Genomic DNA, 47,151 nt, shown 5'->3' with positions numbered 1-47,151 from the left:
CCCCCCCCCCCCCCCCCCCCCCCCCCCCCCCCCCCCCCCCCCCCCCCCCCCCCCCCCCCCCCCCCCGGGGGAGCGCGCTCAGTGCTGCTGCTGGGCGCGGGCGACCAGCCGCTGGCCGAGCGAGCCGGCCTGGCTGTCGGTGAGCAGCTGGGTCTGCGACTCGACCAGCCGCAGCACCGCCGGGTCCTCCCGCGCGATCTCGGAGGACTGCAGCAGGATCGTGCCCTTGCCGGTGAAGTCGTACTGCCGCTCCTCCCCCGAGGCGCGGCCGAGCGCACCGGTGAGCGCGCCGAGGAAGCTCTGCGTCATCCACTGGGCGTCGTGGTGCACCGACGGCGCGGGGCAGTCGGCCCAGCCGAGCAGCGCCTCGGGGTCGGCCCGGAACGGCGGCTCGACGAAGATCACCGGCCCGTTGGACGAGGCGATGAACTTCCCCGTCCCGATGAGGGTGACGAAGCCCGGGACGATCGACTGCTTGAGCTCCAGGTCCTTGGAGAACGCGCAGAGGTTGCTCGCCTTGATCGTCAGGTTGCCGTCGTCGAGGTCGTAGGAGTTCAGGTCGAACCCGCGGTCCCCGATGAGCACCTTGCCGTGGCCCCGGGCGACCACCCAGTCCTGCACGTAGACCGGGCTGGAGAACCGGTGGGCCACCCACGCCTGCACCGAGGAGTACTCGCTGACGGCGTCGAACTGGACGTTGCCGTAGTACGCGAGCATCGCGCCCTTGCTCATGAACCACTCGCCGTTCAGCGCGATGCAGAACACGTAGGGGTTGACGTTGTCGTCGTCGGGCAGCGACTGCGCGGTCAGCGTGCTCGGCACGCCGGCCGGCGGCCCGGCGGGGGGCTGGCCGTACCCGGGCGGCGGGGGCTGCCCGTAGCCGGGCTGCGGCGGCTGCCCGTACCCGGGCTGCGGCTGGCCGCCGTGGGGCGGCTGCCCGTACCCGGGCTGGCCGTACCCCGGCTGTCCGTAGCCGGGCTGCGGGGGCGGGCCGTACCCGGGCTGGGGCTGGCCGCCGTAGGGGTTGCCGCCGCCGTAGGGGGTGTTCGGCGGGTAGGTCATGGTCGCCGTCCTCAGAACTTCTGCTCGCTGGCCTGCACGTACACCGTGCCGTGGCCGCTGATCCTCAACTGGAAGGCCTCACCGGAGCCGCGGCCGACCACGTCGCGGAGGCCCACCTTGGCCGCGAGGTCCACGGAGAGCTGGCCGACGTGGCCGACGTAGGCCTGCGGGTCGACGCCGACCTGCTGCCCGCCCAGCTGCAGGGGGAAGGCGCCGCCGTGGGCGAGCAGCGCGACCGACCCGCGGCCGTGGACGTTGGTGGTGAACAGGCCCTGCCCGGTCATGGCGCCGCCGATCGCGGACCTCAGCCCGCCGGAGCCGAGGAACTGCACGCTGGTCTGCAGGTTCGCGTCGTGCGCGAGCAGCCGGTCGGCCTCGCAGACCAGCGGCGCGCCACCGTCGAGCTCGAGGACGGTGACGTGCATGCCCTTGTAGCCGTAGAGCACCTGGCCGCTGCCCTCGGTGGCCATCATCGGGTTGGACTCCCCCGACATCGCCGCGCCGACCATGCCGCCGATGCCGCGGCCCTGGCCGTGCACCGGGCGGAAGGTGACCTGCCCGGAGTAGCCGAGCATCGCGCCGCGGCGGGCGAGCACCGGGTCGGCCGGGCCGACGTGCGCGCGCACGACCTTGCTGTTGACGGTCTCGAACGGCACGGCTCAGCGCTCCGAGGACTGGACGAGCACCAGGCCGTGCCCGGTGAAGCGGAGGGAGAAGGGCTCGCCGGAGCCCTCACCGACGAGGGACTTCCACGAGACGCCGCTGACCAGGTTCATCGACAGCCGGCCGCGGGAGCCGACGTAGGCGTCGGGGTCGACCACCAGGTCCGTGCCGGGCGCGACCTCCAGCGCCATGACCGGGCCCTCGGACACGATCGCGACCTGGCCCTGCCCGGTGACGGTCGTGGTGGCCAGGCCCTGGCCGCTGGTCACGCCGCGCAGGCCGGAGAACTCGACGTCGAGGCGCAGGTGCTCGGTGTGGGCGAGGATGTGCTCGCTCTCCACGGTGAGCGTGTCGCCGGCGAGGTCGACGACGAGCACGTCCATCGCGTCCTTGGCGAGGTACACGCGGCCGTGCCCGGTGCAGTCCATCAGCGAGATGCTCTCGCCGGCGACGGCCCGCTTGAGGGCGGCGCGCATGCCGCCGCCCCCGCCCATCCCGGAGCTCTTGAAGTCGACGTCGCCCTCGAAGGCGACCATCGAGCCGCTGGCGGCCCGGATGCGGTCCCCGTGCAGGTCGGCGTGCAGGACGCGTTTCTGGGCGGTGAGCTGTGCCAACGACGGACCTCTCGGTGCGGGGACGGGAACCGGGCGGACCGTATCCGGCTCCCCCGCCCCGCGGTAGGCCACCCGCCGCGACGCGCGGCGGCCCCGGGGCGGGCGCCCCGGGGCCGCTGGGTGGCCTGCGGTCAGCTCTGGCCGGCGGGCACCTCGTCGCGCTCGCCCGGCCGGTCGGCGGCCGCGACCTCGGCGCGCTCCCGCCGCGAGACGACGATGCTGCTGATCACGGCGGCGACGATGAACAGCAGGCCGGTGAGGCCGGTGACGTACTCGCTGATGTGGAACCGCAGCTCGAGGATCATGATCGCGGCGAGGAAGCCGATGGCCCACATCGCGCCGTGCTCCAGGTAGCGGTACTCGTCGAGGGTGCCCTTGTCGACCATGTAGATGGTCAGCGACCGCACCCAGAAGGCGCCGATGCCCAGGCCCAGCGCGATGATGAAGATGTCGCTGCTGATGGCGAACGCGCCGATGACGCCGTCGAAGGAGAACGACGCGTCGAGCACCTCGAGGTAGAGGAACGCGGCGGCACCGGCGCCCGCGACCGCCTTGGTGGCGGTGCCACCGGCACCGTTGCCCGCCGTCTGCCCGGTCGGGGTGACGTCGTCGTCCTCGTCGTCGGTCTCCGGGGCCTCCATGAGCTCGTTGAGCCCGCCGATGAGCAGGTAGGTGAACAGGCCCGCGAGCCCGGACATGAGCACCGTGGCGTACTTGTCGTCGTCGGCGATCTGCGAGCCGACGTAGATGACCGCCAGGGCGATGACGATGGCGAGGTAGGGCAGCTTGCCGGCCTTGGCCAGCGGCCGCTCCAGCCACGACAGCCAGTGGATCTCCCGCTCCTCGTCGAAGAGGAAGTTCAGGAAGATCATCAGCAGGAAGATCCCGCCGAAGGTGTAGATCGCCTCGGCCGCGGCCTCGACGTTCTCCGCGTAGGCCTCCTGGTCCGACAGCGCCAGGTCCCACACCTCGGGGATGGACAGCTGCGCCGTCACCGAGACCAGGACGATCGGCAGCAGCAGCCGCATGCCGAACACGGCGATGAAGATGCCGACGTAGAGGAACAGCTTCCGCCACAGCGGGCTCATGCGGCGCAGCACCTTGGCGTTGACCACGGCGTTGTCGAAGGACAGGCAGACCTCGAGCACGCCGAGGACGGCGACGGCCAGCAGGGCCGCCGGCCCGCCGAAGAACACGGCGGTGACGAGCGCGGCCACCGTCAGACCGACGGAGAAGCCGAAGTAGCGGAGCATCAGGTGTTCCTCTCCGCCGCCCGGGGGGTCAGGCGACGACGACGACAGGGACGAGCGGGCCGGACCGGGCGGGAGGCGGGCCGGTGGTCCAACGGACCCCGGCGGGTCCCGGTTCCCGCCGGCCCGCGGCGGGGCGGCGGGAGCGGGGCCTTCAGCGGACCGGGCGGCGCCGGCCGCCCGTGCCCACGTGCGCGGTCCCGGCGTGGTATCCACGGGCCTCCGGACCGCGCAGGTGCCGGACCGCCCCGCCGGACGCGGGCCACGGCGAGGGGAGGCGGTCGTGAGCGCACCCGGCGGCACCTCCTGGTGGCGGCGCGACCGCGACGCCCCCCGGCGGGAGGCCGCGGCGGCGCGGGAGGCCGCGGCCGCGGCGATGCTGGAGCTGGACGCCGCGCTGGCCGACCTCCCGGACGCGGTCGCCGCCGCGGAGGAGGCGGGTCCGCCCGCGGGTGGGCGTCGGGCTCACCACCGCATCCCCGCCCCCGACTCCTTGACCCGCGACTGGCGGGACCTCTCCACCCACGCGGACGCCGTCATCGGACACTACCTGCAGGCGCTCTCCGGCCACGACCCCGCGGCGGACGCCGAGCCGGGCGCGGCCCGCGCCGCCGCCGCGGAGCTGGGCGCGGCGGCCGCCGCGCTGCGCGAGGTGCACGGCCAGGTCCAGCGCTTCCGCGACCAGTACGGCGAGGTCCTCGCCGCCGCCTCCCGCGCCCGCGCCGCGGCCGCCCGCGCGGTGTCCGCGACCCGCGACGCCGTGGCGACCGCCCGCGCGGCACTGGACGCCGCCGGCGCGGCCGGGCTGGCCGACCCCGGGCTGGACGGCGTCCTCGCCGACGCCGAGCGCCTCGCCGCCGGTGCCGCCGCCGACCTGGCCGCCCGGCGCGCCGCGCCCGCGCTGGACGCCGCCGAGAAGGGCCGCCGGGAGGCCGAGGCGGCGGCCGCGCGGGCGCGGGCGCTGCCGGAGCGGGCCGCGGAGGTCCGCCGCGGCGCCGCCTCCGTCCGCACCCGCCGCGAGGCGCTGGGCACCCGGCACGAGCGCCTGGCGCCGGTGATGAGCGAGCTGCGCCGCCGCTACCCGCTGACCGCGTGGTCCGACGTCGAGCGCGCGCCGCAGCGGGCCGCCGAGGCGCTCGCCGAGGCCGACGAGGCGCTGACGGCGCTGGAGGGGGCGCTCGGCGCGCCGGTCCTCGACGTGCCCGCGGCCGCCGCGCTGCTGGCCCGGGTGCGGGCGGCCGCCGGCCGGGTCGACGACGAGGTGCGCGCCGCGACCGGGCGGCTGCAGCGGCTCGACGCCGTCGCCGCCGACCCCGGGTCGCTGCTCGGCGAGGTGCAGCGCGCCGTCGTCGACGCCCGCCGGTTCCTCGGCGGGCTGCCCGAGGAGCGGGCCCGCCGCTTCCGCCGCACGTTCGAGGACCTCGCCCGGCGGCTGCCGCCGCTGGAGGAGGCGGCCCGGAGCCGCCGCCCGGACTGGGGTGCGGTGCTGCGCGAGGCGCAGTCGATCGAGGACGGCCTGGACCGGCTGGTGCGGACCGCGCGGGCGGACTAGCCCGCGCGGTCGAGCAGCCAGCGGACGATCTCCTCGCCCGCGGCGGCGCCGCTGGCCGCGGTCACCGCGACCCGCGCGCCGGTCCAGCCCTGCTCGTGCAGCTCTCCGTGCGCGGGGCGGACGGCGGCGTCGGCGGCGAGCAGCATCGGCGCGTCGAGCAGGCTGTCGCCGGCGCACAGCAGCCGCGGCGCGGGCCCCTCCCCCGCCAGCAGCCGGCGCAGCCGGAGCAGCCCGGCGGCCTTGGACAGCCCGGCGGGGACGACGTACACCTTGCGGCCCTGCACCGACAGCGTCGCCCCGGCGGCGGCGACGGCCGCGCCGGTCCCGTCGAGCCAGTCCTGCGGGATCGCCTCGCGGGCGTGCGCGACCAGGTAGCAGAACAGCCCCTCGGCGGCGCGCACGGTGCGCACCCACGGTTGCCCGGCCACCGCCTCGAGCAGGCCGAGAAGCTCCGGCAGCGGCGCGGCCTGCGCGGCGGTCGCCGCCGCCCAGTCGTCCCACCCCGGGTCGCGGACGCCGTCGGCGAGCAGCACCCCGCCGTTGGCGCACAGCGCGTACCGCGGGACGACGGGCAGCCGCACCCGCCCGTACTGCGCCACGGTGCGGGTGGTGACCGGGACCAGCAGCGCCCGCCCGGCCAGCTCGGCGAGCAGCCGCCACGACGCCGGCGTCGCGTGCGACAGCGGGGCGCCGTCGAGGTGCTCGACGACCTCCAGCCCCTCGGTCGTCCCCGCCGCGGCCGCCGAGTAGATGAGCGTGCGGTCGAGGTCGACGGCGGCCAGCGTCGCCGTGAGGACCGCGGTCACCGGCCCACCGGCCGGATCAGGCCGACGCAGGAGTACGGCAGGTCCGGCACCTCGACCAGCGGCACGCCGCGGGCCCGGGCCAGCGCGGCGACGTGCCGCAGGTCCTCGGCGCGGTCGGGGCGGACCAGCACCTGCCAGGGCACCCGGCGCAGCAGCACGCGCGTCGTCTCCCCCACCCCGGGCTTGACCAGGTTGACGTCGGCGATGCCGTGCTCGGCGGCGATCCGCTCCACCGCCGCCCACCCGACCCAGGTCGGCCGGCGGTCGGCCGCGGGGACGTCGTCGGCCGGCGGCCGCGCCGGGAACGCGGCCGCGACGGTGTCGACGAACAGCGCGGAGACGTCGGCGCCGGCGAGCTCGGCGTAGTACTTGGCGCCGTGGAACATGCCGGGGCCGATGAGGTCGTCGCGCAGCACCGTCCGCGACACCAGCCCGGACACCGTGCTGTTGAGGCAGGCGCTCGGGATGAGGAAGTCGTCGCGGGTGCCGTACAGCTCGGTGCACAGGCCCGGGTCGGCGAGGACGGCGAGCCGGTCGTCGAGGGCGGCGTCCTCCGGGTGCGCGGCCCGCCAGCCGGCGACGGCCTCGGTAAGCTGCCGCTGGATCGCGCCCTTGCCGGTCCAGCCGTCGACGAAGCGCACCGCCGACGCCGGGTGCCGGGCGAGCACGTGCGCCGTCGCGACCTGGTCGATGCCGCGGCCGCGGATGATCGAGACGGTGTAGTGCGGCACCGCGACGCCGCGGGAGGCGAGGAACCAGCGGCGCAGCAGCACGCCGATCGGCGTCCCGGCGCGGGCCAGCGACACCAGCACCGGCGTCTGCCCGTGCGCGGCGGCGGCGTCCCAGACCAGCTCGCCGACCCGGGCGACGGCGTCGGCGAGCCGCCCGGCCGACTGCTCCAGCGCGGCGGTGAACAGCGCCAGGTAGTCGTCGTCGGGCTGGTACTCGACCGGCAGCATCTCCGAGTAGTGGGTGCCCGACTGGATCGCCTCCTCGCGGTCCTCGGTGCCGCGCTCCAGCGCGACCGACGACAGGTCGGTGAGCAGCCAGGTCACCTCCTCGGGCGCGTAGGAGCCGAACCGGCCGGGGACGGCGGGCGCGAGGCGGGCTCCGAGCGCGGTCATGGGGCCGGCTCCGCGAGCGGCACCGTCACCAGGTGCACGGCGCGGGCGGCGAACGGGCGCAGCGCCTGCACCATCGGCGCGCAGTCCTCCGCCGGGGCGTCCACGACCACGACCACGTCGTCGGCGCGCTGGTCGGCCCAGCGGCCGTCCGCGGGGACGGCGGCGGGGTCGGCCAGGTTGTGCACGCGGGAGACGCGGGCGGGCTCGTCGGGCGCGGGGAAGGACAGGCTGCGGCGCAGGGCGTAGCCGGGGTCGTCGGCGGCGTGCACGGGGCTCCGGGTGGTCGACTGGGTGGTGACGGGGACGCCGGGCAGCCGCCCGGCCAGACGCGCCGCGACCACGGTGGGCGCGTGCATGAGCTCCTCGGTGCCCAGCACCAGCACCCCGCGGCTGCCGGCCAGCTCCGGCGCGAGCGCGGCCGCGACGGCGTCGGCGGCGGCGGCGAGCCGGGCGCTGCCGGCGGGGGTCAGGCCGTGGCGGGCGGTGGTCGGGACGCCGGCCGGCCACAGGCCGGCGTGCGTCCGGACGGCGCCGGGCGCGCCGGCCGGGACCGGCGCCGGGCCGGGCAGGGCGGCGCGGGCGGCCGCGGCCCGGTCGAGGACGTCGGCGGGCAGGGCGAGCTCCGTGGTGAGGACGGCGGCGACGTCGACCCGCACGCCCAGGGCCTGCGCGCGCCCGGCGAACGCGGCGCGGGCGGCCGGGGTGCGCGCGTCGAGCAGCGCGGCGACGACGTAGCGCGCGCGCGGCCAGCGGGCGTGCAGCTCGGCGACGGTGTTGAGCGCGGTGCGGCCGGAGGTGAGCTCGTCGTCGACCAGCACCAGCGGGCCGGGCGCGTCCAGCGTCACCGGCCCGGCCGGCTGCAGGGCGTGCGCGACCGCGTGCGAGTGCTCCTCCTCGAACGCGGCGGCCACCGGCACGCCCGGGTGCACGCGGCGGGTGGTGTGCAGGTAGGCCGCGCCGAGCCGGTCGGCGGCGGCGTGGCCGAGGCCGGTCGCCGTCTCGCAGTAGCCGATGACCAGGCCGGGGGCCTCGCCGTCCAGGACCGCGGCGACGGCGTCGCCCACCGCGGCCCCGGCACCGAGGACGGCGGCCGGTGCGACCGGCACGTGCTTGCCGAGCACGCGGGAGACGACCAGGTGCGCCCGGCGCGGGTTGTCCCGCAGCGCCAGGCCGCACAGGTCCGCGAAGCGGGCGGCGTCGGCGGCGGTGACGTCGAGCAGACGGGAGACGGTGCCGCCCAGCCAGGCGGCACCGGGGAGGGTCGCGGTCACGCGTGCTGCGCCTCCCCGCCGGCGAACACCTCGGCCAGCCGCCGCTGCCCGGCGGACAGCAGGTCGACCAGCGCGGCCTCGTCGGCGACGACGCCGTAGACCGCGGCGCGGCGGCTGATCAGCTCCGCCCACAGCGCGTGCGGGCCGATCTCGTTCATCCGCCCGTTCCCGGACACCGCGATGCCGCCCTGCCCGCGGGCCATGAGGATCTCGAGGGCGTCGTCGTACTCCGAGCGGGAGACGGTGAGCAGCGCGTTGACCACCGAGACGTGCGCCGGGTGGATGACGGTCTTGCCCAGCACGCCGTTGGCCTTGTCGAGGGTGACCTCGCGGATCAGCCCGTCGAGGTCGCCGGCGATCATCCGCTGCCGCAGACCGCCCTCGTGCTGGTCGCTGAACGGCGTCTGGCGCAGCTGCGGCTTGAACAGCCGGGGGCCCGGGATGTGCTCCCAGACCGCGCCGGTGACCACGTGCTCGCCGCCGCGGGTGAAGGTGTTGACCACGTCGGCCAGGCAGTCCCGGACGACGGCGACGTCCCAGATCGTGGTGTCGCGGTCGCGGCGCAGGCCGAACAGCCCGGACAGGTCGGTGCCACCCACCCGAAGGCACAGCACGGACTCGCGGTGCGCCTCGACCACCGCGGCCAGCGCGCCGAGCGCCTCGGCGCGGGTCTCCCGCCAGGCGAGGTCGGGCGTCTCCAGGATCGGCATGCCGTACAGCGGCTGCCCCAGCACGGCGGCGACCTCCTCGACCGCCGCGAGCATCGGCGCGAGCGTGGCGCCGGTGGCCTTGGGCAGGCTGAACCCGGTCAGCCGCGCCAGCGCCGGCCCGGCGGCGCGGGCCACCGAGCGGATCTGCTCGGGCGTGCGCACCCGCACGAACAGCAGCGGCAGCGCCGGCTGCTCCCCCTCGGCGGCGCGCCGGTCGACCCGCTGCAGCGCGGCGACGACGTTGGCCTCGGCGTCGGGGACGGCCGCGTGCGGGATGGCGTCCTCGAGGCACCAGACCATGCTCGTGGCGCCGACCGCGGCCGCGCGGGCGGCGTCGGCGTCCAGCGCCGGCCGCGTGCCCGGGCTGTAGAGCGTGGCGCCCAGGGCCAGCGCGAGCATGCCGCGCGGCGTCGCCGGGCCGACCTCGCCCGGGGGGACGGCGAACAGCTGCTCGCGCTCGCCGTCGGTCAGGTGGGAGAAGTGACGCACGGTCGGTCCCTCCTGCTGGGCGGTCACCGGAGCAGGCCCTGGGCGCGCGCCCGGCGCAGCCAGTCGGGGTACTCGGTCATGAGCCGGTCGAACAGCGCGTCGTCGCTGATCGGCCGCCGGCCCATGAGGTCGCCCTCGCTGACCGCGAAGAAGTCGGCGTTGTCGGTGTAGCGGCCCTCGAGGTCGTCCAGTCGCTGCAGGTAGCTGAACTGCCGCTCCGGGCCGATGCCCATGAACTGCCAGAACACCGGCTCGAAGGACGCCGCCTTGAGCTGCTTGGTCGCGACCGACTTGTCGCTGGGCGCGCCGTCGGTCAGGAACATGACGTAGACCGGCACCTGCGCCGGCTGCGGCTCCACCCGGTCGCGGCTGTCGCCGAAGTAGGCCTTGCGCACGGCGGCCATCGCCGCGCCGTAGCGGGTGTCGTACTCCAGCCGGTACTGCCGAGTGAGGTCGGCGATGTACTGCTGGTGGCCCTCCAGGCGCAGGCCCGGGGGCTGGTGCACGTCCTTGCCGAACAGGAAGACGTCGACGACGCCGTCGTCGTCGAAGCGCAGGCCGAGGGCGAGGACCCGCTCGGCCAGCCGCTGCACGGCGCCGGTGCGGTAGAGCTCGGCCATCGAGCCGGAGATGTCGAGGACCAGCGCGACCCGGGCGGTGTGCTCGCCGAGGCCGCGCTTCTCCAGGCTGACGCCGGCGGTCTTGACCAGCGAGAGCATCTGCGGGGCCGAGGACGACAGCTTCTTCTCGAGGTCGACCAGCCGCTTCTTCTCCATGCTGACCGGAGGAGCGGCCGGCGGCGGGGCCGCGGCGGGCGCTGCAGGGGCGGCGGCCACGGGGGCGGGCTCGTCGTCGACGCTCACGCCGACGTCGGTGGCCATCCCGGCCAGGCCGGTGGTGAAGCCCTGGCCGACGGCGCGCACCTTCCACTCCGCGCCGCGGCGGTAGACCTCGGCGAACACCAGTGCGGTCTCGGGGCCCGCGGCGAGCTCGCAGCGGATCGCGGGCACCGGGGCGCCGTCGGCGGCCACCTCGACGGCGAGCCCGGACAGCCCGCCGAAGGTGCCCGCGCCGTCGAGGGAGGCGCCGATGACGACCTTCTCGACGTCGGCGGGCAGCGCGGCCGGGTCGATGCGGACCTGGTCGACGGTGGCGCCGCCGCGGGCGGTCTTGCCGAGGTGGCGCACCGCGCCGCCGGCGCCGCTGGGCTGGTTGTAGAAGACGAAGTCGTCGTCGCTGCGGACCCGGCCCGCCGCGGTGGTGAGGAACGCCGACAGGTCGGCGTCGACGCCGGGGGCCGGCGTCCAGGTGAGCGTGACGACGACGGGGCCGGTCAGGCCGGCCTGGGCCAGCCCGACGTTGCCGCCCCGGGTGAGGACGTGGACCACTCCGGTGCCGCTCAGACGGACCCGGCGGCGGCGGTCACGGGGCGGGTGCGGTCGGGCATGACGACGGGGACCTCCGGCTTCTCGGGGGCTGGTGCTTCTCGGGGCGGGTACGGGCAGGGCGGGACCCCGGCGGGCGGGGTCCCCGCACCGCCGGGGTGCCGGGCCCGGACGGGCGTCCGGGCCCGGCGGGGATCAGCCGACGTTGACGCCGAAGTCCTGGGCGATGCCGCGCAGGCCGGAGGCGTAGCCCTGGCCGACGGCGCGGAACTTCCAGTCGGCGCCGTTGCGGTAGAGCTCGCCGAAGACCATGGCGGTCTCGACCGAGGCGTCCTCGGTGAGGTCGTAGCGGGCGATCTCCTGGCCGTTGGCCTGGTTGACCACGCGGATGAACGCGTTGCGGACCGCACCGAAGTTCTGCTTGCGGTTGTCGGCATCGTAGATGGACACCGGGAAGACGATCTTGTCGCAGGTCGGCGGCACGCCGGCCAGGTTCACCTGGATGACCTCGTCGTCGCCCTCACCCTGGCCGGTGAGGTTGTCACCGACGTGGACGACCGAGCCGTCCGGGCTGCGGAGGTTGTTGAAGAAGACGAAGCCCGAGTCGTCGGGGGTGACCTTGCCGTTGGCGTCGAGCATGATCGCCGACGCGTCGAGGTCGAAGTCGCCCCCGGAGAACGTGTTGACGTCCCAGCCGAGGCCGACGTTCACCGCGGTCAGGCCCGGCGCCTCCTTGGTCAGCGAGACGTTCCCGCCCTTGGAGAGGCTGACACCCATCAGTTGGACTCCCATGTCACCGTCGGGGAGCGCAGCGGCGGTCGCCGCTGCACCGGACACCGGATGGACCGGCGCCGCCGGGGGACGCGGGCGGAGTGCCCGGCGCGTCCCCCGGCACCGCTGCGCGGGGTGCCGGTCGGGCACCCAGCGGAGCGGACGTGTCCTGGATCGTGCCGCACGATCACCGGGAGCAACAGGCACACCGGCGTCGTCGGCCTGCCGTCCTCCCGGTGGTCACCCGCGCGTCACCCGGAGCGGCCGTCCGTGCGCTGCGCCGGCGCCGCGGCGGGGCGCTCACCCGGCTCGTGCGGCACCGTCGGCACGCCGGTCTCCCCGGCGACCGCGGCGGCTCCCCGCCCGGCCTCGGCGTGCGGCACGGCCTCGCGGGCGTCGCGGCGGCTGCGGGCCAGGCTCGCGACCGTGGTGACCAGCAGGGTGACGACGATGACCGACAGCGACAGCCAGGTCGGGATCTCCGGGATGGCCGTGACGTGCTCGCCGCCGTTGATGAACGGCAGCTCGTTCTCGTGCAGCGCGTGGATCAGCAGCTTGATCCCGATGAAGCCGAGGATGACCGCCAGGCCGTAGTGCAGGTACACCAGCCGGTCGAGCAGGCCGTCGATGAGGAAGAACAGCTGCCGCAGGCCCAGCAGCGAGAAGGCGTTGGCGGTGAAGACGAGGAAGGTCTCCTCGGTCAGCCCGAAGATCGCCGGGATCGAGTCGACGGCGAAGAGGATGTCGGCGCTGCCGATGGCGACCAGCGCGATGGCCAGCGGGGTGATGTGGCGCTTGCCGTCCAGCCGCGTGGTCATCCGGTCGCCGTGGTAGTCCGACGTCGTCGGGATCACCCGGCGGACCAGCCGCAGGAAGCCGTTCTCCTTGAACTCCTCGTCCTCGTCCCCGCCGGCCCGCGCCTGAGCGACGGCGGTGTAGATGAGGAACGCGCCGAACAGGTAGAAGACCCAGCTGAAGTTCTCGATCGCCGCGGCGCCGAGGAAGATGAAGACGGTCCGCAGGACCAGGGCGAACGCGATGCCGAACAGCAGCACCTTCTGCTGCAGCTCCCGGGGCACCGCGAAGCTGGCCATGATCAGGACGAAGACGAAGAGGTTGTCGACCGACAGGCTCTTCTCGGTGATGTAGCCGGCGAAGTACTCCCCGCCGTACGTCCCGCCGGCGAAGATCCACACGCCGATGCCGAACAGCACCGCGATGGCGACGTAGACCGCCGACCAGGTCGCCGCCTCCTTCAACGACGGGGCGTGCGGCGTCCGCACGTGGCCGACGAAGTCGAAGACGATCATGGCCACGATCGCGGCGATCGTGATCGCCCAGACGAAGAAGGGGACGTCCAAAGTGGTTACCTCCGGTCCACTGGCAGCAGTCAGCACCGGAGGTCTCTCCCACCGGCCGCGACAGCGGCCGGCCGGTGGCGCCGGGGTACGCGTACCCGTGCTGACGACGCCACCGCGGGCGGGATACTCCCCTCCACGGCTCCGCGGGCACGGCACAGCGCACCCGGCGGAGTCACAGGGCAGAACGGACGAGGGGCGCCCGGGGTTCCCGGACGCCCCTCTCCCCGTCGGCCGGGGTCAGCTCACCCCTGCGGCGCGGCCAGGTAGGCGGCGCGGGCGGCGGTCAGCAGCGCCGCCCGCTCGGACGCGTCGAGGTACCCGTCGCGGACCTGGGCGTCGACCGCGGCGGCGTACTGCGCCAGGTAGCCGTCGACCGAGCCGTAGCGCTGCGCCAGCTCGGCCGCGGTGTACGGCTGCCAGCCGCCCCAGTTGCCGCAGACGTCGGTGATCGACGTCGTCCCGACCGGGGCCAGCGCGACCGGGACCGGCCGGCCGAGCGGCACGACGGCGTCGGGGAAGCGCACTCCGCCGACCGGCTGGGCGGTTGCCGGGTCGGTCCGCGGGACCTGCAGCTCGACGCCGGGCAGGTCGTTGAACGACTGCGGGCTCCCGGCCGGCGCCGGCTGCAGGGCGAAGACCGCCGACGGGGGGAGCAGCCGCCGGTCACCCTGACCGGGGTGCCGCACGACCTCGGTCACGTCGGCGAGCAGCGTGCGCAGGTGCGGGGTGTAGGAGATCGGGTTCCGCGGGACGGGCGTGCCGCCGTTGCACCGCAGCTGCCCGAAGACGACGGTGTCGGGGTAGGCGGCGACCCCGGCGTGCGGGGCCGGCCAGTCGTAGCGGACGACGTCGCGCGGGCGGTCGGCGGTCGCGGTGACGCTCGCGCGGAGCCTGTGGTAGTCGGTGTAGGTGGCGACGTCGACGAACAGCGGGTCGCTCTTCGGCCGGGTGAGGACCTGGTCGTGGGTGAGCGGGACGCCGTCCTCGAGCACGTAGGGCCGCTGCGGCGCGTCGCCGGCGAGCTGGTTGACCGCCAGCCAGTTGCCGGCGCCGGAGACGGCGACCGCAGCGTCGTACACCCCGCGGCCCGTGCGGTCGTCGGCGTTGAAGCCCTCGGCGACGAAGGTGTCGACGAACCAGGCGCTCTGGCTGATGCCGGCGAGCACCGAGGCGCGGTAGACCGGCAGGGCGGCCCCCGAGGCCCGCGGCGCGGTGCCCTCGAGCAGCCGGCCGAGGTCGCGCACGATCACCTCGCCGACGCCCTGCGCGGTCGCGGGCACCCCGGGCGAGATGCCGGCCTCCCACTGCACCCGCGCGTAGGACAGGTCCTGGCCGGCGGGCCAGCCGTTGCCCAGGCCGTCGGGGTAGACGGAGCCGACCGGGCTCGCGTCCCCGGCCAGCGGAAAACCCAGCACGGACAGCAGCACGGCGGGCCGGCCGCGGTTCTCCGCCTCGACCAGGACGACGTCGCTGCCGCCCGCGTCGGCGGGGGTGATCAGTTCGAACTCGCTGGTGTAGGGCACCAGGCCGCGGGCGTCCCGTGGCAGCCCGGCGAGCCCGGCGACCTGCTCGCGCGGGTCGACGACGCCGGAGACGGTGCCGGTGGTGCGCGTCCACGCCTCCCCGCCGACGGTGATCGGGGCGCTCGTGGCGCTGACGGCGGTGATCGCCGAGGCCAGCGGCGCAGGGCGCCCGCCGCCGGGCGCGGCCGCCGCCGGGGCGGCCACGCCCACCGACAGGGCCGCGGCCGCGGCGGCGACCAGCCCGCGCCGCAGGCCACGGCCCGGGACACGGCGCGGGGAACGGGAGACGGTCACGCGGAGGACTCCTTCATCCGGGACGGTTGCGGTCCCGAACGTAACGTTCCTGCGACGTGTGTCACACGCGGGGTCGGGATTCCCAGCCCCCTGGCACGGGCCCGCCGCGGGCCTGCGAGCAGTGGGGCCGGGGACCCTTCGTCACGCGTGGGCGGCGTCGAACTGGCGCAGCTCCTTCTTGAGCTCGGCGAGCTCGTCGCGCAGCCGGGCGGCCACCTCGAACTGCAGCTCCCGGGCGGCGGCCAGCATCTGCTCGTTCATCTGCGTGATGAGGTCGGCCAGCTCGGCGCGCGGCAGGCCCTGGACGTCGATCGCGCCGGCCTTGGACCGGCCCTTCGACGACAGCCCCGGCACCGGCGCCTTCCCCCGCGACTGCTGCCGGCCCGACCCGCCGATCAGCTCGGTGGCGGCCTCGGCGTCCTCGGACTCGCGGTAGATGCCGTCGAGGATGTCGACGATCTTCTTGCGCAGCGGCTGGGGGTCGATGCCGTTGGCGGTGTTGTAGGCGATCTGCTTCTCGCGGCGCCGGTTGGTCTCGTCGATCGCCTGCGCCATCGACGGGGTGACCTTGTCGGCGTACATGTGCACCTCGCCGGACACGTTGCGCGCCGCGCGGCCGATGGTCTGGATCAGCGAGGTGGTCGACCGGAGGAAGCCCTCCTTGTCGGCGTCGAGGATCGCCACCAGCGACACCTCGGGCAGGTCGAGGCCCTCGCGCAGCAGGTTGATGCCGACCAGCACGTCGTACTCGCCCTGCCGCAGCTCGCGCAGCAGCTCCACCCGGCGCAGGGTGTCGACCTCCGAGTGCAGGTAGCGGACCTTGATGCCGAGCTCGAGCAGGTAGTCGGTGAGGTCCTCGGCCATCTTCTTGGTGAGCGTGGTGACCAGGACGCGCTCGTCCTTCTCGGTGCGCTCGCGGATCTCGCCGACCAGGTCGTCGATCTGGCCCTTGGTCGGTTTGACCACGACCTCCGGGTCGACCAGGCCGGTGGGGCGGATGACCTGCTCGACGAACTCGCCGCCGGTGCGGCCGAGCTCGTAGGGGCCCGGAGTGGCCGACAGGTAGACCGTCTGCCCGATCCGGTCGGTGAACTCCTCCCACTTCAGCGGGCGGTTGTCCATCGCCGAGGGCAGCCGGAAGCCGTGCTCGACCAGCGTGCGCTTGCGGCTCATGTCGCCCTCGTACATGCCGCCGATCTGCGGCACGGTCACGTGCGACTCGTCGACCACGAGCAGGAAGTCGTCGGGGAAGTAGTCGATGAGGCAGGCACCCGCGCTGCCCGGCGCCCGCCCGTCGATGTGCCGGCTGTAGTTCTCGATGCCGGAGCAGAAGCCGACCTGGCGGATCATCTCGATGTCGTAGGTGGTGCGCATGCGCAGCCGCTGCGCCTCCAGCAGCTTGCCCTGCTTCTCCAGCTCGGCCAGCCGCTCCTCGAGCTCGGCCTCGATGGTGCGGATCGCCCGCTCCATCCGCTCCGGGCCGGCGACGTAGTGGCTGGCCGGGAAGACGAACAGCTCCTGGACCTCGCGCACCACCTCGCCGGTGAGCGGGTGCAGGTAGTACAGCCGCTCCACCTCGTCGCCGAACATCTCGATCCGGACGGCGAGCTCCTCGTACACCGGGAAGACCTCGATCGTGTCGCCGCGCACGCGGAAGGTGCCGCGGGTGAACGCGAGGTCGTTGCGGGTGTACTGCTCGGTGACCAGCGTGCGCAGCAGGTCGTCGCGGTCGCGCTCCTCCCCCACCCGGATGCGCAGCGCCCGGTCGACGTACTCCTCCGGGGTGCCCAGGCCGTAGATGCACGAGACGGTGGAGACCACGACCACGTCCCGCCGGGTGAGCAGGCTGTTGGTCGCCGAGTGCCGCAGCCGCTCGACCTCCTCGTTGACCGAGGAGTCCTTCTCGATGTAGGTGTCGGTCTGCGGGACGTAGGCCTCGGGCTGGTAGTAGTCGTAGTACGACACGAAGTACTCGACGGCGTTGTCCGGCAGCAGCTCGCGGAACTCGTTGGCCAGCTGCGCGGCGAGGGTCTTGTTCGGCGCCATCACCAGGGTGGGCCGCTGGACCTGCTCGATCAGCCACGCCGTGGTGGCCGACTTCCCGGTGCCGGTGGCGCCGAGGAGCACGGTGTCCGTCTCGCCGGAGTTCACCCGCTCCGCGAGGGCCTTGATCGCCGCCGGCTGGTCGCCCGAGGGCTGGAACTCGCTGACGACGCGGAAACGCCCCTGGGTGGGCCGGATGTCGGAGGTCGCGCGCACGGGGACGACGGTACGACCGCCCGGTGACAGGACGCCGCGAGTGACGGGTGGTGATCACGGGACCGACGGGGCGTGTCGCTTGCGGACGCGTCGCCCTCGTGCTCGTGCTCGGCCCCCGGACCCGCTAGCGTGCCCTCCTGCAGGCGCGGTGCCGCGCCGGGGACCAGTGCCACCCGGGATGCCCGGACGAGGTCGGACCCCGGCGCCCCGCGCCTCGGTACCTGGTGTGCCCGGCCCCGCGCCGGGGCGCCGGACCCGCACACGACGCCCTCCGCGGCCTCCGCCGCGGAGGGCGTCGTCGTCCCCGGGCCCCCTGCCGGGCCGCCGCCGTGATGTCCGCCGCGTCAGGTGTGGAGCCGCCCGGTTGGGGCTAAGGAGCCCGCGGGCACCCGTGTGCCCCGACCCCCCTCCGACGGCCGCGGCGGGGGGCCACCGCGCCCTGGACCACCGAGGGGCGCCCGCGCAGGAGGAAACACGTCGATGACCCAGGTGTGGCCTGGAAACGCCTACCCGCTGGGTGCCACGTACGACGGCACCGGGACCAACTTCGCCCTGTTCAGCGAGGTCGCCGAGAAGGTCGAGCTGTGCCTGTTCGACGAGCAGGGCAACGAGGAGCGCATCCGGCTCCCGGAGATGGACGGCTACGTCTGGCACGCGTTCCTGCCCGGCATCCAGCCCGGGCAGCGCTACGGCTACCGCGTGCACGGCCCGTACGACCCGCAGAACGGGCAACGCTGCAACCCGAACAAGCTGCTGCTCGACCCCTACGCCAAGGCGATCGACGGCGCGATCGACTGGGACGAGGCCTGCTTCGGCTACCGGTTCGGCAGCGGCGAGCGCAACGACGACGACTCGGCGCCGCACATGCCGAAGTCCGTCGTCATCAACCCGTACTTCGACTGGGGCGTCGACCGCCCGCCGAAGACCCCCTACAACAAGACGGTCATCTACGAGGCCCACGTCAAGGGCCTGACCATGACCCACCCGCGGATCCCCGAGGAGCTGCGCGGGACCTACGCCGGCATCGCCCACCCGGCGGTGATCGAGCACCTCCAGTCGCTGGGCATCACCGCGATCGAGCTCATGCCGGTGCACCAGTTCGTGCAGGACGACACGCTGCTGCAGAAGGGCCTGCGCAACTACTGGGGCTACAACACGATCGGCTTCTTCGCGCCGCACAACGAGTACGCCCAGGCCACCGACGGCCAGCAGGTGCAGGAGTTCAAGGGCATGGTCCGGACCCTGCACGAGGCGGGCATCGAGGTGATCCTCGACGTCGTCTACAACCACACGGCCGAGGGCAACCACAACGGCCCGACGCTGTCGTTCAAGGGCATCGACAACCGGGCCTACTACCGGCTGGTCGAGGGCGACGAGCAGTACTACATGGACACCACGGGCACCGGGAACTCGCTCAACGTCCGGCACCCGCAGTCGCTGCAGCTGATCATGGACTCGCTGCGGTACTGGGTCACCGAGATGCACGTCGACGGGTTCCGGTTCGACCTCGCCTCCACGCTGGCCCGCCAGTTCCACGAGGTGGACCGGCTGTCGGCGTTCTTCGACCTGGTGCACCAGGACCCGGTGGTCAGCCAGGTGAAGCTCATCGCCGAGCCCTGGGACGTCGGCGACGGCGGCTACCAGGTGGGCAACTTCCCGGCGCTGTGGACCGAGTGGAACGGGAAGTACCGCGACACCGTCCGCGACTTCTGGCGCGGCGAGGACGCCACCATCGGCGAGTTCGCCAGCCGCATCTCCGGCTCGGCCGACCTCTACAAGCACTCCGGGCGCCGGCCGGTGGCGAGCATCAACTTCGTCACCGCGCACGACGGGTTCACCCTCAACGACCTCGTCTCCTACAACGAGAAGCACAACGAGGCCAACGGCGAGGACAACAACGACGGCGAGAGCCACAACCGCAGCTGGAACTGCGGCGTCGAGGGGCCCACCGACGACCCCGAGGTGCTCGAGCTGCGCGCCCGGCAGCGGCGCAACTTCATCGCCTCGCTGATGCTCAGCCAGGGCGTGCCGATGCTGCTGCACGGCGACGAGCTCGGCCGCACGCAGCAGGGCAACAACAACGGCTACTGCCAGGACTCGGAGCTGACCTGGATCGACTGGGAGTCGGTCGACGAGGGGCTGCTGGAGTTCACCAAGCTGGTCACCCGGCTGCGCACCGAGCACCCGACGTTCCGCCGCCGCCGGTTCTTCCACGGCCGGCCGGTGCGCCGGGAGGAGGGCGACCCGGTGCAGGACGTCGCCTGGTTCACCCCGTCCGGCGAGCTGATGAGCGACGAGGACTGGGACGCGGGCTTCGCCAAGTCGCTGGCCATGTACCTCAACGGCCACGGCATCCGGGAGACCGACGAGCGCGGCGAGGACGTCGTCGACGACTGCTTCTACCTGGCGTTCAACGCCCACCACGAGCCGATCGACTTCACCGTGCCGCCGTCGGAGTACGCCGAGGGCTGGACGGTCGTCGTCGACACCGCGGAGCTGGGCGAGGTGGAGCCGGTGCAGGTGAAGGCCGGCGACGTGGTCACCGTGGCCGCCCGCGCCACCGTCGTGCTGCAGGCGGCCCCGTGAGCCAGGCCGACGACGACCTCGAGCGCCGGCGGGCCACCCCCGCGGCGACCTACCGGCTGCAGGTGACCGCCGAGTTCACCCTCGACGACGCCGCGGCCGTGGCCGGCTACCTCGCCGACCTCGGTGTCACGCACGCCTACTCCTCCCCGCTGCTGCGCTCGGCCGCGGGCAGCACGCACGGCTACGACACCGTCGACCACGCGCACGTCGACGAGCCGCGGGGCGGGCAGGAGGGCTTCGACCGGTTCGTCGCCGCGCTGCACGAGCACGGGCTGGGCCTGGTGCTCGACCTGGTGCCCAACCACATGGGCGTGGCCGACCCGGCCGAGGCGCCGTGGTGGTGGGACGTGCTGCAGCACGGGCGCGACAGCGCGCACGCGTCGGCGTTCGACGTCGACTGGGACTTCGGCGGCGGGCGCATCCGCATCCCGGTGCTGGGGTCGGCCGACGACGTCGAGAAGCTCGAGGTCGTCGACGGCGAGCTCCGCTACTACGACAACCGCTTCCCGATCGCGCCCGGCACCGGCGAGGGCACCCCGCAGGAGGTGCACGACCGGCAGCACTACGAGCTGGTCGACTGGCGGCGCGCGGACGCCGACCTCAACTACCGGCGCTTCTTCGCGATCAACACCCTCGCCGGGCTGCGCGTGGAGGACCCGGAGGTCTTCCGGGCCACCCACGAGCTGGTGCTGCGGCTGGTGGCCGACGGCGCCGTCGACGGGCTGCGCATCGACCACCCCGACGGCCTGGCCGACCCCAAGGGCTACCTGGACCGGCTGGCCGAGGCGTCGGGCGGCCGGTGGACGGTGGTCGAGAAGATCCTCGAGCCCGGCGAGGACCTGCCGGAGAGCTGGCGGGCGGCCGGCACCACCGGCTACGACGCGCTGGCCGAGGTCGACGACGTCCTGGTCGACCCGGCCGGCGAGGCGGCGCTGACCGCGCTGGACACCGAGCTGTCCGGCCGGGCGGTCGACTACGGGCAGCTGGTGCACGACTGCAAGCGCGAGGTGACCGACGGGATCCTCGGCTCGGAGGTCGCCCGGCTGGTGCGCGTGATCGGCGAGCTGCCGGGCGTCGACGTGGAGACGGAGAAGGAGGCGCTGGCCGAGCTGTTGGCCTCCTTCTCCGTCTACCGCACCTACCTGCCCGACGGCCGCGAGCACCTCGACGCCGCCGTGGGCGACGTCCGCGACCGCCGTCCCGACCTGGTCGCCGCGGTCGACGCGCTGCACCCGGTCCTGGCGCAGGCCGGCACCGAGGCGGCCACCCGGTTCGAGCAGACCAGCGGCCCGGTGATGGCCAAGGGCGTCGAGGACAGCGCCTACTACCGGTGGGCGCGGTTCGTGGTGCTCAACGAGGTCGGCGGCGACCCGGCGCGCTTCGGCAGCACCCCGGAGGAGTTCCACGAGGCGCAGGCGCGGCGGCTGGAGCGCAAGCCGGAGTCGATGACGACGCTCACCACGCACGACACCAAGCGCAGCGAGGACACCCGGGCGCGCCTGGCCGTCCTCGCCGAGGTGCCGACGGAGTGGGCGGACCTGGTCCGCGGCTGGCTGTCCCGCCACCCGCTGCCCGACCGGCCGCTGGCGCACCTGGTGTGGCAGAACCTGGTCGGCGCGTGGCCGCTGTCCCGCGAGCGGGCGCACGCCTACGCCGAGAAGGCCGCCCGCGAGGCCGGGCAGTCGACGACGTGGACCGACGTCGACGAGGCGTTCGAGGCGCAGCTGCACGCGATGGTCGACGCCGCCTACGACGACGAGGCCACGAACCGCGAGATCGAGGCCTTCGTCGCGCGGATCGGCCCGGCCGGCCGGTCCAACGGGCTGGCGCAGAAGCTGCTGCAGCTGACGATGCCCGGCGTCCCGGACGTCTACCAGGGCACCGAGCTGTGGGACCACTCGCTCGTCGACCCCGACAACCGCCGCCCGGTCGACTACGACGAGCGGCGCGCGCTGCTGGCCCGGCTCGACGGCGGGGAGGTGCCGGAGGTCGACGACACCGGCGCGGCCAAGCTGCTCGTCGTCTCGCGGGCGCTGCGGCTGCGGCGGGACTCCCCGGAGCTGTTCACCGGCTACACCCCCGTGGCGGCCACCGGGTCCGCCGCGCAGCACGTCGTCGCCTTCGACCGTGGGTCCGGGGAGCAGGGCGGCGCGGTGACCGTGGCGACCCGGCTGCCGGTGGCGCTGGCCGCCACCGGTTGGGGCGACACCGCGCTGACGCTGCCGACCGGCGCGTGGCGCGACGTGCTCACCGGCACGCGGGTCGTCTCCGACGCCGGCGGAGCGCCCGTCGGCGAGCTGCTGGCCCGGCTGCCGGTGGCCCTGCTCGTCCGGGACTGAGACGGAGGTCACGGCGGCGCCTGCCGGCGCCGCCGTGACCTGCGGCCCCTGCCGGCGATCTCGTGCGCGCCGCCCGGCACGGGCCGGGCGACACGCCGTGACGGGTGGTGCCGGTGTGCCGTCTCGTGATGCTCCCGTTACCTTTGCGACCGCACGCGGGCCAACCGACTGCCGCGTGCCGGAGCCGGTCCGCCGAACCCCGTCCGCCGGGCTCCGTTCCTCGAGCACAGCCAGGACGGGGGTGGGGGACCCACTTCGGCGCCTGCACCGCGGTCACGGGGGGACCGGACGCAGCGCCTCGGGGTGAAGCCGCACGCCGTGCGGCCGGGGCACCGATCGCTCCGAACCCGACAGCTCACCTCGCAGGCGGCGGATCGGAGATCCCCCATGCGCACGTCCACGTCCCTGCTCCGCCGTGCCCTCGTGACGACCGGCGTGGCCGCGGCCGCGATCGGCGTCACCGCCGGCCCGGCCTCGGCCGCCGCTCCCAACGACTGGGACGCCGTCGCCCAGTGCGAGTCCAGCGGCAACTGGAGCATCAACACCGGCAACGGCTACTACGGCGGCCTGCAGTTCAGCCAGTCCACCTGGGCGGCCTTCGGCGGCACCGAGTACGCCGCGCGCGCCGACCTGGCCACCAAGGCGCAGCAGATCGCCGTCGCAGAGCGCACCCTCGACGTCCAGGGCCCGGGCGCCTGGCCCACCTGCGGCAAGGGCCTGGACCCGGGCGCCCCGGCGGCGGGCTCGCCGGCCGCCGAGCCCGCCGCCGCGCCCGCGCCGGCCGAGCCGGACACGGCCGCCCGGGCCGGGGAGTCCGCCGCCGGGGCCTCCGGCGGCTCGTACACCGTCCGGTCCGGCGACACGCTGGGCACGATCGCCCGGGACCAGGGCGTCGAGGGCGGCTGGAAGGCCCTCTGGTCGGCCAACAGCGGCACCGTCAGCGACCCGGACGTCATCCACGTCGGGCAGGTCCTGCAGCTGCCGTGACCCGGGGCGGCAGCCGGGGGACCCGCTCCCCCGGCTGCCGCTCGCGGTTGACCGCGCCCGCAGCGGGCAAGAGGGACCGGTCAGCCGCACTACCGCTGGGAGGCCCCCGCATGTCCGCACCCGTCGAGTTCGCCGTCTGGGCGCCCGTGCCCGAGCGTGTGCGCCTGCAGGTCGACGGCACGGTGCACGACATGAGCCGCGACGACGACGGCTGGTGGCGGGCCGAGGTCGAGGCCGGCCCGGAGTCCGACTACGGCTACCTGCTCGGCGACGACGACACGCCCCGCCCCGACCCGCGCTCGCGCCGCCAGCCCGACGGCGTGCACGGCCTGTCCCGCCGGTTCGACCCGTCGGCGTACGCGTGGGGCGACACCGCCTGGACCGGGCGCCCGCTCGCCGGCGGCGTCGTCTACGAGCTGCACGTCGGCACGTTCACGCCCGAGGGCACCCTCGACTCGGCCATCGACCGGCTGGGCCACCTCGCCGACCTCGGCGTCGACTTCGTCGAGCTGCTGCCGGTCAACGGCTTCGACGGCACGCACAACTGGGGCTACGACGGCGTCCTCTGGTACACGGTGCAGGAGAGCTACGGCGGCCCCGCGGCCTACCAGCGGTTCGTCGACGCCTGCCACCAGCGCGGGATCGGCGTCATCCAGGACGTCGTCTACAACCACCTGGGCCCGTCGGGGAACTACCTGCCCCTGTTCATGCCGATCTTCTCGGAGGGCGGCGCGAACACCTGGGGCGAGTCGGTCAACCTGTCCGGGCCGGACTCCGACGAGGTCCGCCGCTACATCCTCGACAACGCCCTGATGTGGCTGCGCGACATGCACGTCGACGGGCTGCGGCTGGACGCCGTCCACGCGCTGGTCGACGAGCGCGCCACACACGTGCTCGAGGAGATGGCGCAGGAGGTCGACCGGCTCTCGGTCGCCGTCGGCCGGCCGCTGACGCTCATCGCCGAGAGCGACCTGAACGACCCCCGGGTGGTCACCCCCCGGGTGGCCGGCGGCACCGGCATCCACGCCCAGTGGAGCGACGACTTCCACCACGCGCTGCACGCGACGCTCACCGGGGAGGGGCAGGGCTACTACGGCGACTTCGCCGAGGCCGGGCTCGCCGGGCTGGCCAAGACCCTCACCGGCGCCTTCTTCCACGACGGCACGTGGTCCAGCTTCCGCCGCCGCTCGCACGGCCGGCCGGTGGACACCGCGCGGCTGCCGGGCTGGAAGTTCCTCGGCTACCTGCAGGACCACGACCAGATCGGCAACCGCGCCATCGGCGACCGCGTCTCGGCGACGCTGTCCCCCGGCCTGCTCGCCGTCGGCGCGACCCTCGTGCTGACCGGTCCGTTCACGCCGATGCTGTTCATGGGCGAGGAGTGGGGGGCCTCGACGCCGTGGCAGTTCTTCACCAGCCACACCGACCCGGACATCGGCCGCGCGACGGCCGAGGGCCGCAAGAACGAGTTCGCCGAGCACGGCTGGGACGCCGACGAGGTGCCCGACCCGCAGGACCCGGAGACCTTCCGCCGCTCGAAGCTGGACTGGTCCGAGCCCTCGCGCGAGCCGCACGCGCGGCTGCTGGAGGTGCACCGGACGCTGCTGGCGCTGCGCCGGCAGCACCCGGACCTGGTCGACCCGGACCTGTCGGCGGTCGAGGTCGGCTGGGACGACGACGACCGCGTGCTCGTGCTGCACCGCGGCGCACTGCGGGTGGTGGTCAACCTGTCCGGACAGGCGCAGCAGGTGGAGCTGGACCGGCCGGCCACCGGGGTGCTGTTCGCGACCGCCGACGAGCCGTCCGTGGACGGCGCGACGGTGACGGTCCCGGCCGAGAGCGCGGCCGTCGTCACCACCTGATGCGCCGGCTGCTCCCCTCCCCCGGCGGGGCGGACCTGACCGACGACGACCTGGCCGACGCCTACGCCCTGCCGCCGGGGCGCTCGTTCCGCGTCGACTTCGTCGCCTCGCTGGACGGCGCGGTCACCGTGGACGGCGTGAGCGCCGGGCTCGGCTCGCCCGGTGACCGGCGGGTGTTCTCGACGCTGCGCGCGCTGGCCGACGTCGTCCTGGTCGGGCACGGGACGGCGGCCGGCGAGGGCTACCGCCCGGTGGCGGCGGGCTCGCCGGTCGGGCGGCGGCGCGCCGCGCTCGGCCGGCCGCCGGAGCTGCCGATCGCGGTGGTGTCGCGCCGGGCCTCGCTCGCGCCGGGGGACCGGCTGGCCCGGCCCCCGACGCTGCTGGTGACGTGCGCCGCGGCCGACGCCGGCCGCCGGGCCGCGCTGGCCGACGCCGGGGTGGACGTGCTGGTGTGCGGGGACGGCGACGTGGACCTGCCGCTCGCGGTCGACCGGCTCGCCGGGCGCGGGTTCGAGCAGGTGCTGTGCGAGGGCGGGCCGGCGCTGCTGTCGGCGGCGCTGGACGCCGGCGTCGTCGACGAGCTGGACCTCACCGTCTCCCCCGCGCTGGTCGGCGGCCAGGCGCGGCTGCTAGACCGGGCGCTGCGCGACGTCGTCCGCCCGCGGCTGGTGCAGGTGCTCGAGGAGGACGGCGTCCTGTTCACCCGCTACGCGGTGGACTGAGTCCCGACCGCGTGCGCGGACGCCGCGTTCCGGCTCTCCGATGCGGCGCCGGCGCACACCGCCGCCACCCGTCCGGTCGACGGTGGTCTGCCGGTGCGGGAGGCCGCTGGTTGACTGACCTGCATGGACCTGCCCGTGCTCCCGCCGGTCAAGCCGATGCTGGCCAAGGCCACGACGAAGCTCCCGACCGGGGACGGGCTGTTCTACGAGCCCAAGTGGGACGGCTTCCGCTGCATCGTCTTCCGCGACGGTGACGAGGTGGAGCTCGGCAGCCGCAACGAGCGCCCGCTGACCCGCTACTTCCCCGAGGTGGTGGCCGCGGTCAGGGAGGCCCTGCCCGAGCGCTGCGTCGTCGACGGCGAGATCGTCGTGCCGCAGGGCGACCGGCTGCACTTCGAGTCGCTGCTGCAGCGCATCCACCCCGCCAAGTCGCGGGTGGACCTGCTCGCCGAGCAGACGCCGGCGCACTTCGTCGCCTTCGACCTGCTGGCCCTCGGGGACGAGTCGCTGATGGAGACGCCGTTCGCGCAGCGCCGGCAGCGGCTGCGCGAGGTGCTGGACCGCCGGCACGAGCGGGTGCACGTCACCGCGGTCACCCGGGACGCCGCGATCGCGCAGCGCTGGTTCGACGAGTTCGAGGGCGCGGGCCTCGACGGCGTCGTCGCCAAGGACGCCGACCTGCCCTACGGCCCCGACCAGCGGCTGATGACCAAGGTGAAGCACGTGCGCACCGCCGACTGCGTGGTCGCCGGGTTCCGCTGGCACAAGAGCGGGCCGGTCGTGGGCTCGCTGCTGCTCGGCCTCTACGACGACGGCGGGCTGCAGCACGTCGGCGTCGCGGCGTCGTTCCCCATGGCGCGGCGGGCCGAGCTGGTCGAGGAGCTGGCGCCCTACCGGGCCCAGGCACTCGACGGGCACCCGTGGCAGGACTGGGCGAACGCCGAGGTCCAGGAGAACGGCGAGCACCGGATGCCCGGCGCGCAGAGCCGGTGGAACGCGAAGAAGGACCTGTCCTGGGTGCCGCTGCGGCCCGAGCTCGTCGTCGAGATCAAGTACGACCAGCTCGAGGGACGGCGACTGCGGCACACCGGGCAGTTCCTCCGCTGGCGGCCCGACCGTGAACCGCGCAGCTGCACCTACGACCAGCTCGAGGTCCCGGTCCGCTACGACCTGGCCGAGGTGTTCAACGGGTGACCGGCACCTGCGGGGCGGCCGGCCTGCCGCGCCTCCTACCGTCGTGACCATGCGTCTGCGCCGCGGCCTGCTCGCCGCCTCGACCGGACTGCTCGTGGCGGTCGCCGGCTGCGGCTCCTTCTCGGACCCGGACGCGTCGTCCGCGGACTCCTCGTCGGCCGCCTCCTCGACGCCGGCCGAGCCGGAGGCCGCGCCGATCACCTGGACCGACTGCGACGCGGAGATCACCGAGCTCGTGGCCGGCACGCCCGGCAGCGAGCGCGACCTCGCCTTCGAGTGCGGCCGCACCGAGGTGCCCATCGACCACGACGAGCCCGAGGGCGCGACGCTGCCGCTGTTCCTCGTCCGCGCGACGCTGGCCGGGCAGACCGACCGGATCGGCTCGCTGCTGGTGAACCCGGGCGGCCCCGGCGTCTCGGGGGCCGACCTCGGGCTGAGCCTGGCGCTGTCGCTGCCCGAGGACGTGCTGCGCCGGTTCGACGTGGTCGGCTTCGACCCGCGCGGCGTCGGCCTGTCCACGCCGGTGGAGTGCGTCCCCGCCGAGCTCAAGGACCGCATGACCGCCGCGGAGCCCCGGCCGACCGACCAGCAGCAGATGAACGAGGTCCTCGCGCTCAAGGACGAGGCGGCCGACGCCTGCGCCGAGGAGTACGGCGACGCGCTCGGCACCTTCAACACCGTCGCCACCGCGCGCGACATGGACCTGCTGCGCGAGTCGCTGGGCGACGAGCAGCTGACCTACCTCGGCTACTCCTACGGCACCACGCTCGGCTCCACCTACGCCGAGCTGTTCCCGGAGAACGTGCGCGCGATGGTGCTCGACGCCGCGGTCGACCCCGACGCCGACCCGCAGGCCGACGCGGAGGCGCAGGCCGCGGGGCTGGAGGCCGGGTTCGACGCGTTCGCCGCCAACTGCGTGGGCCTGGTGTCCGGGTGCCCGATCGGGGGCGACCCCCGGACGTTCGTGCAGGACCTGCTGACCGCCGCCGCCACCACGCCGATCCCGAGCAGCCGGCCCGGGGAGACCCGCACCGCGACTCCGGGCGTCGTCCTCACCGCCGTCACCGCGGCCCTCTACGACACCGGGTCGTGGCCGCAGCTCTCGCAGGCGCTGGCCGCCGCGCGCAACGGCGACTCGGCGGGCCTCTTCTCGATCGCCGACCCCTCCGCCGGCCGGCTCCAGGACGGCACGTACACCAACCGGCTCGACGCCGACTTCACGATCAGCTGCGCCGACACCCCCGAGGACGAGACGTTCTCCGAGGAGGAGGTGCTGCAACTGGCCCAGGAGTGGTCGCAGCGGTACCCGCTGTTCGGCGCCGAGGCCGCCTCCGGCCTCTACACCTGCGGCGTGTGGGACGCCGCGCGCACGCCGCTGCCCGAGCGGGACGCCGAGGGCAGCGCGCCGATCCTCGTCGTCGGCACCTCCGGGGACCCGGTGACACCGCTGCCCGGCGCCGAGGACATGGCCGAGGACCTCACCGCCGGCACGCTGCTGGTCTGGCAGGGCCAGGGGCACACCGCCTACCCGAAGACCGACTGCGTCACCGCGGCGGTCAACGCCTACCTGATCGACCTCACGGCGCCGCAGGACGGGCTGACGTGCCCCGCCTGAGCCGCCCCGGACCGGGGAGCTGAGCAGATGGCGAGCAGCAAGGACGCGGTCACGCTGACCGTCGACGGGCACGAGGTGCGGGTCTCCAACCCGGAGAAGCCGTACTTCGCCGAGCGCGGCATCCGCAAGATCGACGTCGTCGAGTACTTCGTCAGCGTCGGCGAGGGCATCCTGTTCGCCCTGCGGGACCGGCCGACGACGCTGGAGCGCTGGCCCGGCGGCGTCTTCGAGGGCGCGCGGCTGTCGACCCGGATGGACAACACCGGCGACGCCTTCTACCAGAAGCGGGTGCCCAAGAACGCCCCCGACTGGGTGCCGACGGCGCACATCACCTTCCCCAGCGGGCGGACCGCGGACGAGATCGCGCCGGACTCGGTCGCCGTCGTCGCGTGGTGCGCCAACCTCGGCACGCTCACCTTCCACCCGTGGCCGGTGGACAAGACCGACGTCGAGTCACCGAACCAGATCCGCATCGACCTGGATCCGCAGCCGGGCACCGACTTCGCCGACGCCGTGTGGGTCGCGCCGCACGTGCGGGAGCTGCTGCACGAGCTCGGCATGGAGGGCTGGCCGAAGACCTCCGGCGGCCGCGGCGTGCACGTGTACGTGCCCATCCAGCCCCGGTGGACGTTCACCGACGTGCGCCGCGCGGTGATCGCGTTCGGCCGCGAGCTCGAGCGCCGGCTGCCCGACCGCGTGACGATGTCGTGGTGGAAGGAGGAGCGCGGCGAGAAGATCTTCATCGACTACAACCAGATGGCCCGGGACCGCACGATCGCCTCGGCGTACTCCATCCGGCCCAAGCCGCACGCGCCGGTGAGCGCGCCGCTGGACTGGGACGAGCTGCCCGACGTCTCGCCGTCCGACTTCACCGTGCTCACCATGCCGGAGCGCTTCCGCGCGGTCGGTGACAAGCACGCCGGGCTGGCCGGGCACGCCTACTCCATCGAGCCGCTGCTCGAGCTCGCCGAGCGCCAGGCCGCGGACCAGGGCTTCGGTGACCTGCCCTATCCGCCGGACTACCCGAAGATGCCGGGCGAGCCGATGCGGGTCCAGCCCAGCCGCGCCAGGCGGCCTGCCGGTGCAAACGAGTGATCCGGCGCTCGGCGCACGCGGAGCGCAGCGCTCACTCGACGGGCAACCCCCGTCCTCCGGTGCTGCTCGCGTACTCCCCCGTCGCTCCGTCGCACACCTCTCCCTCCGGAGGTCGCCATGGATCTCAGAGACCGTCTGCTCCGGTCCGCGATCGCGGCTGCCGCGGCCGTCGCGGCCGGCCTGCTGACCCGGTCGATGGTGAAGGCCGTCAGCGCTCCCGAGGACGGGACCATCGGCTCCCCTCCTCGCGAGTGATCCTGACCGGACGACCGGCATGGTCCGCGTGTCAGAGGGCACGACCTCACGGGTGGAGGACGACTGGAGAAGCCTGCTGGCGGGCCTACCGCTCGAGCAGCGCCTGAAGGCGCTCGCCGTGTACGAACTGGCAAGAGATCGAGCGATGGGCCAGCCACCCGAGACGGCGGCAGCGACCCTGCGCGCCGCAGCTACCGCCGAGGGGCTCGATGCCGATCACGACTGGATCCCGGCGGCCGCGGCCCGCATCAGCGCTGACACGGGCCCGTGACCACGCAGGGCCGGCTGACCGCCGCCCGGCGGCGCGGTGGGGAGGGAGGGATCAGGCAGCCTTCCGACTGCTCTTGGCGAGCACCTTGCCGGCCTCGTCCAGCTCGACCAGGCGGCGCTTCTTGACCGTGTAGCCCGGCGGGAGCGTCCCTTCGGCGAGGGCGCGGAGAGGGCACCGCTTGCAGCGCGGCCTGTCCTGGCAACACTTCTTCTTGGGCATGCCCGCCGACTTGGCCACCCGGTGAGGCTAGCCTTCCCTTCGCGGGTGATCCACGGGCACCGGCGGGTCACCGGTTAACGTCCGGTGACCGCCACCGCACACGTCCGGGAGTCCCGATGGCCGCCCCCGCCTTCGTCGAGCTGCTGAACACGCAGATCGGCAACGAGTTCGCCGCGCACCAGCAGTACGTCTCCTGCGCGGTGTACTTCGACCAGCTGACCATGCCCCGGACGGCGCAGCTCTTCTTCGACCAGGCGCTCGAGGAGCGGCAGCACGCCATGATGATGGTCCGCTACCTGCTCGACTCCGACGCGCCGGTGCGCATCCCCGCCGTCGCGGCGCCGGTCAACGAGTTCCCCGACGTCGTCGCGCCGGTCGCCCTGGCGCTGGAGCAGGAGAAGCGGGTCACCGAGCAGATCGGCGCGCTGATCGGGATCGCGCGGCGGGAGAACGACTTCGCCTCCGACCAGTTCATGCAGTGGTTCATCAAGGAGCAGATCGAGGAGGTCAGCAAGATGAGTGACCTGCTCACGATCGTGAAACGCTCCACCCACGACCTGGAGACCATCGAGGACTACGTGCTCCGGGAAGTCACGACCGAGGTGGCCGACCCCACCGCACCACCGGTGGCAGGGGCCTGAGCCGAGGGCATCCCGCTGACCGACCTGTCGGCCCCGGTACGCATCCTCGTCGCGCTCGTGCCGGCGTTCGTCCTCGTGCGGACGTTCTCGTCGTACGAGGACACCACGACGCCGCCGACGACGAGGCCGGCGCCGTGGCGACGGAAGCCGTAGGGGCGGCGCTCCTCCCGTCGCCGACCGGTCCCGACCTCGGCGGCCTGCTGCGCTGCTGTGCCCGCGCCGTCGCACGGCCGGGGTGGGCTTCGCCCGAGGCGACTCGCCACACGTCGTCGATCTCCAGTGACGCCGATGCGCGGGTCGCGGCCGCGGTCGCGGTCGCCCGGGCGCAGCCGGCCGGCATCAGCGAGACCGTGGTGGCCCAGGTCGTGGCCGCCGAGCGCGGCCGCGTCACAGCGCGGTGGGACCGTCTCGCCGAGGCCCGCGCCATCGGTGCCGGCCATCGCGACGGCGCTCCTGATCTGCTGCGTCGCCATCACCGTCGCGTCCACGGCCGCGCTCGCCGGCCGCGACATCCGCCCGAGCCTGCGGTGGACTCCTCTCGGCGTCACCGCGCTCATCTCCACGGCGTCGCTGCTCGTGCTCGTCGACCTCGACCGACCCTCGGCGGCACGGCCGGGATCGACCCGACGGCCATGTGCGCCGCAGAGGAGCAGCTCGGCACCTCGCCCTTCGGCGCCGACCCTCCGTGTGACCTGTCAGGTGCCCGCCGTCAGGTGGACCGGGGCGCGTCTCGGCTGCCGGATGGCGGCATCAACCGATCCCGACCAAGACGCAGAACGCGTCGCCCTCCGTCGGCGGCGACCCTTCACGGCACTTCGCCTCGCCCACGAGGGCGCGCGTCACACCGAGAGCTGGAGGCGCGGCACAAGCCGCATGCAGGTCGAGTGACGGCGCAGTCGTCATCCTGAGCAGACGCGACACGGGCGGCCAGAGCCGAGGCCTACTTCTGCAACGTCCTCTCCGCCTCAGCGAGCAGTCCGCCATCACGCACTGGCGATCCTTCCGAGCAGTGCACGACCGCGCACGGACGCCGGCTGCCGTGGTCTCCTCACCTGCCGGTCGTGGCCCGACCACCCCTCCCGCGGCAGTGGAGCCACACCGCATCCCCTGGCGACCCCCGGCCGAGCTCCTTGACCACCGCTGGCCAGCTGACCACGATTGAGGTCATGACGACGCAGTCCCTGGCGGCGGTCAAGGCGCACTTCAGTCAGGTGATCGACGAGGTCGCCGGCACGCACGAGCGCGTCACGGTCACCAGGAACGGCAGCCCGGTCGCGGTCATCCTCGCCGTCGAGGACTACGAGTCGCTGATGGAGACCCTGGAGATCCTCTCCGACCCCCGAGCGCGCTCGGAGATCAGGCAGTCGGAGGCCGCGATGGCCGCTGGTGAGGTCTACGGCGAGGCCGAGGTGCGGGCCGCACTCGCGGCCCGCCGGCGGTGACCGGCCCTCCTCGGTACACCGTCGTCCTCTCGGCAGCGGCCACGCGGGCCATCGAGCGCGACCTCCCCGAGCCGGTGGCCGTCGCGGTCGTCGACTTCCTCTACGGGCCGCTGGCTGCGCACCCGTACCGCGTCGGGAAGCCGCTCCGCTTCGGACTCGAGGGCTACTGGTCCGCTCGACGAGGCCAGTACCGCGTCGTCTACTCGATCCAGGACGACGAGGTCCTCGTCAGGGCCGTGCGCATCTCGCACCGCGCCGACGTCTACGGCTGACCGATACTCCGTGCCGGTCCGGACGCGACGATTCGCCCGATGACCCACCCACTGACGCTCGACGCCGACCTGCGGTTCTGCCGGTCCGAACAGCGCTGTCGTGGTTCGCTCCCCGAAGATGCCGAGCGAGCCGATGCGGGTCCAACCGTCCCGCGCCAGGCGTCCAACCAGCGAGGACGCCTGATCCCGGCGCCTCCGGCGAGGTGGCACGGGCCGGCCCGTCGCGTGGTGGCCGGTCGGCGCGTCGGCCGCACATACCGTGGAGGCGTGCCCACCTGGCCTCCGAACCGCTCCATGCCGTACGCGCGCATCCCGCAGCGGGCCTGGCGCGCGATCGCGGGGACCAGCCCGCCGACCGCGCCGATCGGCCTGCGGGCCCAGGCGAGCCGGATGGACGACCTCACCGCGCACGCCGCGCTGGGGCTGGCGCTGCGCATCGGGGCGTCGATGCTGGCCGTCGGGGCCTCAGCGGCCGACGCGACCGCGACGGTGCTGCGGGTCGCTGCCGCCTACGGGCTCACCAGCTGCCAGATCGACATCACCTTCACGTCGATCACGGTCAGCTACGACCGCGAGAACGCGGTACCTCTCACCGCGATGCGGATCGTGCGGACGAGCCGGCTCGACTACACCCGCCTGCAGGGCATCACCGACCTGGCCCGTGCGGTCGGCGCCGGCGACCTCGACGTCGAGGAGGCGCACCGCCGGCTGGACCGGGTGGTCTCGGCGCCCGCCACCTACCGCCGGAGCGTGACCGCGCTGGGCTGGGCCGGCGTCGCCGGGTGCTTCGGGCTGGTCCTCGGCGGCGGCTGGCGGGAGGCCCTCCTCGCAGCGCTGACCACCGCTCTGGTCGAGCAGGTGATGCGCGCGCTCAACCGGCGGAGCCTGCCGCTGTTCTTCCAGCAGGTGGCCGGGGCTGCGCTGGCCACCGGGGTCGCCGTTCTCCTGCTCACCTGGGACGTCGACGTGCAGACCTCCCTGGTCGTCGCCGCCGGCATCGTCGTGCTGCTCGCCGGGTTGTCCCTGGTCAGCGCGGCCCAGGACGCCATCAGCGGCTTCCCGGTGACCGCCGGGGCGCGGGCCTTCGAGGTGGTGACCCTGACCGCCGGCATCGTCGTGGGCATCGCCGGCGTCCTCGACCTGGCCCAGCGCGCCCAGCTCCCGCTGACCGTCATAGACACCTCTCCCGTTCCCGTGCCGTTCGCCGTCGCGCTGGCCGCGTCGGCCGGGATCGCCGGGTTCTGGGCCCTGGCCACCCTCGCCCGGCCGCGCGCCGTCGGGCTGGCCGCGGTGGCCGGAGCGCTGGCCTGGGCGACGTTCTGGGCAGCCGGCGAGCTGGGCGCCGGTCCCGCGCTGGCCGCCGGGGTCGCGGCCGTCGTCCTCGGGTCGTGCGGTGAGGCGCTGACCGAGCGGCTCCGGGTCCCACCGCAGCTCGTCGCCGTCTGCGGCATCGTCCCGCTGCTGCCCGGGCTGGCCGTCTACCACGGCCTGTTCACCATCGTCGTCGAGGCACGGATCGACGACGGGCTCGGCGCCCTCGTCGGGGCCGGCGCCGTCGGGCTCGCCCTCGCCGCCGGCGTCACGCTGGGCGAGTACCTCGGCAGGCCTCTCAGCGGCGAGCGCGACCGCTACGACGAGCGCGTCCGCCGCCGGGCGATGACCATCGAGTGAGCAGTGCCCTGAGCAGGGCCCGCGGGCGGGCGAGCCCCTCACCCGCCGGACCACGGCGCGGCCCGAGCTCCTCGTACAGGTGCCGGTGGACGCGGTCGAGCGCGGGCGACGGCACGCCCGCCGTCGCGGTCGGCACCAGAGCTCTCGCGGCCGGGTCAGCGGAAGACGACGGTGCTGTGCCCGTTGAGGAGCACCCGCTGCTCGCTGTGCCACCGGACGGCGCGCGACAGTGCCAGGGCCTCGGCGTCCTGGCCGACCGTGGCGAGGGCGCGTGGGTCGTAGGTGTGGTCGATGCGGATGACCTCCTGCTCGATGATCGGCCCCTCGTCGAGGTCGGGGGTCACGTAGTGGGCCGTCGCGCCCACCAGCTTGACCCCGCGGTCGAAGGCCTGGTGGTAGGGCTTGGCGCCCTTGAAGCCGGGCAGGAAGGAGTGGTGGATGTTGATCGCCCGGCCGTGGAGGGCGGCGCAGGCCTCGTCGGAGAGGACCTGCATGTAGCGGGCGAGCACGACCAGGTCGGCGCGGTGCTCGTCGACCAGTTCGAGCAGTCGCACCTCGGCCTCCCGCCTGGTCCCCGGCGTCACGGGCACGTGGTGGAACGGCAGCCCGGCCGCCTCCGCCATCGGGCGCAGGTCCTCGTGGTTGGAGACGACGGCGACCAGCTCGGCGCCGAGGCTGCCGGCCCGCCAGCGGAAGATCAGGTCGTTGAGGCAGTGGCCGAGCCTGGAGACCAGGACGAGCACGCGCTGCGGCTGGTCGCCGGAGACCTGGTAGGTCATGCCGAACTCGTCGGCCACCGCACGGAAGTCCGCCGTCAGCCGGGCGGCGTCGGTGTCCTGCGAGCAGACGAACGCCGTCCGCAGGAACAGCTGGCCGCGGACGGCGTCGTCGAACTGCTGGTGCTCGACGATGTCGCAGCCCTGCTCGAACAGGAACGTGCTGACCGCGTGCACGATGCCCGGGCGCTCCTGGCAGCTCAGCGTGAGGGTGAACGGGTGGGACACGGGTGCCTCCTCAGCACTCGACGACGTTGAGCGCCAGCCCGCCACGGGCGGTCTCCTTGTACTTGTCCTTCATGTCCGCGCCGGTCTCGCGCATCGTCTTGATGGCCTTGTCCAGCGGGACGTGGTGCCGTCCGTCCCCGCGCACGGCCATCCGGGCCGCGGTGACGGCCTTGACCGCGCCGACGGCGTTGCGCTCGATGCACGGGATCTGCACCAGCCCGCCGACCGGGTCGCAGGTGAGGCCGAGGTTGTGCTCGATGCCGATCTCGGCGGCGTTCTCCACCTGCTCCGGCGTCCCCCCGAGGACCTCGGCGAGGCCGGCGGCCGCCATGGAGCAGGCCGAGCCGACCTCGCCCTGGCACCCCACCTCGGCACCGGAGATGGAGGCGTTCTCCTTGAACAGCAGGCCGATCGCCGCGGCGGTGAGCAGGAACCGCACGACACCGTCCTCCGAGCAGGAGTCGACGAAGTCGCGGTAGTAGTGCAGGACCGCCGGGACGATGCCGGCGGCACCGTTGGTCGGCGCGGTGACCACCCGCCCGCCGGCGGCGTTCTCCTCGTTGACCGCCAGGGCGTGGAGGGTCACCCACTCCACGGCACGCAGCGGGTCGTCCTCGTCCGGGTGGTCCTCCAGCTGGGTGCGCAGTGCGGCCGCGCGCCGGCGGACCTTCAGGCCACCGGGCAGGACGCCGGTGGTCCGGGTGCCGCGCTCCACGCACTCCTGCATCACCGACCAGATGTGCAGCAGGCCGGCGCGGACCTCGGCCTCGGTGCGCCAGGCGAGCTCGTTGGCCAGCATCACGTCGCTGATCCGCAGTCCGGTCTCCCGGGTGTGCGCCAGCAGCTCCCTGCCGGTGCGGAAGGGGTGGCGCACCGGCGTGCGGTCCTCGACGACCACCGGGTCGCCGGCCTCGTCCTCGTCGAGGACGAAGCCGCCGCCCACCGAGTAGTACTCGCGGCGGGAGAGTTCTCCCCCGGCGGGGTCGACGGCCGTGAAGAGCATCCCGTTGCTGTGGAACGCCAGGCGCTTGCGCCGGTGCAGCACGACGTCGTCGTCCACCGAGAAGGCGATCGGGTGTTCGCCGGCCAGCCGGAGCTTCCCCTCGCGGCGGACGGCCTCCACCCGCGGCCCGGCCGCGACGGGGTCGACGACGTCGGGCTGCTCACCCTCCAGACCGAGGACGACGGCCCGGACGCTGCCGTGGCCGTGCCCGGTGGCGCCGAGCGAGCCGAACAACTCGCACCGGACGCCGGCCACGTGTCCGAGCAGCCCCTCCTCGGACAGCCGCGCGACGAAGGTCGCGGCGGCCCGCATGGGACCGACGGTGTGGGAACTGGACGGACCGATCCCCACCCTGAACAGGTCGAAGGCGCTGATGGTCACCCGTGCCTCCCTCTTCCGCTGCCGGGATGACGACCAACTGCGGAGGAGGTACACAGTTGGTATATCAGATGTACGATGACGGTATGTCGATCCCTCTAGCGGGGCAAGAGCCGGTGGACACCAAGCCGTACGATCTGCTGGTGGCCCTCGCTCCCCTGGATCTCGACCCGTCGGCCGCCACGTCCCTGGCGGACAGGGCCTACGTGGCGATCCGGGACCGGCTGATCATGCTCGACATCCGCCCGGGCGACCCGATCGACGACGACGAGCTGGCCAAGGACCTGGACGTGGGCCGGACGCCGGTCCGCGAGGCGCTGAAGCGGCTGGAGGGCGACCGACTGGTGGTGTTTTACCCGCGGCGCGGCACGTTCGCCTCGGGCATGGACATCTCCGACCTGGCGCACATCTCCGACATCCGCGCCCAACTGGAGCCGCTGGCGGCCCGCCGGGCGGCCGAACGCGCGCCCCGGACGAGGCAGCCCGACCTGGAGGAGCTGGCCGCGCACATCGCGCAGCTGGACGTCACCCGGGTCGACCGGACCGAGCTGATGCGCTGGGACCTGGCGGTGCACCGGGCGATCTACCGGGCCGCGGGCAACCCGCACCTGGAGGACGTCCTGATCCGCTACGACAACCTGGCCACCCGGATCTTCTGCCTCTTCCTCGATCGGCTGCCCACGGTCGACGCGCACGTCCGGGAACACGTGGAGCTGCTCCGGGCGATCGCCGCCGGCGACGCCGACCGGGCCGACGACCTCGCCCGTGAGCACGTCCTCGGCTTCGAGAAGGCGATCCGCGAGGTGATCTGACAGGACCGGTCAGGGGAACCGTCACCCCGTGCGGACGGCGTCCCGGACGGCCAGGACGTCGCGCATGGCGGCGACGTCGTGCACGCGCACCACCGACGCGCCGCGCCGGTAGTGCGACGAGGGCCGCGGCCAGGGAGCCGGGCAGCCGGTCCCCCGCACTCCGTCCGGTCAGCCGGCCGGGCACCGACTCGCGGGACAGGCCCACCACGACCGGCACACCGAGCCCGGTGGACGCACCCAGCGACGCGAGCAACGCCCCGTCGTGTGCCGACGTCTCGCCGAACCCGAACCCGGGTCGACCAGGACGTGCTCGAGGTGGACGCCGGCGTCGAGGCACGCGGCGGTGCGTGCGGCGAGAAGGCCCCACCTCGGGCCGCGAGGTGTCCACCGACAGCGGCACGGTGACCTGCCGGGCGAGGGCCTCGACCACCGGGACGACCCCGCCCGGTACCGCGAGGGCGGGCTGCTCCAGGAACGTCTGGAGGGTGCCGGTGCGCACGGGCGGGTCCTGCTTCAGCCCCGGATCCGGGACATCCCGGGGTCGACCAGCGGTTCGGCGGCGACGGTCGCGCGGATGCGCGCCCCGAAGTACTCGATCTCGACGCTCGTGCCGACGGTCGCGGAGGCCGGCAGCCAGGCGTACGCGATCGGCCGGCCGACGGTGTGCCCGAAGGCGGCGCTGGTCACGTAGCCGGCCGGGCGCCCGTGGACGAACACCGGCTCGTGGCCGAGGACGACGCTGCGGCCGTCGTCGACCGTCAGGCAGGACAGCCGGCGGCTCACCGTGTCGTCGCCCCTCCCGGCGAGGGCCTGCCGTCCGACGAAGTCGGCGGTCTTCTGCTTGCGCACCGCGAACCCGAGACCGGCCTCGTAGGGGTCGTGCTCGGTGGTCATGTCGTGGCCCCAGGCGCGGTAGCCCTTCTCCAGCCGCAGGCTGCTGAACGCCGCCCGGCCCGCGGCGACGACGCCGAGGTCCTGGCCGGCCCGCCACAGCACGTCCCACAGCCGCTGTCCGTGGTCGGCGCTGGTGTAGAGCTCCCAGCCGAGCTCCCCGACGTAGGACAGCCGCATCGCCGTCACCGGCACTCCCCCGATCCGGACCCGCTTGGCGCGGAAGTACCTCAGCCCGTCGTTGCTGAGGTCGTCGGCACTGACCCGCTGCACCAGGTCGCGGGCCCGCGGGCCCCACAGCCCGATGCAGCAGGTGCCGCCGGTGACGTCCCGGACCTGCACGCTGCCGTCGTCCGGCGCCTCGCGCAGCAGGAGGTCGTGGTCGAGGGGGCCGTTGGCGCCGACCTGGAAGAGCCGCTCGCCGAGCCGGGCGACGGTGAGGTCGCTGCGGATGCCGCCGGCCTCGTCGAGGGCGAGCGTGTAGGTCACCGACCCGACGGACTTGTCCATCTCCCCGGTCGTGAGCCGCTGCAGGAGGTCGAGGGCGCCGGGGCCGCTGACCTCGAGCCGCTTGAGGGGGGTCATGTCGTACAGCGCCACGGCGGTGCGGGTCCGCCACGCCTCCGCGGCTGCGATCGGGGACCAGAACCGCCCGGCCCACGCGTCGCGCTCCGGCGGCACCCACTCCGCGGGCAGCTCGTCGACCAGGTGCGCGTTGGCCTCGTACCAGTGCGGCCGCTCCCAGCCGGCGGCCTCGAGGAAGACCGCGCCGAGTTCCTGCTGCCGGGCGTGGAAGGGGCTGACCCGCAGGTCGCGCGGGGACAGCCGGGGCTGCAGCGGGTGGATGACGTCGTAGACCTCGACGAAGTTCTGCTGCGAGGTCTCGCTGACGTACTCGGGCGTGAGCTGGACGTCCTCGAAGCGGTGCACGTCACAGCCGTGCAGGTCCACCTCGCTCCGGCCGTCGACGAGCAGCTGGGCCACCGACCGGGCGACGCCGGCCGAGTGCGTCACCCAGACCGCCTCGGCGATCCAGAAGCCCGCCACGTCCCGCGACTCCCCGATCAGCGGGCCGCCGTCCGGGGTGAAGGAGAAGACCCCGTTGAAGCCGGAGTCGATCTTCGAGGACCGCAGCGAGGGCAGCAGCAGCCGGCTCTCCTCCCACGCGGCGGCGAAGTCCTCCTCCGTGAAGGGCAGCATCGAGGGCATCGACGACTCCCGGACGCCGTCCCCCTGGGGCAGCTCACCCAGGTCGACCGGCATCGGCCGGTGCGCGTAGGAGCCGATGCCGAGGCGGTCGACGCGCTCCCGGTAGTAGAGGTCCTGGTCCTGGTGGCGCAGGATCGGCAGGCTCGCCTCGCTCGACTCGTCGTTGCGGCCGACCAGGTCGGGCACCTGGCCGGTCCAGACGAACTGGTGGGCCAGCGGCAGCAGCGGCACGACCATCCCGACCATCGCGCCGAGCTGCTGCCCCCAGAAGCCGGCGCAGGAGACGACGACGTCGGCGGGGATGACGCCGTCCGGGGTCCGGACGCCGGTCACGCGGCCACCGCTGTGCTCGATGCCGGTCACCCGGGTCGAGCCCTGGAAACGGGCGCCCCGCGCCTCGGCGCGGCGGGCCAGCGCGACGACCGCCCGGGACGCCTTGGCCAGGCCGTCGGAGGGGACGTGCAGGCCGCCGAGGATGCGGTCGGGGTCGACCAGCGGGTGCAGCCGCACGCACTCGTCGGCGTCGACCACCTGCGCCTCGACGCCCCAGGAGGTGGCCCAGCCCTGCTTGCGGTGCAGGTCGGCGAGCCGCGCCGGCGTGGTGGCGACCTCGAGGCCGCCGACCTGGTTGAAGCACCAGGCGCCGTCGACGTCGATGTCCTTGAGCTTCTCCACCGTGTAGCTGGCGAACGCCGTCATGGTCTTCGAGGCGTTGGTCTGGAAGACCAGCCCCGGCGCGTGCGACGTGGAGCCCCCGGTCAGCGGCAGGGGTCCCTGGTCGACGACGGTGACGCGGTCCCAGCCCCGGGCGGTCAGCTCGTCGGCCAGGTTGGCACCGACGATCCCCGCTCCGATGACGACCACGCGAGGGGTGGTGGACATTGCTTCGCTCCTGACGTGCCGGTGGGACCCGGGACTGCCGACGGGCCGGTCAGCCGTGCGGGATCGGGGTGAACTCGAGGGCCGCGTCGAGCAGCCAGTCGGCGAGGTAGCCGGCGAAGGAGGACCGGACGAGGACGACGACGTCGTCGGCGGCGTCGGAGAGGGCCAGCAGCACGACCCCGGCCTGGCCGAGCGTCGTCTGCGCGCTGCGCCCCCGGCCGAACACCCGCGGGTGCAGGTCGATCGAGCAGCCCTTGGCCAGGACGTCGCGCACTCGCGCGCCCGTCAGCCGGAGACCGATCCGCTGCGCGGAGACGTCGGTCGCGGAGCCGCCCAGCGGGAGGACGGCGGCGCGGACCCGGGCCTCCAGCTCCTCCGGCGCGTCGGTGGTGCTGGTGAGCAGCCACTCGTCGGGGCCGAGCCACACGGCCCGTCCGGTGCCGGCCGCCACCCAGGTGTTGGGGACCACCGGCAGCTCGACGCCGAGCGCCGCCGCCGCGGCGCCGCCCGCGCCGAGCCGGACGTCGACCATCGCGACGAACGGCTCGACGGCGACGGCCACGGTGTCGGGCAGGCGCTCGAACGCGGTGCGCCACCCGTCGAGCGGGGAGGTGCGCAGCAGCTCAGCCATCGCGACGGGCTCCTTCGGGATCGACCAGCACCGAGCCGGTGACCTCGACCGGGACGAGGGTGCCGTTGACGGGGACGTGGACGGTGTCGCCGATGCGCGACCGGCCGCCCTTGACCAGGGCGAGGGCGAAGGGGCGGGCGAGCTCGGCACTGCGGTAGCTGGACGTGACGTGCCCCAGCATCGGGACCGGCGGGGGCGGCAGCCGGCCGTCGGCGCGGAACTCCACGATCTGCGAGCCCTCGGGCAGCACGGTCCGCCGGTCGACGGGCAGCAGCCCGACCAGCTGCTTGCGCAGCGGATCGGCGTTGGCCTGGCGGGCGAAGGAGCGCTTGCCGATGAAGTCGGGCTTCTTCTTCGACACCGCCCACGCCATGCCCAGGTCGTGCGGGGTGACGGTGCCGTCGGTGTCCTGCCCGATGATCGGGTAGCCCTTCTCCGCGCGCAGGACGTGCATGGTCTCCGTGCCGTACGGGGTGATCCCGTACGGCCGGCCGGCCTGGAGCAGCCGCTGCCAGACCGCGACCGCGTACCAGGAGTTCACGTAGACCTCGAAGGCGAGCTCGCCGGAGAAGCTGATCCGGGCCAGCCGGACCGGCACCCCGTCGAGGGTGGTGTCCCGCCAGGTCATGAACGGGAAGGCCTCGTTGGAGACGTCCACGCCGGGGAAGACCGCACCGACGACGTCGCGGGAACGGGGGCCGACGACGGGGAAGGTGACCCACTGCTCGGTGACCGAGGTGCAGTGCACCCGCAGGTCCGGCCACTCGGTCTGGACCCACTCCTCCATCCAGTCGAGGACCTTCGCCGCTCCGCCGGTGGTGGTGAGGACGAGGAAGCGGTCCTCGGCCAGGCGCAGCACCGTGCCGTCGTCGATGACCATGCCGTCCACGCCGCACATGACGCCGTACCGGACCGAGCCGACCTTCAGGCTGCTGATCAGGTTCGTGTAGAGCCGGTCCAGCAGGACCGCGGCGTCGGGACCCTGGACGTCGATCTTGCCGAGGGTCGAGCCGTCGAGGATCCCGACACCGGTGCGGGCCGCGGCGCACTCGCGCAGGACCGCGGCCTCGATGTCCTCGCCCGGCCGCGGGTAGTAGCGCGGGCGCTTCCACTGGCCGACGTCCTCGAAGACGGCCCCGGCCGCCGCGTGCCACTCGTGCAGGGCGGTGACCCGCTCGGGGTCGAAGAGCCGGCCGCGGTCGCGCCCGGCCAGTGCGGCGAAGGCGACCGGGGTGTAGGGCGGCCGGAAGGTGGTGGTCCCGGTGTCCTGCACCGGGATCCCGAGCAGCTCGGCGGTGATCCCGGAGGCGAGGACGCCGGAGGTCTTGCCCTGGTCGTGCGCCGTCCCGATGGTCGTGTAGCGCTTGACGTGCTCGATGGAGCGCAGCCCGGCGCCGACCGCGCGGGCGATGTCGGCGACGGTCGCGTCGCGCTGCAGGTCGACGAACGAGGTGGTGCCCTCCGCGCCGGAGGTGTCCGGCACCCGCCACAGCACCAGGGACGCCGCCGGGACGACGGGCTCCGGGGCGCCGGGCAGCCGGTCCTCCCCCGCCGGCGCGATCGCCAGGGCGGCCAGTGCCGCGCGGGCCACCCGCTGCCCGTCGGCCAGACACCCCGCCAGGTCGAGCACGCCGGCGGCCGAGCCGGCCACCGCCAGGCCGTCGAGGTCCTCCCCGGGGACGAACGCGCCGAGGGTCTCGTCGTAGCGCAGCCGGCCGCGGGCCTGGCTGAACAGGTGCACCGCCGGGTTCCAGCCGCCGCTGACCAGCAGCAGGTCGCAGGCGATCGCGCTGGCCGCCCCCACCTGGCCGTCCACGAACGGGGCGACGAGGGCGTGGGTGACGCGCTCGACCCCCTGCGTGCCGGTCACGACGGCACCGGGGAGCACGCGGATGCCCACCCGCTCGCACTCCGCGCGGCGCTGCGGGGAGCCCTCCGGCCGCGCGTCGACCACCGCCTGCACCCGCACACCGGCGCGGGACAGGTCGAGGGCGGCGTCGTAGGCGCTGTCGTTGGTGGTGAACACGACGGCCTCACGGCCGGGCAGCACGCCGTAGCGGTGCAGGAAGGTCCGGGCGGCGCCGGCGAGCATGGTGCCCGGTCGGTCGTTGTCGGCGAAGACGACCGGGCGCTCGTGCGCTCCGGTGGCGACGACGACGGAGCGCGCGCGCAGGCGCCACACCCGCTGGCGGGAGATGCGCCGGGGCGCGGCGGCGCCGAGGTGGTCGGTGCGCCGCTCCAGCGCCAGGACGAAGCCGTCGTCGTAGCCGCCGAACGCGGTGGTGCGCTGCAGGTGGAGCACCTCCGGGTGCGCGGCCAGCTCCGCGACCGCGTCCGCCACCCACTCCGGCGCCGGGACCCCGTCGAGCCGGTCGGTGCCCGACAGCAGCGAGCCGCCGGCCTCGGACTGCTCGTCGACCAACGCCACACGGGCCCCCGCCCGGGCGGCGGTGAGCGCGGCGGCCAGACCCGCGGGCCCGGCCCCCACGACGAGCACGTCCACGTGGTGGTGGACGGCGTCGTAGCGGGCGGAGTCGGGGACCTCGGCGAGGCGACCTTGCCCCGGCAGGCCGTGGGCGACCAGTCCGTCGTGGAGCTCGACGGTCGTGGCCAGCAGCATGGGCTCGGGGAAGGGCTCCTCGATCTGCACGAGGCCACCGGGGTCCTCGGCCCAGGCCGCGGCGATGCCCCGGGGGCGACCGAACGTGGTGCTGGTGGCGACCTGGTGCCGGCCGGAGGCGAGCAGCGCCGAGGCCAGCGTGTCGCCGGGGTGGCCGGTGAGGGTCTGCCCGTCGAAGGTGAACTCGAAGGTGGTGGCACGGTCGATGCGGCCCCCCTCGGCGGTGCGGAAGGGACTGGTCACGGGGTCACCGGCTTCGGGTCATCGAGGCGGTAGACGCGCTCGAAGCGGTAGGTGGCGGTGTCGCGGATCGCGTTGAACCAGCGCCGGCAGCCGGCGCTGTGGTGCCAGCGCTCGGCGAAGCGGCCCTTGGGGTTGTCGCGGAAGAAGACGTAGTGCGCCCACTGCTCGTCGGAGAGCGCGCCGGGGGCGTCCGGGTACGGGACGTGGGCCTGGCCGCCGTAGCGGAACTCGACCTCCTCGCGGGGGCCGCACCACGGGCATTCGATGAGTTGCACGGAGGGCTCCCTGGGTGGACGGGCGAGGGGTCAGTGGGCGACGGCGGCCGCGCCGTGCTCGTCGACGAGCGCGCCGGTGACGAACCGGTCGAGGGTGAACGGCGCCACGGTGGGGTGGGGCTCGTCGTGGGCGATGGTGTGCGCCAGGGCCCAGCCGATGCCGGGGGTGGCCTTGAACCCGCCGGTGCCCCAGCCGCAGTTGAGGTAGAGGTTGTCGTAGGGGGTCCGGCCCACGATCGGTGAGGCGTCCGGGCTGACGTCGACGATGCCGCCCCAGGTGCGCAGCAGGTGCGCCCGCGCGAACACCGGGAAGAGTTCGACGGCGGCGGCCATCTGGCGCTCGATGACGTGGAAGGCGCCGCGCTGGCCGTAGCCGTTGTAGGAGTCCACACCGGCGCCCATGACGAGCTCGCCCTTGTGCGCCTGGGAGACGTACACGTGGACGGCGTTGGACATGACCACGGTGGGGTGCACCGGCTCGAGCAGCTCGGAGACCAGCGCCTGCAGCGGATGGCTCTGCAGCGGGACCCGGATGCCGAGCATGTCCGTGAGCACGGAGGTGTGGCCGGCCGCGCAGAGGGCGACCCTGCCGGCGGCGATGGTGCCGCGGGTGGTCTGCACCCCGGTGACCCGGTCGCCGTCGGTGGCGAACCCGGTGACCTCGCAGTCCTGGATGAGGTCGATGCCGGCCTGGTGGGCCCGGCGGGCGAAACCCCAGGCCACGTAGTCGTGCTTGGCGATGCCGGCGCGCGGCTGGTACGTCGCGCCCAGGACGGGGTAGCGGATGTCGCCCGACGTGTTGACGACCGGGCAGATCTTGCGGACCTCGTCGGGCTCCAGCCACTCCGCGTCGACGCCGTTGAGCTTGTTGGCCTCGACCCGGCGCACGCTGTCGCGGACGTCCTGCAGGGTGTGGGCGAGGTTGAGCACGCCGCGCTGGCTGAACAGGATCGGGTAGCCGAGGTCCGCCTCGAGTCCCTCCCACAGCTTCAGCGCGTGCTCGTAGACGGCCGAGCTCTCGTCCCACAGGTAGTTGGAGCGGATGATCGTGGTGTTGCGGGCCATGTTGCCGCCCGCCAGCCACCCCTTCTCCAGCACCGCGACGTTCGTGATGCCGTGGTTCTCGGCGAGGTAGTGCGCCGTGGCCAGGCCGTGCCCGCCGCCGCCGACGACCACCACGTCGTAGGAGCGCTTCGGCTCGGGGTCCCGCCACAGGAAGTCCGGGTGCTCCGGCAGGTCGGCGCCGGGGGTGCGGGGGCTCATCGGGGGACCTCCGTCAGGTCGGGGTAGAGCGGGTGACGGTCGGCCAGCCGGGTGACCCGCCCGCGGAGCCCGGCGAGCTCGGCCTCGCCGACCGAGGGCCGCAGCGCGGCGGCGATCACGTCGGCGACCTCGGCGAAGTCGTCGAGGGTGAAGCCGCGCGCCGCCAGCGCCGGCGTGCCGATGCGCACCCCGGAGCTGACCATCGGCGGGCGGGGGTCGAAGGGCACCGCGTTGCGGTTGACGGTGATCCCGATGGCGTGCAGCCGGTCCTCGGCCTGCCGGCCGTCGAGCTCCGACCCGCGCAGGTCCACGAGGACCAGGTGGACGTCGGTACCGCCGCTGACCACGCCGATGCCCGCCGCGCGGGAGTCGGCGGCCAGCAGCCGGTCGGCCAGGATCCGGGCGCCGGCGAGGGTGCGCTCCTGCCGCTCGCGGAACGCGGGCTCACCCGCCAGCTTGAAGGCGACGGCCTTGGCGGCGATCACGTGCTCCAGCGGGCCGCCCTGCTGGCCGGGGAAGACCGAGGAGTTGAACCTCTTGGACAGCTCCGCGGTGGCCAGGATGACGCCGCCCCGCGGCCCGCCGAGGGTCTTGTGGGTGGTCGAGGTGACGACGTGGGCGTGCGGGACGGGCGAGGGGTGCAGTCCGGCGGCGACCAGGCCGGCGAAGTGGGCCATGTCGACCATCAGGTAGGCGCCGACCTCGTCGGCGATCCGGCGGAACGCGGCGAAGTCGAGCTGCCGTGGGTAGGCCGACCAGCCGGCGACGATCAGTCTGGGTCGGCGCTCGTGGGCCAGCCGCTCGACCTCGGCCATGTCCACGCGGTGGTCGTCGGGCCGCACGTGGTAGGCGGCGACGTCGTAGAGCTTGCCGGAGAAGTTGAGCTTCATGCCGTGCGTCAGGTGACCGCCGTGCGCCAGGTCCAGCCCGAGGATGGTGTCGCCGGGGTGCAGCAGGGCCGCCATCGCCGCGGCGTTGGCCTGGGCGCCCGAGTGCGGCTGCACGTTGGCGTACTCGGCGGCGAACAGCGCCTTCAGCCGGTCGATGGCCAGCTGCTCGACGACGTCCACGTGCTCGCAGCCGCCGTAGTAGCGCCGGCCCGGATAGCCCTCGGCGTACTTGTTGGTCAGCACCGAGCCCTGGGCCTGCATGACCGCCACCGGCGCGGAGTTCTCGCTGGCGATCATCTCCAGCGTGGTCTGCTGCCGGACCAGCTCCGCGGAGACGGCCTGGTGGACCTGCGGGTCGGTGTCCGCCAGCGACCGGTCGAGCACGCGGTCGGGAACGGTCGGGGCCTGGGGCGCTGCGTCGACCTGGACGACCATGCCGGGTCCCTCCTGTGAGGAATTCGCGCTGAGGACTGGTATATCAGTCGTGCAACACCGTAGGGTCGGCGCTGCGCGGGGTCAAGGGGCGACCGGGGGCCGATGTCCCGCCACTCCCCCGATCGCCCGCGACCCGCACAGCAGCGACCACCGCGTCCGCTTCGCACATCCCGAGAGGAACCACCGGCATGGCCTACGAGGTGAGGGGCGTCGTCGCCCGCGGCAAGGGAGAACCGGTCAGCGTCGAGACGGTCCTGGTGCCCGATCCGGGGCCGGGTGAGGCGGTGGTCGACGTCGCGGCCTGCGGCGT

General features: G+C 74.2%; 38 protein-coding genes and 1 riboswitch. Of the genes, 16 read left to right on the top strand and 22 right to left on the bottom strand.

Annotated elements, in window-relative coordinates:
* Positions 1-78 precede the first annotated feature (78 nt).
* The 4 genes from ACI8AB_RS21205 to ACI8AB_RS21190 all read right to left on the bottom strand — a co-directional run bounded on the left by ACI8AB_RS21205 (position 79) and on the right by ACI8AB_RS21190 (position 3,592).
* A complete protein-coding gene (locus ACI8AB_RS21205) occupies positions 79-1,062 on the bottom strand; it encodes an AIM24 family protein (RefSeq protein ID WP_387994448.1) in 984 nt (327 codons plus the stop codon).
* 11 nt (positions 1,063-1,073) lie between these two features.
* Positions 1,074-1,718 carry an AIM24 family protein gene (locus ACI8AB_RS21200; protein WP_456951755.1) on the bottom strand — a complete coding sequence of 215 codons (645 nt, stop codon included), beginning with the start codon at positions 1,716-1,718 and terminating at the stop codon, positions 1,074-1,076.
* Between the two features lie 3 nt (positions 1,719-1,721).
* On the bottom strand, positions 1,722-2,339 hold the full coding sequence (locus ACI8AB_RS21195; RefSeq protein WP_456951754.1) for an AIM24 family protein: 618 nt from the start codon (positions 2,337-2,339) through the stop codon (positions 1,722-1,724).
* Positions 2,340-2,470: 131 nt separating this feature from the next.
* Positions 2,471-3,592, bottom strand: a complete 1,122-nt coding sequence (locus ACI8AB_RS21190; RefSeq protein ID WP_387994455.1) for a DUF475 domain-containing protein — start codon at positions 3,590-3,592, stop codon at positions 2,471-2,473.
* A 280-nt stretch (positions 3,593-3,872) separates the two neighbouring features.
* Between ACI8AB_RS21190 and ACI8AB_RS21185 the strand changes: the two genes are divergently transcribed.
* A complete protein-coding gene (locus tag ACI8AB_RS21185) occupies positions 3,873-5,141 on the top strand; it encodes a hypothetical protein (protein ID WP_456951753.1) in 1,269 nt (422 codons plus the stop codon).
* Here the strand turns inward: ACI8AB_RS21185 and ACI8AB_RS21180 are convergent.
* From ACI8AB_RS21180 to uvrB, 9 genes are all read right to left on the bottom strand, one after another.
* Positions 5,138-5,947: a hypothetical protein gene (locus ACI8AB_RS21180; protein ID WP_456951752.1), complete on the bottom strand. Its 810-nt coding sequence runs from the start codon at positions 5,945-5,947 to the stop codon at positions 5,138-5,140. The two genes, ACI8AB_RS21185 and ACI8AB_RS21180, sit on opposite strands and share 4 nt — an antisense overlap.
* Positions 5,944-7,071 (bottom strand): cysteine protease StiP family protein, encoded by a 1,128-nt coding sequence (locus tag ACI8AB_RS21175; RefSeq protein WP_456951751.1) that lies wholly within the window; start codon positions 7,069-7,071, stop codon positions 5,944-5,946. The genes ACI8AB_RS21180 and ACI8AB_RS21175 overlap by 4 nt, the downstream gene beginning before the upstream one ends.
* On the bottom strand, positions 7,068-8,342 hold the full coding sequence (locus tag ACI8AB_RS21170) for a phosphoribosyltransferase domain-containing protein (protein ID WP_456951750.1): 1,275 nt from the start codon (positions 8,340-8,342) through the stop codon (positions 7,068-7,070). The genes ACI8AB_RS21175 and ACI8AB_RS21170 overlap by 4 nt, the downstream gene beginning before the upstream one ends.
* The gene (locus ACI8AB_RS21165; RefSeq protein ID WP_456951749.1) at positions 8,339-9,541 is read right to left on the bottom strand and encodes an HpcH/HpaI aldolase/citrate lyase family protein; all 1,203 of its coding nucleotides are present in this window, start codon (positions 9,539-9,541) and stop codon (positions 8,339-8,341) included. The genes ACI8AB_RS21170 and ACI8AB_RS21165 overlap by 4 nt, the downstream gene beginning before the upstream one ends.
* 23 nt (positions 9,542-9,564) lie before the next feature.
* Positions 9,565-10,929, bottom strand: a complete 1,365-nt coding sequence (locus tag ACI8AB_RS21160; protein WP_456951748.1) for a VWA domain-containing protein — start codon at positions 10,927-10,929, stop codon at positions 9,565-9,567.
* A 192-nt stretch (positions 10,930-11,121) separates the two neighbouring features.
* Positions 11,122-11,718 (bottom strand): TerD family protein, encoded by a 597-nt coding sequence (locus ACI8AB_RS21155; RefSeq protein WP_456903571.1) that lies wholly within the window; start codon positions 11,716-11,718, stop codon positions 11,122-11,124.
* A gap of 230 nt (positions 11,719-11,948) precedes the next feature.
* Complete coding sequence (locus ACI8AB_RS21150) at positions 11,949-13,058, bottom strand: TerC family protein (RefSeq protein WP_456951747.1); 1,110 nt, start codon at positions 13,056-13,058, stop codon at positions 11,949-11,951.
* 242 nt (positions 13,059-13,300) lie between these two features.
* Positions 13,301-14,875 (bottom strand): alpha/beta hydrolase domain-containing protein, encoded by a 1,575-nt coding sequence (locus ACI8AB_RS21145; protein ID WP_456951746.1) that lies wholly within the window; start codon positions 14,873-14,875, stop codon positions 13,301-13,303.
* Positions 14,876-15,016: 141 nt separating this feature from the next.
* Entirely contained in the window at positions 15,017-17,134 is a 2,118-nt protein-coding gene (gene uvrB, locus ACI8AB_RS21140; RefSeq protein WP_456951745.1) for an excinuclease ABC subunit UvrB, read from the bottom strand.
* A 480-nt stretch (positions 17,135-17,614) separates the two neighbouring features.
* On the opposite strand from uvrB, the gene glgX reads away from it, so the two are divergent.
* From glgX to ACI8AB_RS21090, 10 genes are all read left to right on the top strand, one after another.
* Positions 17,615-19,720, top strand: coding sequence for a glycogen debranching protein GlgX (glgX, locus tag ACI8AB_RS21135; RefSeq protein WP_456951744.1), 2,106 nt, complete (start codon positions 17,615-17,617; stop codon positions 19,718-19,720).
* Positions 19,717-22,059: a malto-oligosyltrehalose synthase gene (gene treY / locus ACI8AB_RS21130; protein ID WP_456951743.1), complete on the top strand. Its 2,343-nt coding sequence runs from the start codon at positions 19,717-19,719 to the stop codon at positions 22,057-22,059. The genes glgX and treY overlap by 4 nt, the downstream gene beginning before the upstream one ends.
* A gap of 249 nt (positions 22,060-22,308) precedes the next feature.
* Positions 22,309-22,443, top strand: a riboswitch (cyclic di-AMP (ydaO/yuaA leader).
* 3 nt (positions 22,444-22,446) lie between these two features.
* Complete coding sequence (locus tag ACI8AB_RS21125; protein ID WP_456951742.1) at positions 22,447-23,046, top strand: transglycosylase family protein; 600 nt, start codon at positions 22,447-22,449, stop codon at positions 23,044-23,046.
* A 110-nt stretch (positions 23,047-23,156) separates the two neighbouring features.
* On the top strand, positions 23,157-24,908 hold the full coding sequence (gene treZ, locus ACI8AB_RS21120; RefSeq protein ID WP_456951741.1) for a malto-oligosyltrehalose trehalohydrolase: 1,752 nt from the start codon (positions 23,157-23,159) through the stop codon (positions 24,906-24,908).
* Positions 24,908-25,630, top strand: a complete 723-nt coding sequence (locus tag ACI8AB_RS21115) for a dihydrofolate reductase family protein (protein ID WP_456951740.1) — start codon at positions 24,908-24,910, stop codon at positions 25,628-25,630. Before treZ ends, ACI8AB_RS21115 begins: the two co-directional genes overlap by 1 nt.
* A 123-nt stretch (positions 25,631-25,753) precedes the next feature.
* Positions 25,754-26,824, top strand: a complete 1,071-nt coding sequence (locus ACI8AB_RS21110) for an ATP-dependent DNA ligase (protein WP_456951739.1) — start codon at positions 25,754-25,756, stop codon at positions 26,822-26,824.
* A 49-nt stretch (positions 26,825-26,873) separates the two neighbouring features.
* Entirely contained in the window at positions 26,874-28,439 is a 1,566-nt protein-coding gene (locus ACI8AB_RS21105) for an alpha/beta hydrolase (RefSeq protein ID WP_456951738.1), read from the top strand.
* Positions 28,440-28,466: 27 nt separating this feature from the next.
* On the top strand, positions 28,467-29,534 hold the full coding sequence (locus ACI8AB_RS21100) for a DNA polymerase domain-containing protein (RefSeq protein WP_456951737.1): 1,068 nt from the start codon (positions 28,467-28,469) through the stop codon (positions 29,532-29,534).
* 117 nt (positions 29,535-29,651) lie between these two features.
* The gene (locus ACI8AB_RS21095) at positions 29,652-29,789 is read left to right on the top strand and encodes a hypothetical protein (RefSeq protein ID WP_456951736.1); all 138 of its coding nucleotides are present in this window, start codon (positions 29,652-29,654) and stop codon (positions 29,787-29,789) included.
* A gap of 52 nt (positions 29,790-29,841) precedes the next feature.
* Positions 29,842-30,060, top strand: coding sequence for a hypothetical protein (locus ACI8AB_RS21090; protein WP_456951735.1), 219 nt, complete (start codon positions 29,842-29,844; stop codon positions 30,058-30,060).
* A 51-nt stretch (positions 30,061-30,111) separates the two neighbouring features.
* Here the strand turns inward: ACI8AB_RS21090 and ACI8AB_RS21085 are convergent, their stop codons facing one another.
* Positions 30,112-30,297: a hypothetical protein gene (locus ACI8AB_RS21085; RefSeq protein ID WP_456951734.1), complete on the bottom strand. Its 186-nt coding sequence runs from the start codon at positions 30,295-30,297 to the stop codon at positions 30,112-30,114.
* Between the two features lie 98 nt (positions 30,298-30,395).
* On the opposite strand from ACI8AB_RS21085, the gene ACI8AB_RS21080 reads away from it, so the two are divergent.
* The 4 genes from ACI8AB_RS21080 to ACI8AB_RS21065 all read left to right on the top strand — a co-directional run bounded on the left by ACI8AB_RS21080 (position 30,396) and on the right by ACI8AB_RS21065 (position 34,305).
* The gene (locus tag ACI8AB_RS21080) at positions 30,396-30,920 is read left to right on the top strand and encodes a ferritin (protein ID WP_456951733.1); all 525 of its coding nucleotides are present in this window, start codon (positions 30,396-30,398) and stop codon (positions 30,918-30,920) included.
* A gap of 1,166 nt (positions 30,921-32,086) precedes the next feature.
* Positions 32,087-32,362, top strand: a complete 276-nt coding sequence (locus ACI8AB_RS21075) for a type II toxin-antitoxin system Phd/YefM family antitoxin (RefSeq protein ID WP_456951732.1) — start codon at positions 32,087-32,089, stop codon at positions 32,360-32,362.
* A complete protein-coding gene (locus tag ACI8AB_RS21070; protein ID WP_456951731.1) occupies positions 32,359-32,634 on the top strand; it encodes a type II toxin-antitoxin system RelE family toxin in 276 nt (91 codons plus the stop codon). Before ACI8AB_RS21075 ends, ACI8AB_RS21070 begins: the two co-directional genes overlap by 4 nt.
* Before the next feature lie 267 nt (positions 32,635-32,901).
* Positions 32,902-34,305 (top strand): threonine/serine ThrE exporter family protein, encoded by a 1,404-nt coding sequence (locus ACI8AB_RS21065; RefSeq protein ID WP_456951730.1) that lies wholly within the window; start codon positions 32,902-32,904, stop codon positions 34,303-34,305.
* Between the two features lie 155 nt (positions 34,306-34,460).
* On the opposite strand, the gene purU is transcribed toward ACI8AB_RS21065, so the two are convergent.
* Together purU and ACI8AB_RS21055 are read right to left on the bottom strand one after the other, a co-directional pair.
* On the bottom strand, positions 34,461-35,309 hold the full coding sequence (gene purU / locus ACI8AB_RS21060) for a formyltetrahydrofolate deformylase (protein ID WP_456951729.1): 849 nt from the start codon (positions 35,307-35,309) through the stop codon (positions 34,461-34,463).
* Positions 35,310-35,319: 10 nt separating this feature from the next.
* Positions 35,320-36,693 carry an L-serine ammonia-lyase gene (locus tag ACI8AB_RS21055; protein ID WP_456951728.1) on the bottom strand — a complete coding sequence of 458 codons (1,374 nt, stop codon included), beginning with the start codon at positions 36,691-36,693 and terminating at the stop codon, positions 35,320-35,322.
* Positions 36,694-36,833: 140 nt separating this feature from the next.
* Here ACI8AB_RS21055 and ACI8AB_RS21050 point away from each other — a divergent pair, with 140 nt between their 5' ends.
* Positions 36,834-37,502, top strand: a complete 669-nt coding sequence (locus ACI8AB_RS21050) for a GntR family transcriptional regulator (protein WP_456951727.1) — start codon at positions 36,834-36,836, stop codon at positions 37,500-37,502.
* 513 nt (positions 37,503-38,015) lie between these two features.
* Here ACI8AB_RS21050 and ACI8AB_RS21045 read toward each other — a convergent pair.
* Genes ACI8AB_RS21045 through ACI8AB_RS21020 form a run of 6 tightly spaced genes read right to left on the bottom strand, consistent with a single transcriptional unit; the run spans position 38,016 to position 46,841 of the window.
* A complete protein-coding gene (locus ACI8AB_RS21045; RefSeq protein ID WP_456951726.1) occupies positions 38,016-40,484 on the bottom strand; it encodes a GcvT family protein in 2,469 nt (822 codons plus the stop codon).
* 49 nt (positions 40,485-40,533) lie between these two features.
* Positions 40,534-41,115 (bottom strand): sarcosine oxidase subunit gamma, encoded by a 582-nt coding sequence (locus ACI8AB_RS21040; protein ID WP_456951725.1) that lies wholly within the window; start codon positions 41,113-41,115, stop codon positions 40,534-40,536.
* Positions 41,108-43,978 carry a 2Fe-2S iron-sulfur cluster-binding protein gene (locus tag ACI8AB_RS21035; RefSeq protein WP_456951724.1) on the bottom strand — a complete coding sequence of 957 codons (2,871 nt, stop codon included), beginning with the start codon at positions 43,976-43,978 and terminating at the stop codon, positions 41,108-41,110. Before ACI8AB_RS21035 ends, ACI8AB_RS21040 begins: the two co-directional genes overlap by 8 nt.
* Positions 43,975-44,253, bottom strand: coding sequence for a sarcosine oxidase subunit delta (locus ACI8AB_RS21030; protein WP_387993616.1), 279 nt, complete (start codon positions 44,251-44,253; stop codon positions 43,975-43,977). The genes ACI8AB_RS21035 and ACI8AB_RS21030 overlap by 4 nt, the downstream gene beginning before the upstream one ends.
* 30 nt (positions 44,254-44,283) lie before the next feature.
* On the bottom strand, positions 44,284-45,516 hold the full coding sequence (locus ACI8AB_RS21025) for a sarcosine oxidase subunit beta family protein (protein ID WP_456951723.1): 1,233 nt from the start codon (positions 45,514-45,516) through the stop codon (positions 44,284-44,286).
* Positions 45,513-46,841: a serine hydroxymethyltransferase gene (locus tag ACI8AB_RS21020; RefSeq protein WP_456951722.1), complete on the bottom strand. Its 1,329-nt coding sequence runs from the start codon at positions 46,839-46,841 to the stop codon at positions 45,513-45,515. Before ACI8AB_RS21020 ends, ACI8AB_RS21025 begins: the two co-directional genes overlap by 4 nt.
* Between the last annotated feature and the right edge of the window lie 310 nt (positions 46,842-47,151).

The sequence above is a fragment of the Geodermatophilus sp. SYSU D00698 genome (assembly GCF_054050335.1).
This window is presented reverse-complemented; position numbering and strand designations above follow the sequence as displayed.

What these genes read in the sequence shown, in the direction of transcription:
- ACI8AB_RS21205 (WP_387994448.1), bottom strand. Translation starts at nt 1,062, where the DNA reads ATGACCTACCCGCCGAACACCCCCTACGGCGGCGGCAACCCCTACGGC.
- ACI8AB_RS21190 (WP_387994455.1), bottom strand. Translation starts at nt 3,592, where the DNA reads ATGCTCCGCTACTTCGGCTTCTCCGTCGGTCTGACGGTGGCCGCGCTC.
- ACI8AB_RS21175 (WP_456951751.1), bottom strand. Translation starts at nt 7,071, where the DNA reads ATGACCGCGCTCGGAGCCCGCCTCGCGCCCGCCGTCCCCGGCCGGTTC.
- ACI8AB_RS21155 (WP_456903571.1), bottom strand. Translation starts at nt 11,718, where the DNA reads ATGGGAGTCCAACTGATGGGTGTCAGCCTCTCCAAGGGCGGGAACGTC.
- glgX (WP_456951744.1), top strand. Translation starts at nt 17,615, where the DNA reads ATGACCCAGGTGTGGCCTGGAAACGCCTACCCGCTGGGTGCCACGTAC.
- ACI8AB_RS21125 (WP_456951742.1), top strand. Translation starts at nt 22,447, where the DNA reads ATGCGCACGTCCACGTCCCTGCTCCGCCGTGCCCTCGTGACGACCGGC.
- treZ (WP_456951741.1), top strand. Translation starts at nt 23,157, where the DNA reads ATGTCCGCACCCGTCGAGTTCGCCGTCTGGGCGCCCGTGCCCGAGCGT.
- ACI8AB_RS21115 (WP_456951740.1), top strand. Translation starts at nt 24,908, where the DNA reads ATGCGCCGGCTGCTCCCCTCCCCCGGCGGGGCGGACCTGACCGACGAC.
- ACI8AB_RS21110 (WP_456951739.1), top strand. Translation starts at nt 25,754, where the DNA reads ATGGACCTGCCCGTGCTCCCGCCGGTCAAGCCGATGCTGGCCAAGGCC.
- ACI8AB_RS21105 (WP_456951738.1), top strand. Translation starts at nt 26,874, where the DNA reads ATGCGTCTGCGCCGCGGCCTGCTCGCCGCCTCGACCGGACTGCTCGTG.
- ACI8AB_RS21100 (WP_456951737.1), top strand. Translation starts at nt 28,467, where the DNA reads ATGGCGAGCAGCAAGGACGCGGTCACGCTGACCGTCGACGGGCACGAG.
- ACI8AB_RS21095 (WP_456951736.1), top strand. Translation starts at nt 29,652, where the DNA reads ATGGATCTCAGAGACCGTCTGCTCCGGTCCGCGATCGCGGCTGCCGCG.
- ACI8AB_RS21080 (WP_456951733.1), top strand. Translation starts at nt 30,396, where the DNA reads ATGGCCGCCCCCGCCTTCGTCGAGCTGCTGAACACGCAGATCGGCAAC.
- ACI8AB_RS21075 (WP_456951732.1), top strand. Translation starts at nt 32,087, where the DNA reads ATGACGACGCAGTCCCTGGCGGCGGTCAAGGCGCACTTCAGTCAGGTG.
- ACI8AB_RS21045 (WP_456951726.1), bottom strand. Translation starts at nt 40,484, where the DNA reads ATGTCCACCACCCCTCGCGTGGTCGTCATCGGAGCGGGGATCGTCGGT.
- ACI8AB_RS21040 (WP_456951725.1), bottom strand. Translation starts at nt 41,115, where the DNA reads ATGGCTGAGCTGCTGCGCACCTCCCCGCTCGACGGGTGGCGCACCGCG.
- ACI8AB_RS21025 (WP_456951723.1), bottom strand. Translation starts at nt 45,516, where the DNA reads ATGAGCCCCCGCACCCCCGGCGCCGACCTGCCGGAGCACCCGGACTTC.
- ACI8AB_RS21020 (WP_456951722.1), bottom strand. Translation starts at nt 46,841, where the DNA reads ATGGTCGTCCAGGTCGACGCAGCGCCCCAGGCCCCGACCGTTCCCGAC.